Source organism: Streptomyces sp. NPDC050433, from assembly GCF_044458565.1.
Classification (GTDB): Bacteria; Actinomycetota; Actinomycetes; order Streptomycetales; family Streptomycetaceae; genus Streptomyces.
In genome coordinates this window covers 114,252-162,129 of the sequence record NZ_JBITIB010000019.1, presented here as the reverse complement: position 1 = coordinate 162,129, position 47,878 = coordinate 114,252, and the positions used below count along the sequence as shown (strand labels likewise).

The 47,878-nt window shown below is 70.2% G+C and carries 48 protein-coding genes (1 of these 48 running past the window's edge); 25 read left to right on the top strand and 23 right to left on the bottom strand.

Annotation, left to right across the window (positions count from 1 at the left end):
* Window positions 1-90 precede the first annotated feature (90 nt).
* The 4 genes from ACIBLA_RS23665 to ACIBLA_RS23650 form a co-directional block, all read right to left on the bottom strand.
* Window positions 91-780, bottom strand: coding sequence for a response regulator (locus ACIBLA_RS23665; RefSeq protein WP_399199777.1), 690 nt, complete (start codon window positions 778-780; stop codon window positions 91-93).
* 8 nt (window positions 781-788) lie between these two features.
* On the bottom strand, window positions 789-1,976 hold the full coding sequence (locus ACIBLA_RS23660) for a sensor histidine kinase (protein ID WP_363246554.1): 1,188 nt from the start codon (window positions 1,974-1,976) through the stop codon (window positions 789-791).
* A 97-nt stretch (window positions 1,977-2,073) separates the two neighbouring features.
* Window positions 2,074-4,290 (bottom strand): MMPL family transporter, encoded by a 2,217-nt coding sequence (locus ACIBLA_RS23655; protein ID WP_399199775.1) that lies wholly within the window; start codon window positions 4,288-4,290, stop codon window positions 2,074-2,076.
* Window positions 4,291-4,477: 187 nt separating this feature from the next.
* Window positions 4,478-4,837, bottom strand: a complete 360-nt coding sequence (locus tag ACIBLA_RS23650; protein ID WP_399199774.1) for a hypothetical protein — start codon at window positions 4,835-4,837, stop codon at window positions 4,478-4,480.
* Here ACIBLA_RS23650 and ACIBLA_RS23645 point away from each other — a divergent pair.
* Window positions 4,819-5,190, top strand: a complete 372-nt coding sequence (locus ACIBLA_RS23645) for a hypothetical protein (protein ID WP_399199773.1) — start codon at window positions 4,819-4,821, stop codon at window positions 5,188-5,190. The two genes, ACIBLA_RS23650 and ACIBLA_RS23645, sit on opposite strands and share 19 nt — an antisense overlap.
* A 69-nt stretch (window positions 5,191-5,259) precedes the next feature.
* Here the strand turns inward: ACIBLA_RS23645 and ACIBLA_RS23640 are convergent, their stop codons facing one another.
* Together ACIBLA_RS23640 and ACIBLA_RS23635 are read right to left on the bottom strand one after the other, a co-directional pair.
* Window positions 5,260-6,060 carry an SAM-dependent methyltransferase gene (locus ACIBLA_RS23640; RefSeq protein ID WP_399199772.1) on the bottom strand — a complete coding sequence of 267 codons (801 nt, stop codon included), beginning with the start codon at window positions 6,058-6,060 and terminating at the stop codon, window positions 5,260-5,262.
* Window positions 6,057-6,941: a helix-turn-helix transcriptional regulator gene (locus tag ACIBLA_RS23635; RefSeq protein WP_363246559.1), complete on the bottom strand. Its 885-nt coding sequence runs from the start codon at window positions 6,939-6,941 to the stop codon at window positions 6,057-6,059. Before ACIBLA_RS23635 ends, ACIBLA_RS23640 begins: the two co-directional genes overlap by 4 nt.
* Window positions 6,942-7,174: 233 nt before the next feature.
* On the opposite strand from ACIBLA_RS23635, the gene ACIBLA_RS23630 reads away from it, so the two are divergent.
* From ACIBLA_RS23630 to ACIBLA_RS23615, 4 genes are all read left to right on the top strand, one after another.
* Window positions 7,175-7,621 (top strand): hypothetical protein, encoded by a 447-nt coding sequence (locus tag ACIBLA_RS23630; RefSeq protein WP_399199771.1) that lies wholly within the window; start codon window positions 7,175-7,177, stop codon window positions 7,619-7,621.
* Between the two features lie 232 nt (window positions 7,622-7,853).
* On the top strand, window positions 7,854-8,540 hold the full coding sequence (locus ACIBLA_RS23625) for an SDR family NAD(P)-dependent oxidoreductase (protein WP_399199770.1): 687 nt from the start codon (window positions 7,854-7,856) through the stop codon (window positions 8,538-8,540).
* An 88-nt stretch (window positions 8,541-8,628) separates the two neighbouring features.
* The gene (locus ACIBLA_RS23620; RefSeq protein WP_363246562.1) at window positions 8,629-8,883 is read left to right on the top strand and encodes a type II toxin-antitoxin system Phd/YefM family antitoxin; all 255 of its coding nucleotides are present in this window, start codon (window positions 8,629-8,631) and stop codon (window positions 8,881-8,883) included.
* Complete coding sequence (locus tag ACIBLA_RS23615) at window positions 8,880-9,128, top strand: type II toxin-antitoxin system RelE/ParE family toxin (protein WP_363246563.1); 249 nt, start codon at window positions 8,880-8,882, stop codon at window positions 9,126-9,128. Before ACIBLA_RS23620 ends, ACIBLA_RS23615 begins: the two co-directional genes overlap by 4 nt.
* A 607-nt stretch (window positions 9,129-9,735) precedes the next feature.
* Here the strand turns inward: ACIBLA_RS23615 and ACIBLA_RS23610 are convergent.
* Both ACIBLA_RS23610 and ACIBLA_RS23605 read right to left on the bottom strand, forming a co-directional pair.
* Window positions 9,736-9,939 (bottom strand): DUF397 domain-containing protein, encoded by a 204-nt coding sequence (locus ACIBLA_RS23610; RefSeq protein ID WP_363244682.1) that lies wholly within the window; start codon window positions 9,937-9,939, stop codon window positions 9,736-9,738.
* Entirely contained in the window at window positions 9,936-10,766 is an 831-nt protein-coding gene (locus ACIBLA_RS23605; RefSeq protein ID WP_363244681.1) for a helix-turn-helix transcriptional regulator, read from the bottom strand. Before ACIBLA_RS23605 ends, ACIBLA_RS23610 begins: the two co-directional genes overlap by 4 nt.
* Window positions 10,767-11,064: 298 nt before the next feature.
* Here ACIBLA_RS23605 and ACIBLA_RS23600 point away from each other — a divergent pair, with 298 nt between their 5' ends.
* Window positions 11,065-11,268 (top strand): hypothetical protein, encoded by a 204-nt coding sequence (locus ACIBLA_RS23600; RefSeq protein WP_363244678.1) that lies wholly within the window; start codon window positions 11,065-11,067, stop codon window positions 11,266-11,268.
* Between the two features lie 103 nt (window positions 11,269-11,371).
* Here ACIBLA_RS23600 and ACIBLA_RS23595 read toward each other — a convergent pair whose 3' ends face one another.
* Window positions 11,372-11,656, bottom strand: a complete 285-nt coding sequence (locus ACIBLA_RS23595) for a hypothetical protein (RefSeq protein WP_363244677.1) — start codon at window positions 11,654-11,656, stop codon at window positions 11,372-11,374.
* Window positions 11,657-11,980: 324 nt separating this feature from the next.
* Between ACIBLA_RS23595 and ACIBLA_RS23590 the strand changes: the two genes are divergently transcribed.
* Both ACIBLA_RS23590 and ACIBLA_RS23585 read left to right on the top strand, forming a co-directional pair.
* Window positions 11,981-13,108: a serine/threonine-protein kinase gene (locus ACIBLA_RS23590; RefSeq protein ID WP_399199767.1), complete on the top strand. Its 1,128-nt coding sequence runs from the start codon at window positions 11,981-11,983 to the stop codon at window positions 13,106-13,108.
* The gene (locus ACIBLA_RS23585; protein WP_399199766.1) at window positions 13,059-14,183 is read left to right on the top strand and encodes a PQQ-binding-like beta-propeller repeat protein; all 1,125 of its coding nucleotides are present in this window, start codon (window positions 13,059-13,061) and stop codon (window positions 14,181-14,183) included. Before ACIBLA_RS23590 ends, ACIBLA_RS23585 begins: the two co-directional genes overlap by 50 nt.
* A gap of 252 nt (window positions 14,184-14,435) precedes the next feature.
* Here ACIBLA_RS23585 and ACIBLA_RS23580 read toward each other — a convergent pair whose 3' ends face one another.
* A complete protein-coding gene (locus ACIBLA_RS23580) occupies window positions 14,436-15,305 on the bottom strand; it encodes a MurR/RpiR family transcriptional regulator (RefSeq protein WP_363244674.1) in 870 nt (289 codons plus the stop codon).
* Between the two features lie 218 nt (window positions 15,306-15,523).
* On the opposite strand from ACIBLA_RS23580, the gene ACIBLA_RS23575 reads away from it, so the two are divergent.
* Both ACIBLA_RS23575 and ACIBLA_RS23570 read left to right on the top strand, forming a co-directional pair.
* Window positions 15,524-16,762 (top strand): amidohydrolase family protein, encoded by a 1,239-nt coding sequence (locus tag ACIBLA_RS23575; RefSeq protein WP_363244673.1) that lies wholly within the window; start codon window positions 15,524-15,526, stop codon window positions 16,760-16,762.
* A gap of 112 nt (window positions 16,763-16,874) precedes the next feature.
* Complete coding sequence (locus ACIBLA_RS23570) at window positions 16,875-18,455, top strand: AbgT family transporter (protein WP_399199765.1); 1,581 nt, start codon at window positions 16,875-16,877, stop codon at window positions 18,453-18,455.
* 39 nt (window positions 18,456-18,494) lie between these two features.
* Here ACIBLA_RS23570 and ACIBLA_RS23565 read toward each other — a convergent pair whose 3' ends face one another.
* Window positions 18,495-18,935 (bottom strand): PPOX class F420-dependent oxidoreductase, encoded by a 441-nt coding sequence (locus ACIBLA_RS23565; RefSeq protein ID WP_363244671.1) that lies wholly within the window; start codon window positions 18,933-18,935, stop codon window positions 18,495-18,497.
* Between the two features lie 201 nt (window positions 18,936-19,136).
* Between ACIBLA_RS23565 and ACIBLA_RS23560 the strand changes: the two genes are divergently transcribed.
* From ACIBLA_RS23560 to ACIBLA_RS23530, 7 genes are all read left to right on the top strand, one after another.
* Window positions 19,137-20,384 (top strand): alanine racemase, encoded by a 1,248-nt coding sequence (locus ACIBLA_RS23560; RefSeq protein WP_399199764.1) that lies wholly within the window; start codon window positions 19,137-19,139, stop codon window positions 20,382-20,384.
* A gap of 45 nt (window positions 20,385-20,429) precedes the next feature.
* Complete coding sequence (locus tag ACIBLA_RS23555) at window positions 20,430-21,848, top strand: diaminobutyrate--2-oxoglutarate transaminase (protein ID WP_363244669.1); 1,419 nt, start codon at window positions 20,430-20,432, stop codon at window positions 21,846-21,848.
* A complete protein-coding gene (locus ACIBLA_RS23550) occupies window positions 21,845-23,380 on the top strand; it encodes a pyridoxal phosphate-dependent decarboxylase family protein (protein ID WP_399199762.1) in 1,536 nt (511 codons plus the stop codon). The genes ACIBLA_RS23555 and ACIBLA_RS23550 overlap by 4 nt, the downstream gene beginning before the upstream one ends.
* A gap of 251 nt (window positions 23,381-23,631) precedes the next feature.
* Window positions 23,632-25,461 carry an IucA/IucC family protein gene (locus tag ACIBLA_RS23545; RefSeq protein WP_399199761.1) on the top strand — a complete coding sequence of 610 codons (1,830 nt, stop codon included), beginning with the start codon at window positions 23,632-23,634 and terminating at the stop codon, window positions 25,459-25,461.
* Window positions 25,458-26,858, top strand: a complete 1,401-nt coding sequence (locus ACIBLA_RS23540) for a lysine N(6)-hydroxylase/L-ornithine N(5)-oxygenase family protein (protein WP_399199760.1) — start codon at window positions 25,458-25,460, stop codon at window positions 26,856-26,858. The genes ACIBLA_RS23545 and ACIBLA_RS23540 overlap by 4 nt, the downstream gene beginning before the upstream one ends.
* Complete coding sequence (locus ACIBLA_RS23535) at window positions 26,855-28,663, top strand: IucA/IucC family protein (RefSeq protein ID WP_399199759.1); 1,809 nt, start codon at window positions 26,855-26,857, stop codon at window positions 28,661-28,663. Before ACIBLA_RS23540 ends, ACIBLA_RS23535 begins: the two co-directional genes overlap by 4 nt.
* Window positions 28,660-30,036, top strand: a complete 1,377-nt coding sequence (locus ACIBLA_RS23530; RefSeq protein WP_363244664.1) for a glutamine synthetase family protein — start codon at window positions 28,660-28,662, stop codon at window positions 30,034-30,036. Before ACIBLA_RS23535 ends, ACIBLA_RS23530 begins: the two co-directional genes overlap by 4 nt.
* 14 nt (window positions 30,037-30,050) lie before the next feature.
* On the opposite strand, the gene ACIBLA_RS23525 is transcribed toward ACIBLA_RS23530, so the two are convergent.
* On the bottom strand, window positions 30,051-31,073 hold the full coding sequence (locus ACIBLA_RS23525; protein WP_363244663.1) for an LLM class flavin-dependent oxidoreductase: 1,023 nt from the start codon (window positions 31,071-31,073) through the stop codon (window positions 30,051-30,053).
* Window positions 31,074-31,189: 116 nt separating this feature from the next.
* Window positions 31,190-32,167, bottom strand: coding sequence for an ABC transporter substrate-binding protein (locus ACIBLA_RS23520; protein ID WP_399199758.1), 978 nt, complete (start codon window positions 32,165-32,167; stop codon window positions 31,190-31,192).
* Window positions 32,168-32,437: 270 nt separating this feature from the next.
* On the opposite strand from ACIBLA_RS23520, the gene ACIBLA_RS23515 reads away from it, so the two are divergent.
* Window positions 32,438-33,130 carry a GPP34 family phosphoprotein gene (locus ACIBLA_RS23515; protein ID WP_399199757.1) on the top strand — a complete coding sequence of 231 codons (693 nt, stop codon included), beginning with the start codon at window positions 32,438-32,440 and terminating at the stop codon, window positions 33,128-33,130.
* 29 nt (window positions 33,131-33,159) lie between these two features.
* Here the strand turns inward: ACIBLA_RS23515 and ACIBLA_RS23510 are convergent, their stop codons facing one another.
* Window positions 33,160-34,581 (bottom strand): hypothetical protein, encoded by a 1,422-nt coding sequence (locus ACIBLA_RS23510; RefSeq protein ID WP_399199756.1) that lies wholly within the window; start codon window positions 34,579-34,581, stop codon window positions 33,160-33,162.
* Window positions 34,582-34,694: 113 nt separating this feature from the next.
* Between ACIBLA_RS23510 and ACIBLA_RS23505 the strand changes: the two genes are divergently transcribed.
* Complete coding sequence (locus tag ACIBLA_RS23505) at window positions 34,695-36,011, top strand: molybdopterin-dependent oxidoreductase (protein ID WP_363244660.1); 1,317 nt, start codon at window positions 34,695-34,697, stop codon at window positions 36,009-36,011.
* A gap of 334 nt (window positions 36,012-36,345) precedes the next feature.
* Here the strand turns inward: ACIBLA_RS23505 and ACIBLA_RS23500 are convergent, their stop codons facing one another.
* From ACIBLA_RS23500 to ACIBLA_RS23490, 3 genes are read right to left on the bottom strand one after another with little or no spacing between them, the layout of a single operon-like run.
* Window positions 36,346-37,140: a methyltransferase domain-containing protein gene (locus ACIBLA_RS23500; RefSeq protein ID WP_363244659.1), complete on the bottom strand. Its 795-nt coding sequence runs from the start codon at window positions 37,138-37,140 to the stop codon at window positions 36,346-36,348.
* Window positions 37,137-37,784: a DUF2064 domain-containing protein gene (locus ACIBLA_RS23495; protein WP_399199755.1), complete on the bottom strand. Its 648-nt coding sequence runs from the start codon at window positions 37,782-37,784 to the stop codon at window positions 37,137-37,139. Before ACIBLA_RS23495 ends, ACIBLA_RS23500 begins: the two co-directional genes overlap by 4 nt.
* Entirely contained in the window at window positions 37,781-38,485 is a 705-nt protein-coding gene (locus ACIBLA_RS23490; protein ID WP_399199753.1) for a glycosyltransferase family 2 protein, read from the bottom strand. The genes ACIBLA_RS23495 and ACIBLA_RS23490 overlap by 4 nt, the downstream gene beginning before the upstream one ends.
* Before the next feature lie 123 nt (window positions 38,486-38,608).
* On the opposite strand from ACIBLA_RS23490, the gene ACIBLA_RS23485 reads away from it, so the two are divergent.
* Genes ACIBLA_RS23485 through ACIBLA_RS23475 form a run of 3 tightly spaced genes read left to right on the top strand, consistent with a single transcriptional unit; the run spans window position 38,609 to window position 41,410 of the window.
* Complete coding sequence (locus ACIBLA_RS23485) at window positions 38,609-39,454, top strand: response regulator transcription factor (protein WP_399199752.1); 846 nt, start codon at window positions 38,609-38,611, stop codon at window positions 39,452-39,454.
* Window positions 39,451-40,560: a HAMP domain-containing sensor histidine kinase gene (locus ACIBLA_RS23480; RefSeq protein WP_363244655.1), complete on the top strand. Its 1,110-nt coding sequence runs from the start codon at window positions 39,451-39,453 to the stop codon at window positions 40,558-40,560. Before ACIBLA_RS23485 ends, ACIBLA_RS23480 begins: the two co-directional genes overlap by 4 nt.
* A 52-nt stretch (window positions 40,561-40,612) precedes the next feature.
* Window positions 40,613-41,410, top strand: a complete 798-nt coding sequence (locus ACIBLA_RS23475; protein WP_399199751.1) for an isocitrate lyase/phosphoenolpyruvate mutase family protein — start codon at window positions 40,613-40,615, stop codon at window positions 41,408-41,410.
* Here ACIBLA_RS23475 and ACIBLA_RS23470 read toward each other — a convergent pair.
* From ACIBLA_RS23470 to ACIBLA_RS23455, 4 genes are all read right to left on the bottom strand, one after another.
* Window positions 41,369-42,454: an NAD-dependent epimerase/dehydratase family protein gene (locus ACIBLA_RS23470; RefSeq protein WP_363244653.1), complete on the bottom strand. Its 1,086-nt coding sequence runs from the start codon at window positions 42,452-42,454 to the stop codon at window positions 41,369-41,371. The genes ACIBLA_RS23475 and ACIBLA_RS23470 overlap by 42 nt on opposite strands.
* Before the next feature lie 121 nt (window positions 42,455-42,575).
* Window positions 42,576-43,391 carry an oxidoreductase gene (locus tag ACIBLA_RS23465; protein ID WP_363244652.1) on the bottom strand — a complete coding sequence of 272 codons (816 nt, stop codon included), beginning with the start codon at window positions 43,389-43,391 and terminating at the stop codon, window positions 42,576-42,578.
* Window positions 43,392-43,483: 92 nt separating this feature from the next.
* On the bottom strand, window positions 43,484-44,488 hold the full coding sequence (locus ACIBLA_RS23460) for an NADP-dependent oxidoreductase (protein WP_399199750.1): 1,005 nt from the start codon (window positions 44,486-44,488) through the stop codon (window positions 43,484-43,486).
* A 124-nt stretch (window positions 44,489-44,612) separates the two neighbouring features.
* The gene (locus ACIBLA_RS23455) at window positions 44,613-45,299 is read right to left on the bottom strand and encodes an SDR family oxidoreductase (protein WP_399199749.1); all 687 of its coding nucleotides are present in this window, start codon (window positions 45,297-45,299) and stop codon (window positions 44,613-44,615) included.
* Window positions 45,300-45,410: 111 nt separating this feature from the next.
* On the opposite strand from ACIBLA_RS23455, the gene ACIBLA_RS23450 reads away from it, so the two are divergent.
* The gene (locus ACIBLA_RS23450; protein ID WP_399199748.1) at window positions 45,411-45,971 is read left to right on the top strand and encodes a TetR/AcrR family transcriptional regulator; all 561 of its coding nucleotides are present in this window, start codon (window positions 45,411-45,413) and stop codon (window positions 45,969-45,971) included.
* Between the two features lie 192 nt (window positions 45,972-46,163).
* On the opposite strand, the gene ACIBLA_RS23445 is transcribed toward ACIBLA_RS23450, so the two are convergent.
* On the bottom strand, window positions 46,164-46,673 hold the full coding sequence (locus ACIBLA_RS23445; RefSeq protein ID WP_399199747.1) for a hypothetical protein: 510 nt from the start codon (window positions 46,671-46,673) through the stop codon (window positions 46,164-46,166).
* 402 nt (window positions 46,674-47,075) lie between these two features.
* Here ACIBLA_RS23445 and ACIBLA_RS23440 point away from each other — a divergent pair, with 402 nt between their 5' ends.
* Both ACIBLA_RS23440 and ACIBLA_RS23435 read left to right on the top strand, forming a co-directional pair.
* Window positions 47,076-47,357: a type II toxin-antitoxin system Phd/YefM family antitoxin gene (locus ACIBLA_RS23440; RefSeq protein ID WP_399199746.1), complete on the top strand. Its 282-nt coding sequence runs from the start codon at window positions 47,076-47,078 to the stop codon at window positions 47,355-47,357.
* Window positions 47,358-47,361: 4 nt separating this feature from the next.
* Window positions 47,362-47,640 carry a type II toxin-antitoxin system RelE/ParE family toxin gene (locus ACIBLA_RS23435; RefSeq protein ID WP_399199745.1) on the top strand — a complete coding sequence of 93 codons (279 nt, stop codon included), beginning with the start codon at window positions 47,362-47,364 and terminating at the stop codon, window positions 47,638-47,640.
* Between the two features lie 122 nt (window positions 47,641-47,762).
* Here ACIBLA_RS23435 and ACIBLA_RS23430 read toward each other — a convergent pair whose 3' ends face one another.
* Window positions 47,763-47,878, bottom strand: partial view of a hypothetical protein gene (locus ACIBLA_RS23430; protein ID WP_399199744.1) — the 3' portion only. It continues 97 nt past the right edge of the window; only the last 116 of its 213 coding nucleotides appear in the window; its start codon lies beyond the right edge, outside the window; its stop codon occupies window positions 47,763-47,765.

The following is a 47,878-nucleotide window of genomic DNA, read 5'->3' as shown; positions in this document are numbered from 1 at the left end:
AGTGGTCAACACAAACTCGACGGAAGAGCGCCCCGAAAACGACATCCTGAAACCGTAGCAACTTAACGCCAGGATTTCAGGCGCAGGACACTAGGGCCGGTCCTTCGGATCGGGCCGGGCGCTGACGAGACCCGTCCGGTAGGCGATGAAGACGAGCTGGGCCCGGTCCCGGGCATGCAGTTTGGTCATCGCGCGGTGGATGTGGGTGCGGATGGTCAGAGGGCTGAGGACCAGTTGATCCGCGATCTCGTTGTTGCTCATGCCCTGAGCGGCCAGCGCCATGACTTGACGTTCCCTGTCGGTGAGAAGTTCCAGCTCACGGGGTGAGGCAAGCCGGTCATGGGGATCGGGCGTGGACAGAAACCGACCGATCAGGGATCGGGTGGCGGTGGGGGAAAGGAGCGAGTCCCCGACCGCGACGGTCCGGATACCCGCGAGCAGCGCTTCGGCGGTGACGCCCTTGCCCAGGAAACCGCTGGCCCCACCGCGCAGGGCATTGGCGACGTTCTGGTCGTCCTCGAAGGTGGTGAGGATCAGGATGCGGGTGGCGGAGAGCGTGGGGTCCGCGCCGATGAGGGAGGTGGCGGCAAGTCCGTCGAGGCCAGGCATACGGATGTCCATGACGATGACATCGGGATGGTGCTCGCGGGCGAGATCAACCGCCTCCTGGCCGTCGGCGGCCTCGGCGACGACGGTCATCTCGGGGTCGCTGTCGATCAGGATGCGGAACGTGCTGCGCAGGAGGGCCTGGTCGTCGGCGAGCAGGACACGGATCGTCATGTGATGCCTTAGCTGGTGGGTTGGAGAGGGAGAGTGCAGGAGACCTGAAAACCCCCAGGGCAGGGACCCGCGGTGAGGCTCCCGCCAGCGGACTGCGCGCGTTCGCGCATGCCCATCAGCCCAAAGCCACGGCTGGGCTCGGAAGCCCCGGCACGCGCGGTCCCCGCGGCTGTCTCGTTGGAGATCGTCAGGCTGAGTGAGTGGGGGTGATACCTGAGCCGGACGTCCGCCCGCCCGGTGGCCGCGTGCTTGGTGACGTTGGTGAGGGCTTCCTGGATGATGCGGAAGGCTGCCAGGTCCACCCCGGGGGAGAGCGGTTGTGGCGGGCCACTGACCGTGATGCTGACGTCAAGTCCGGCGGTGGAGAACGCGGCTGTCAGATCGGGCAGTTGGCCGAGCCCCGGGGCAGGAGCGAGGCTGTCGTCGGTTTCATCGGGTTCGGTGTCCTGGCGCAGCACTCCCACAGTGGCTTTGAGCTCACGCAGGGCGTCGGCGGTGGTCGTCGAGAGAGAGTTGAGCATCTCGAAGGCTTTGTCCGGGTGCGTCCGGTACAGGTGCGCTGCCGTGCTCGCCTGGGCGTTGGCGAGAGCGAGATGGTGGGCGACGATGTCGTGCAGTTCGCGGGCGATACGCATGCGTTCCTGCACCACGTGATGGCGGGCCTCCTCCGCACGAGCCCGTTCGGCCTGTTCGGCGCGGTCGGCGGCGTAGGAACGTCGTACGCCGACGTAGCTGCCGAGGAGCGCCGACAGCAGCACCCAGGCGGCCGGATTGACGACGCCGAGAAGTACGGGGTGGCTGGACGGATCGAGGAACAGACCGGTCACGACGATGCACGCGGCAGCGAGAAGGGAGACGTTGCGGGCTGTCGTACGGTCGGCGCGCAGGCTCACCGAGTACAGCGACACCATCAGCGGGCCCATCAGCAGGGGCGTGATGAGGTAGCCGACGGCCCCCTCGGCCATGGTGAGCACGGTGATGAATCCCAGCACGGGCAGGGGGTGCCGGTGACGCCGGAGCAGTGCCAGACAGCAGAAGGCGGACAGTACGATCCCGGGCCACAGCGAGAGCGGTGCCGGAGTCGTCCAGGTGGTGACAAGACAGCCCATCGCGGTCGTCCCGAAAAGCAGCAGCAGCCCCCCGAGCTCCACCGTGCGTGGCCGCCGCGCGGCCTCGATCCGCCAGCTCGTACTCATCTCGATCTCCCGGAAACAGACACGGACGACACCATGGTGACCGTCGAAGGAGCGGTGCCGTCGATGACGGCACCGCTCCCCCGACGATGGCGGGTGGTCAGGTGCGTACCGGCTCCCGCCGCGCCGATCCGGTCGGCGAGTCGGTGGGTGCCGCGGTGAGCGCGGCGCCCTCGATGTCCACCCGGGGCAGCAGACGGTCCAGCCATCGCGGCAGCCACCAGGCCTTCTCGCCGAGAATCGCCAGGACCGCCGGCACGATGGTCATGCGGACGAGGAACGCGTCGAACAGCACGGCGATGGCGAGACCGAAACCGATCGTCTTGATCATTGACTCCGTGGAGCCGACGAATCCGGAGAAGACGGCGATCATGATGACCGCCGCGGCGACCACCACACGTGCGTTGTGGCGGAAGCCCGCCACGACGGCCTGCGCGGGACGGTCACCGTGAACGTAGGCCTCCCGCATCCGAGCGACGAGGAACACCTCGTAATCCATGGCCAGTCCGAACACGATGCCCACCAGGAAGATCGGCATCAGGCTCATGATCGGGCCCGTCTGTTCGACGCCCAGGAGCTCGGCCCCCCAGCCCCACTGGAAGACAGCCACGACCGCGCCCAGGGAGGCCAGTACCGACAACAGGTAGCCGAAGGCGGCCTTGACGGGAACGAGGACGGACCGGAAGACCACCAGCAGCAGCACAAGGGCGAGAGCGACGATGACGATCAGGTAGGGGACGAGCGCGTCCTGCAGCGCGGTGGCGACGTCGATGTCCATCGCCGTGCTGCCGGTCACCTCGAACGTGGCACCCGTACTGTCCTCCAGCCCGGCGCGCTCCGCCCGGATGGATTGCACGAGATCCTTGGTCGTTTCGTCGTTCGGACCGGTGGACGGCACGGCCGAGAAGGTCGCGGTGTCACCGTCGGGGTTGAGCTGCGGCGGCGAGACCGACACCACCCCGTTCGTGTCCTTGATCTCCTGGGCGACCGCTGTGGCGGCGCCCTTCGGGTCGTCGGAGTTCCTGGCGTCGACGACGATGGTCAGCGGTCCGTTGAACCCCGCGCCGAAGCCCTCGGCGAGTGCGTCATAGGCACGGCGTTCCGTCGTCGATGTGGGCTTGGACTCGTCACCGGGCATCCCCATCTGCAGACTGGCGGCAGGCACGGCCAGAGCGCCGAGAGCGGCAACGGTCACCAGCAGTACGGCCTTCGGGCGGCGCATCACGAACCGCGCCCACCGCGAGCCGCCGTTGTTCTCGTTCCGCTGCTTACGAAGCGCCCCGGGCCGGCCCTTACGGACACCACGCGAGAGCACCGCGTCCGGCCACATGCCGAGCAGGGCGGGTACGAGGGTGAGGGCGACCAGCACGCCTATGGCGACAGCCCCCGCCGCACACAACCCCATCTTGGTCAGCATCGGCACGCCGATGACGGACAGACCGGCCAGCGCGATGATCACGGTGAGGCCCGCGAACACCACCGCGGAGCCGGCCGTGCCGACCGCCAGCCCCGCCGCCTCACGCGGATCACGGCCGCGTGAGCGCTCTTCCCGGTACCGGGAGACCACGAACAGGGCGTAGTCGATGCCCACCGCCAGGCCGAGCATGGAGGCCAGGGTGCCGGTGGTGAGCGACAGCCCGAAGGTGCTGCCCAGCGCGATGATTCCCGCCATGGAGACGCCGACCCCCATGACCGCGGTGAGCAGCGGCAGACCCGCGGCGGCCAGAGAACCGAAAGTGATGAGCAGAACGATCGCGGCGATACCGATACCGATCGCCTCCGCCGATCCGCCCGCGGCCGGCTGAGTGGCCAGAGCCGTACCGCCCACTTCGACGGTGACCCCCTTGTCACGGGCATCGTCGACCGCATTCTCCAGAGCGTCCGTGCTGGCGTCGGTCAGGTCGTCGGCCGCCACCTTGTAGGTCACCACGGCGTACGCGGTGGAGCCGTCCTTGCTGACGGCGTCCGCCGCGAACGGGCTGACCGCGCTCGCGACCTGGGAACCCTTGTCGGTCTCGGCGACGAAGTCGTCGATGACCGCACGGGTGTCGGTCGCGGTCACCTTCTCGCCGTCGGGCGCGACGAACACGATCCGGGCGTTGGCGCCGTTCGCGTCAGCGCCAGGGAAACGCTCACCGATGAGGTCGTAGGCCTTCTGCGCCTCGATCCCCGGCATGAACGATGTGCCGCTGTCGTCGGCGGCCGGAGCCTTGACCGCACCGAAACCGGCCGCTCCCAGCGCCGCGAACCACAACAGCACCACCAACCAGCGCCACCGGAAGGCACCACTGCCGAGTCGATACAGGAAGGTAGCCACGAGAAACACAACTCCAGGTCATATCTTGGGTAGGCACCCAGACTCGCCTCCGGGCCCCCTCCACGTCGTCGTGCACCTGCCGTGACTGCGCACTCGTGCGCTCGGTGGACCGGGTGCGTCGTCTTCCTGCGTCTGTAGGAGACGGACTACTGCGCAGGTTGGACGCCGGGGCCCTGACCTGGGTCTCTCAGCGCTCCCCGGCCGCCGCGATCCCGTCGAGCGCGTACCCCAGGCCCGTCACGAACGTGCCGTCCCAGTCGTCCTCCAGGATGTACTGGTTCGCGCTCAGCGTCGGATACTCCGCGCTCCGGTCCCGTAGCCGCCGCTGCGCCGTCTCGCGGTCCTCCTCCGAGAGCCGGAAGCTCATCGTCGTACGCCAGTCGACCAGCAGCGCGAGGATGGCGGCGCGCCATTCGAGGTCGGCCGCCCCGTCGGCGGGCGGGAGTTCGCCGATGATCGCGTCGAGCGCGAGGTCGACGACGTCGTCCTTGGTGTCGACTTGCCAGTACAGCGTGGTGACACCCGAGCGTGGAGGCGGACAGCGCACACGTACTCGCCCTGTATCTGGTGCCCGCGCAGCTTCTGATCGGCCTGGGTCTGGGCATCGTCCTCACGGCGGCGACGAGTCTGGCGACGGCGGAGGTGGGGTACGCGGACATGGGGACGGCGTCCGCTGCGTTCAACGCCGGTCAGCAGGTGGGCGGTGCGGTCGGTACGGCGCTGTTCAACACGGTCGCGACGGCGGCGACGGCGGAGTATCTGCGCAACCACGGTTCCGTGACCGCGAGTACGGTCCACGTCTTCGGCGCCGGGCTGCTGGTGGCCACGGGCATCATGCTGTTCGCGGCGCTGGTCGCGACGGTGCTGCTGCGCCCGCGCGGCGGTACGCACGGGGCGTGACTGTCGGGCCGTACGGAGCGAAGGGACGACCGTTCGCCCCGTACGGCCTTCGCGTACCGAGCCGTACGGCTACGGCTTGACCGCCACGAACCCCCACTGGACACAGTCGGCGGCCCCCTCCGGAGCCGACTGCCCTCCGGGTACGAGAATCTCCGGCAGCGGGCGCAGGCCGGGCGGGAGCAGGGTCAGCCCGCGCGCGCACGCGGCGATCTGGGCGGGCGTACGGGCGAGATAGGCCCCTTCGGGGTCGGCCGCCAGGTAGTGCTCCTGCATCTTGAGTACGCCGGGCGTCTCGATCGTGTCGCACACCGCCAGATAGGAACCGGACGCGAAGCGGCTCGTGTACTTCTCCACGAGGTCGGCCGCCTGGGCGGGCGGGAAGTGCCCGAGGGTGGAGAGCACCAGCATGGCGACCGGCTCGTCCAGGTTCAGCGTCTGCGACGCCTCCTCAAGTACCGCGTCCACCTCCCGGAAGTCCCGCTGGAGATAGTGGATCTTGCCCTCGGGCGAACTCCGGAGCGAACTCGCGTGGTTGAGGACGACGGGGTCGTTGTCGACGTAGACGACGCGCGACTCGGGAGCCGCCCCCTGCGCCATGCCGTGGGTGCCGCGCCCGGTGGGAATGCCCGTGCCCAGGTCCAGGAGTTGGCGCACGCCGCCCTCGCGGACGACGTAGTCCGCCACCCGCTCCTGGAAGGCGCGCGACTCCATGGCCGCCGTCTTGATCTCGGGGAAGGCGCCGAGCATCACATCGGCGAGATCCCGGTCGAGCTGGTAGTTGTCCTGGCCGCCCTGGGCGTAGTTCCAGATACGCGCGGAGTTGGGGACGGTGGGCATGACATTGGTTCCGGGGCGTACGGAGTCGCTCATCCGAAGTCCTTACTCGTCAGGGGCAGCGGGGTGAAACGAGGTGGTGCGAATCCACTCGTCACGTCCACCGCCATTCGGTAGTTCTCCACAGCGTCGGAGTCGTCGGTGATGAGCGTCATGGCCGGGTGGAGGCCGATCTGGATCAGCCGTTCCCCCATCCCGAACTCCTTGAAGCGCAGAATCTCGATCTGACCGCAGAGGCTGATGGCCAGCGGGTGCGGTACGCGCGGCGGAATGACCTGGATGGCCACCGACGACCCCACATCGGCGATATGGGCTTCAAGATAGTCCAGTTGACGGGCCATCACCCCGGCCCCTCCCACGTGGCGCCGCAGAGTGGCCTCCTCCAGCAGCACCCACAGGGCGGCTCGTGTCTCGTTGTTCGCGACGCCGGGACCGCCCTGGACGGTGTGCTCCTTGCGGGCCTCCAGCAGTTCCAGCCGCAGACGGCGTACGGCAGGGTCCTCGTAGGGGTTGCGCAGGCTCATCAGGGCTTCCGCGTACTCCGTGGTCTGGAGCAGATCCGGCAGAACTCCCGGTGCGTACGCGCGGATGCTCGTCGCCGCGGACTCCAGATCGATGACACCGACTTCGGCGACCTCGCGCCAGGGGTGCCACCAACCCGGCTTCTTCGCCTCGTCCAGTGCCTGAAGGACTTCGTTCCGCTCGGCGGCGGGTGTCTTGTAGAGGTCCAGCAGCACACCGACCATGCGCGGGTTCGGCACCGTCTCGGCGTTCTCCCAGCGGGCCGGCGTCGCCCGGTCCTTCTTGATCTTGTCGGCCACGCTCTGCAGCGTCAGGCCCGCCGCCTCGCGCCGACGGCGCAGATCGGCCCCGAAGCACCGCAGGGCGACCGTGGGGCCGGATCGTGGCTGGCTCACCGGGCCCTCCTCGCGTCCGCGGGTGGGGAGGGGCTTTTCCTCTCCGTTCAGCGCGCACCACGATACCGCCGACAGGAACTCTGTCACGTTGCAGAGTGTGTGGGTCGTGGCTACAGTGGAACCCGGAGTTCCCCTACGCGGTACCCCACAGAAAGCCGCGGCAGGGCCGGGAACCGACCTCGTCAGCACGCTGCTGAAGCGTGAGGGACGGGGGGTCACGGAGAACCGATGCGATGCACGTTTCACTACCGGCCGTTCCGGAGCAGATCCAGGTCGCGCGCCGTATCGTCCGCAAGGAACTGGCCGGACTCGGCTGGCCGGAGGCGAAGATAGCGGCCTGCGAAGAGGTGGCGGCCCAGCTCGCCCGGCATGCCATCAGTGTCGTGGGAGTCAGCGGCTACTACCTCGGAGTGACGAAGCGCCCCGGACCGGAGGATGCCGTCGCCATAAGAGTCAGCGTCACGATCCTGGACGCGCCCGACGCACCCGACGAGCCCGCGGCGCCGGTGATCGTACCGGCGCAAGCCCGCCCCGACGAACTGGCCGTAGACCGCCAAAGCCTGGCCGAGGCCCTGACGAAACGGTGCGGAGCCCAGGTCGACATCGCGGCGCAACAAGGCAGTTGGACGGCCTCGGCCACTCTTCCGGCCGAGATCCTCAGCCTCAGCGCGCGCCCGTGAGCCGTCGGCCGACGCTCGTATCACTGCCCGGTGGAAACTGCCCGATGGGCTCCGACCAACCCGTCTTGGAGAGGCTGCAGTGGACGCATCGAGGGGTGCCGCATCCCATGGGCGCACCAGTCACCGCCTGCCGCGGTCTTCGCGCGCCCGCAGGTGGACCGCCTGGTACCGGCCGACGAGCGTGGAGCCGCAGGTTTCGGTACGCGACCGTGGAGTCACGCACAGTGGGGGAGTGACGGATGTGAGCCGTTCGGTGCTGGTCGTCAGCGGGGCGAGCGGGAGCGCGGAGAGCGTGGCCGCCGCGTACGCCCGTCAGGACGACTGGGTCGGCTTCCTGTACGAGCGCGGGACGCCGCCCGACGAGCTGTACAACGTACGGTGCGATGTGAGCGACGGGCTGCAACTGGACGCCGCCGTCTCGGAGTTCGAGACCGGTCACGGAGTCGTGGACGTCCTGGTCGTGGACGCCGACCGGCACGACCGCCACGGCGAGGAATCCTCCCTCGCGGCGGCGGCCGGAACCCGCGCCCGCGCGAACGCGATCATCGGCCGCACCCTCCCCGGCATGCGCGAGGCCGGCCACGGCCGGATCGTCCTGATCGCCTCCACGAAGGGCCTCGGCCGAGGCTCCGCCCTCGCGGGCGGCGCCCCGCACGCGGACCTGATGAGCCTGGCATGGCACCTGGTCCACGAGTGCCGCGGCTCGGACGTCACGGTCAACGTCATCACCTACGGTTCCCCCCAGAACCCCACGCCCCAGACCCGCACCCACCGCGCCCACCAGATCGCCAACCTGGCCCTCCACCTGACCCGCCCGGAGGCCACGGACACGGGAGCGGTAATCCCGATCGAGGTCTTGGGCGCCTTTCCGGGCCGAACCCCGGTGCGCACGGACGGCACGTCGCACCAGGGCCACTGACAGCCGCGCCTCCAGGGGCCCCTCAGCCCGGAGGCGCGGCACTCTCGATCTTTGTCGCGGAAGTGCGCACTACTCTAGGGTTCTGCGCATGGATACCTATGCCATCACTGAGGCGCGCAACAAGCTCGGGGCGCTCGCACGACAGGTCGGCGCCGAGCAGAAGCGCGTCGCTCTCACCGACCGGGGTCAGATCATGGCCGTGCTCATCAGCCCGGCCGAGCTGGAAGAACTTGAATACCACCGGGTAACCGCGGAGTATCTGGCGCGCAAGGAACGCGGGGAGACCGGCCCTGGTGTCCCGCACGACGAAGCCCGCCGCCGGATCTTCGGAGACACTGCGTGACCTACCGCGTCATCTGGGAGCCCTCCGCGCTGGCTGCGGCGGAGAAGCACGCCGCAGGCGATCGGGAGGGCATCCAACAGGTTTTCCGGGCCGTGGATCTGTTGGCCGACAATCCCCGGCCGGCCGGCGCGTTCACCGTCGGAGCCAGCGGGATCTACCGTATTCAGGCGGGCTTCTACCGGGTCCAGTACGAGATCCACGATCAGACGGTCACCGTCACAGTCTTCCACCTCGGCCGGGCGTAGTTGACGTCCAGCCTCCGACTTTCCGGGGCGGCCGGCGCAGGTGTATGTCGTCTTGGGCGGCGACGCGGCCCACGACGAGCGAGGACGAGCCCGGTGTCCCCCGAGCCATATCGCCTTTGGGTCGGCCGCGAGTGCTCCGGGACGGCGCCGGTGAGGAAGTCGAGCCCTTGGCGAACCGGCTGTCCGGCGATGCCGGCGGCCCGCAGAATCGGCAGGACCTCGCTGGTGTTGACGATCGACGAGACCGAGGTCAGGGTGAGGCCCCACCCGCCGTCGTACCCCTGGTTGTGCAGCAGGGTCCGGGCAGCCTCGCCCGCTCTGGTCTCGAACGCCGCGAGCCCCACGTGCGCACTCTTCATGATTCGCCTCCGCCGCCGAACGACCGGACCGCCCGTCGGACCGTACCCAACTCGTCCACTGTCGACGCGCGTTCAGGTTCGAGACGCTACGGCGCACGGTCATGGAGCCGTTCGTGTTCTGGCGGCGCTCGTCGCCCGGGGGCGGGCGGTCTTGCGGGAGTTTCCGATCACCTCGCCCTCGTCGCCGTACTTGCCTCGGAGCAAAACGCGTCAGGGCGATGCCTGTTCGGTGCGCTCGCTGCCGGACGTCAGTGTTCGGCGGCGTACGCGACGAAGTCGGCCCACACGGTGGGGGTAAGGGTGAGGACCGGGCCGGTGGGGTTCTTGGAGTCGCGGACGGGGACGGTGCCGGTGGTGGGGATGTGGGCGGGGGCCCATTCGACGCAGCCGCCGCCGTTGCCGTTGCTGTACGTGGACTTGACCCACTGAGCGTGAGCCAGGCTGCTGCTCATGACGGAAGTGCCTCCATGACTGCTCGGATGAACGCCGCTGAGTCCTTCGGCGACAGGGCACTGGCCCTGAGCAGATCGTAGGCGCGCTGCCGGGCCCTGACGAGTGTCTTTTCCTCCAGCAGCGTGCCCGTGGCGATGCTCTCCTCGTACGCGACTTGGGTGCCCTTTTCGAGCGTCAGCAACGTCAGTGATCCGTTGGCCAAGGCATGTCCCCCGTGCGCGAACGGGAGAACCTGGACCATGCTGGTCGGTGTAAGCGTCAGCTCGATCAGTCGGGTCAGTTGAGCCCGCATGACTGCGGGGCCGCCGTACGAACGCAGCAGCACCGCCTCGTCCAGGATGGCGGAGAAATCCGGCACCGGGTCGGTGATGAGCAGCGCCTGCCTGCCCATTCGCGCTGCGACCAGTTCATCGATCTCTTCCCGCGTGGCCTTCGGGTTGTGGATCTCGAACAGCGCGCGGGCGTACGGTTCCGTCTGGACAATGCCCGGTACGAGTTGGCTGGCGTACTCCTGGATCACGTGCGCCCGCGCCTCAAGGTCCATCCGTCGCTGGTACTGATCCGGATGGATCTCCTTCCGCGCCAGCGCGTACAGCTTCCTGAAGATCCCGCCCGTCTTGAACACCTCGTCCAGCAGGTCCGGAAGGTCCTCCGGGATCATCGTGTCCGCCGCCTCGAAGCGGGCCAGTGAGCTTTTCGCGTATCTCACCACTGTCGCGAGGCTTTCCAGGCTCATGCCCGCCTCCTCGCGGTAGCGGCGCATCTCCGAGCCGAACAAGTCGCGGGCCGAGCGTTCCGGTGAAAGCTCGCGCGGTCGTGGTGCCATCGGCGAACCCCTTGTCCCCGTAGTCGTGTTGGGAGACAAACGGCTTCTGATCGTACGCGGAAAGACCGACTCTTGATGCACAGACGGTAATGACGCGATGACGGAAGGCGCACCCTCTCCATGTGCGAAGTGGAACCCGAGAAGCCCGCCCCGACAGACCCGGCACGGCGGAACTGGAAGCCGTCATCCATGCCGGAGGCTTCTGGCGGCTGGTGCCCGAGGGTGTGCCGCGCGTCTATGACCCCGTTACCCGAGAGCTGTTGGAGCGCGTGCTCCACCGACTGAGGCGAGGTGCGGAATGACGCAAAGCAACGCCCGCAGGCAACTGGCCTGGCTGACCGAGCAGTTCGGCATGGACGGCATGCTGGTGGTCCGCAAGGACCGCCGTTCCGAGGAACCTCTTCTTCCCGGGGACGCCGTTCACCGCTGGCCGCCGTGCCGGTGCGGGCACTCGTTGTGTCCCGATTACCGGCCGCCGGAGGGCGATTCAGGCGGTGCGTAGTGCCAGGAGCGCCCGCCAGGTCCAGCCGATGGTGGCGGGCAGACCGGTCCAGTGTCCGGCGAGCGCGTCCGTCCTGATCGTGGGCCATGAATCGCGCCAACCGCTAGTGGAGAGGGGGCTCCCCGCCTTCAGTTGTCTCGATCCGCGCGATTGGCAACCCCAATTCGCTCAGCCGCTCAACGGCCCAAGCCACGGCCTCTTCCAAATGGGGAGCCTGCACCACGCAGGGGAAACGCGTACCTTGCTGATCCTGCTCCCAGCCGACCTGACCGCCGGCGAGGGCGTCCGCATGGTCGAAACGGTCGGACTGCTCCTGCGTCGGCTCGTGCTCGGGGTACATGATGAACGACCACTCACGCACAGTTGCTGTGCCGACGGGTGAATTCATCGACCTTCTTCCCCTCCGTGCCTGGATTCGTGGGCGTGCTCCACACCTTCGTGCTGGCAGAACACGGGCAGCAGACTACGTAACCCCAACGGTGGCCATTCTGGTCTCGCTTGACCTTGAGGCCTGCCTTCTCCGCCCGCCGCAGAGCCGCTTCGACGTCCGACTTCGGGTGTCGATCACCCTTCATACAGTAACCACCCCCAGGCATCGGCAACGAGTGGCAGCGCAATAGGACACGGGCTCGGGGCGCGGTGACTGATCGCCCATGACGTCCTTGCCGTAGCCTGGTCGGCCGAGGCAGGGGTGAGGCTGGGGGAGCCGACGTTGAGTCAAGTCATCGCCGAACGTTACGAGTTGACGGAGCGGATCGGGTCCGGTGGCATGGGCGTCGTATGGCGCGCGCTTGATCGCACCCTGCACCGCACCGTCGCCGTCAAGGTCATCGCCGGCCCCGGCGTCGGCGTGGAGGCCGTGGCCCGTCTGGAGCGGGAGGCGCGCGCGGCGGCGAGCCTCTCCCGGAATCCGCATGTCGTCACCGTCCACGACTTCGGGCATGAGGGCGCGGGTGCCGACGGCGGTGACTGCGCGTATGTCGTGATGGAGCTCGTCGAAGGCCGCACCCTCGACAGGGTCCTCGCGGAGGACGGCCTCCCCGCCCCCGTCCGCGCCGTGGAGTGGGCGCGTCAGGTGTGTGTCGCCCTCGAAGCCGCGCACGCGATCGGCGTCGTGCACCGTGACATCAAGCCCTCCAACGTCATGCTCGGGCCGGACGGTGTCATTCAGGTCCTGGATTTCGGACTGGCCTGGTTCCGTCCGGAGCTGGGCCTCGACAAGCTCAGCCGGACCGGTGCCGTGATGGGCAGCGCGCCGTGGATGCCTCCCGAGCAGGCGAAGGGAGAGACCGTCGACCACCGGCCGGACCTGTACTCGCTGGGCTGCCTGCTCTACGAACTGCTCACCGGGGAACCGCCGTTCGGCGAACGTGACGCGCTGGGGCAGCTCATCGCCCACGCGATGGAAGAACCTCTCGCCCCGAGCGACAGAGCCAACAGCCGCGACGGCGGGAGTTCCGTCCCTCCCCCGCTCGACCGCCTGGTCCTCGATCTGCTCGCCAAATCTCCCGACGACAGGCCCTCTTCGGCGTCCCTGGTGGCCGAGCGGCTCGGTGAAGTAGGGGAAGGCCTCAGCGAGGTGCCGCCGTCCGTTCCGGCCGAGGAGGAGCGGGGCCGCCTCGGCCGGCGTCAGCTCCTGGGCATCGCCGTGGGCGTGGTGGCCGTGTCGGCGGTGGCGGTGCCGTACGTACTGTCGGACTCGGACTCCGGCTCGGACTCGGGCGACAAGGGTAAGGAGTCCTCGCCGCCCCCCCCGACTCTGGAACATCCCCTTCGACGAGCGGGGCGAATTGGTCGCGGTCGGCGGGCAGGTCGTCCTGATGAACCTGCCCGGCAGTGACGACGCCGCGCCGTACGAGGTCCGGGACGCCCGGAGCGGAGATGTCCTGTGGACCTTCGAGCCCCTGAAGAATTCCGACGGTGACGTGGAATCGTCCAGCGTGGCCCTCGATCCGGAGGGATCCACGGTGTATCTCCTTCTGTCCAGCGGCGAGATGGCCGCCCAGAACGCCGCCACCGGGGACACGAAATGGAGCTACAAGTTCGCCGAGCCGCGAAGCGGCGAGCCCTTGCCCTCGCTGGCCTTCGCCGACGGCGTCGTCTGTGTCACGGACCGGGCGACAGTCCGTGCGGTCGCGTCGGACGACGGCAGCGAGCTGTGGACCGTACCCCTCGATGACACGCCCGTCGGGGCGGTGCTCATCGGCCGGATGCTGCTGGTCCAAACCACGTCACACCTGTACGCGGTCGGCCTGGATGAAGAGAGAGTCGTCTGGCAGAAGCGCGCCGAGCTGAGCTGGCAGTACCCCGCCGGTGGAATCGTCTTCGTCACGTCGCACGACACCTTCACCGACACCGGTAAGCGTGTCACGCAGGCGCTCGACATCGACGACGGCGCCGTGCGCTGGTCCGATCCCTCCGCTCCTCACGCCGTCCTGGCGGAGCGCAACCTCGTGGCGTACGCGGACGGCGACGGCAAGCTTCTTCGCACACGGTCCCTGGACACGGGAAAGAAGCTGTACGAGAAGGCCATACCGGCCTATGACGAGTTCGTTTCAACGCTCGTGGGAGACGTACTCGTGGAGCCGACTCGCAGTGGCGAGAAGAAATCGCTTGTCGGTATCGGGCTGGACGACGGTACGGTCCGCTGGCGCAAGCCGCATGGCGACATCAAGGCCCCGGACGGGAGGTGGCCCTACGGAAAGGTGCTCGTCGCCGACTCGACCGGCAAGTCGCTCAGGGCGCTGGACCCCACCACGGGTGAGACGCGCTGGACCGTGACTCCCGACGACAAGCGGAGCGTTCTGGAGGTGGCCCAGGTGGGGAAGAACCTGCTGTTCGTCAGCACTGGTGAGTCCTCCAAGGAGGATTCCACGGTCGAGCGCCTGTACTGCCTGGAACTGCTGGACGCGTAGCCGCACAGGCCTGCCCGGTGGAACGGCCCCGCCGTCGGGGCTGGTGACCTCCAGGGCGGCGCGGGGGCCCCGGCGCAGATTCGCCGTCTCGGCACGGACGGCGTCCTGGTGGTCCGTAAGGACCGCCGCTCCGAGAACCTCTCCTCCCCGAGGACGCCGTTCACCGCTGGCCGCCGTGCCGGTGCGGGCACTCGTTGTGTCTGGACTACCGCCCGCCCGAGCCGGGCGGGCGGGGCGGGCGGTGAACGGTGGTCAGCCGCCGCCTTCTCTCCGTAGCTGTTCAAGCCTGGCGAACATCTGGTCGTTGCGCTGGATGGTGGCCCTGCCCCGCTCGCCCAGGCGATGGGTGATCTCGGCCAGCAGTGCGTGGACGACCGCTGTCGCGGGGGCCAGGCTCGGGAAGTGTGACGTCCCCTCGGCGGGAACCGTGATCACGTGGTCGGCGAGATGGGCCAGTCGGCTTTCCCGCGAGTCGGTGATCACGCAGACCGTGGCCCCGGCCTCCCCCGCGGCCCGTGCGCAGGCGAGGACTTCGACGGGCAGCCGCCAGAAGTTGACGATGAGGACGCAGTCACCGGTCTCCAGCAGCGCGAGGCTGGAGACCGGCGTCCGGCCGCCGAGGTCGGCGGCTTCGATCGTCAGCCCGAGGCGGGCCCCGACGTGGGCGAGTTGGGCGACCGGGCCGATGAAGCTCCCCGAGCCCATGGCCAGGGTTCGTCCGGCGCGGGCGACGACGTCGGCCACCGCGCGACAGCTCTCCACGTCCAGCGAGCGGGCGGTGGCGGCCAGCGCTTCCGCGTCGCTGCGGACCGCCCGTACGATCGCGTCGGACGAGGGTGTGTCGTGTTCGGCGAGCAGGTCCGTGGCGCTCAACGAGGACAGGTAGCGGCTGCGTAGTTCGCGCCGCAGGTCGGGCCATCCGCTGAAGCCCAGGGCTCGGGCGGTCCGGACAACGGTTGACGCGTCCGTCCCGGCACGCTGTGCGACATCGCCGGCCGACGCGTACGAGGTGAACCGCGGTGCCGCCGCGAGGAGTTCGATGACCTTGCGGGCCTTCGGCCCGATGGTGGCGCCGTTCGCCTGTTCCCACAGCCAGCTCTCGGCCGAGACTCCTGCGGTCACCAGCGCTCCTTCTGTCGGTTGCCGGGTGCGTCGGGCACCGTACTCGCGGTCACGCCGAGCGAAAGCTACCGAACCGGCTCACGCAACGATTATTGCATCCGCCGAAACGGTCTCGGCACGCAGATTTTACCGACGATCATGCAACGAATCTTGCATTGCTCTGTAATGCAATGCCATATTGCGTGTCCATCGCACCGAGTTCGTTAAGGAACCCGTTCATGGTCAGCCCCCTGCCCCTTCTGTTCCGCCAAGCCTCAGTTCTGGACGCCACCGCGGCCGAACTGGTCGAGAATCGCAACGTCCTGGTCAGAGACGGCCGCATCACCGAGGTCGGCGGTCCGGAGGTCGGTGCGTCGGACGCCCACGTGATCGACCTGCGGGGCAAGGTCCTCATGCCGGGACTGATCGACGCGCATGTGCACACCACCCTCTACACCGCCGACCTGGCCGCCGTCGGCCACCACTCCGCCACCTACATGGCGGCTCGGGCAGGGCACTTGTTGCGCGCCATGCTCGATCGCGGGTTCACCACCGTGCGCGACGCGGGCGGCGCCGACTACGGCCTCGCCCAGGCCGTCGAGGAGGGCTGGTTCACCGGGCCGCGGGTGCTCTACGGCGGCAAGGCGATTACCCAGAGCGGGGGGCACGGCGATCACCGCCACCGGGGCCAGATCCACCACGATGACCACTACTGCAATCCCGGCCATGTCCGCATCGCCGACGGCGAGACCGAGATGCGCAAGGCTGTCCGCGACGAGATCCGCCGGGGCGCCAGCCATGTCAAGCTCATGCTCGGCGGCGGGATCGTGTCACCAACCAGCCGGATCGACAGCACCCACTTCGGTGAGGACGAACTCCGCGCCGCCGTCGAGGAAGCCGCCGCCGCGAACCGATACGTGCTCGGTCACGCCTACACCGCACGGGCGGTCAACCGCGCCCTGGAACTGGGCGTGCGCTCGATCGAGCACGGGAACCTGCTCGACGACCGCAGTATCGAGCTGTTCCTCGAACGGGACGCCTTCTACGTGCCCACGCTCGTGACCTACGAGGCGCTGGCCGCGGAAGGGGTCCGGTCCGGTCTGCGCCCCGAACACCACCGGAAGATCGCCGAGGTGCTCGACGCGGGGCTCGGCGCGCTGGAGAAGGCCCACCGCGCCGGCATCACCATCGCCTTCGGCTCCGACCTGCTCGGCGACATGCAGCGCCGCCAGCTCGAAGAGTTCCGGCTCCGGGCCCAGGTGCAACCGGCCGCCCACATACTGCGCTCGGCCACCACGGACGCCGCCCGGCTCCTGCGACTCGAAGGCCGCATCGGTGTCGTCGCTCCGGGCGCGTACGCCGACCTGCTCGTCGTACGCGCCAACCCGCTCGACGACATCACCGTGCTCACCGACCCCGACAAGCAGCTCGCCGCCATCGTCCAGGGCGGCCGACTCCACCTCAACACCCTGGACTGAGCGCCGCCGGGGACGGCTCAAGGCATCTCATCGCGCCCCGTCCGGCATTGCTCCCGTCCAGCAGTGCTCCCGTCCCCGTCACGCAAAATCCCGTCACACGAGGAGAACGGTCATGTCCACCATCGTCTCGTCCACCCCGTCCGCACCGCCGACGCCGCCGACACGGCCCTCCCGTGCGCTACGCCTGGTCGAGCGCGCAGGAAACATGCTCCCGCACCCGTTCTGGCTGTTCGGCGTCCTGGCCGTCGTCCTGGCCCTGGCCAGCTGGCTGCTCGCGAGCCTCGGGACCACCACCACCCTGCCCGACGGGTCGGTCAAGGCCGTGCGCAGCCTGGTCTCCGCCGACGGCGTCCAACTGATCTTCGGCGGGGTCATCGACAACTTCATCGCCTTCCCACCGCTCGGCACCGCGCTGGTCGCGCTGCTCGGCGTGGGACTGGCCGAACAGGCCGGACTGTTGCGCGTCGGCCTGCGGGCCGCCGTATCCCGTGTCTCGCCCCGCTGGATCACTTTCCTCCTGGCCTTCATCGGGTCCGCGGCGCACATCGCGGGGGACGCCGGCTACATCGTGCTGATCCCGCTCGGCGGGCTGATCTTCAAGTCCGTGGGGCGCAGCCCGATCCTCGGCATCGTGGTGGCGCTGGTGGCGCTGTCCGGAGGCAGTGCGGCGAGCCCGCTGCTGATCCCCAACGACGTCATCTTCGCCGGCCTCGCGACCGCGGCGGCCCAGACGGTCGACCCCCAGTACGTCGTCACCCCCACCGCCAACATCTACTTCACTCTGGCCTCGTCCCTGTTGCTCTCGATCGTCATCACCCTGGTCGTCGAGTTCTACCTGCGGCGCAGGATGGATCTCAGCGTCGACGCGGACAACAAGAGTAAATCGCGTGACTCGGTCAAGGCGGGCGAGTCGGACGATTCCGTGAGCCTGACCATCACCGACGCGGAGCGCCGCGGGCTGCGCAACGCCGGTCTCGCTTCCGCCGGTTACCTGTTCGCACTCGTGCTGGCCGTACTGCCGCACGGCTCCCCGCTGCGCGGCAAGGGCGGGGCACTCCTGGACTCCACACTGCTGAGCAGCATCGCGCCCCTTCTGGCGCTGTTCCTCGCGGTCGCCGGTCTCGCGTACGGAGTCACGGCCGGCACCATCCGGAACAGCGCCGACGTGCCCCGGCTGATCGGCGAGGGGCTCAAGGACATGACGCCGGTCATCGTCCTGTTCTTCGCCGTCTCCCAGTTCCTGGCGTACTTCAAGTGGACCGGGATCGGGGAGCTGATCGCGGTCAACGGCGCCCAGGCGCTGCGCGACCTGAACGCCCCGACCCCTCTCATCTTCATGGCGCTGCTCCTGCTGGTCAGCGCCATGAACTTCTTCATCACCAGTGGCTCCGCACAGCTTTCCCTCGTTGGGCCGATCTTCATCCCCATGCTGATGATGCTGAACATCCCGCCGGAGACGACGCTGGCGCTGTACCGGATCGCCGACTCCTGCACCAACATCCTCACCCCGGTCAGCCCCTACTTCGTGCTGGCTCTGGGCCTGATCCAGAACTACCGGCGCTCGGCGGGCATCGGAACGCTGTTCTCGATGACGCTGCCGCTGTCCGTGGCGATGTTCCTGGCGTGGAGCGGACTGTTCTTCGCCTGGTGGGCACTGGGCGTCCCGCTCGGCCCGGGTGCCGCTGTGCGCTGACGCGAAGTCCCGGACGAGCGCCGCCGTTTCTTCCGGCCGTCAGGCGATCTTGGCGCCGTAGACGTGGTCCACGGTCATCGTCATCAGGACCCGGCGGTCGGAGACCATCACCGCGCGGTATTCGTCCCAGTCCGGGTGTTCACCGGAGGCGCGGCGGTAGTAGTCGACCAGGGCCTCGACCTCCCGGCCGTGGGGGTCGGTGCCGGGGCCCGTGAGGGTGACCGGGCCCTCCGCCGTCGCCCAGGACCAGCCGTCCGGGCTGGTGACCTCCAGGGCGGCGCGTGGGTCGCGGCGCAGGTTCGTCGTCTTGGCCCGGCCCTCCGTCATCGATACGAGGAGGACGCCGGCCGCCTCGTCGTAGAAGGGCATCACGGGGGAGAGCTGCGGCAGGCCGTTCGCCTTGATGGTGGCGAGGACGCCGAGGCGGCTGGTGGCGAGCAGCGTGCGGGGGTTGAAGGGGGTGGGCGGTGTCGTGGTCATGTACGGCTCCAAGTCGTAGCGGGATGTCTGATATTCCCGTTGTCGAGGTGGCCCATCGCCGCCACATGGGTTTGCGCGGAGATCACCTTCACGGATGGATTACCTTTGGAATCTCTCGGGTGAGGCATTAGGTTAGGCTCCCCTAAGTATTTGTCCGATCTGTAAGGCGCGTGTCGCACCCCCAACGAGGTGGAAACCGTCGTGTCCGTCCAGTTCCCGCCATCCGCCGCGCCGCTCATCGCCCACCCCGTGGACGTCCTGCCGGCCCCCGTCCGCAGCCGGCTGCTCCAACTGGCGTGCGGCGCCGAGCCCGTGTCGGCGTACGTGTACGACGGAGAGGTCGCCGCCGCGCGGGCGAAGGAGCTGCGGGCCGCGCTGCCCGACTGGGCCGCCGTCTACTACGCGGTCAAGGCCAACTCGTACCCCGGCATAGTCCGCGCCCTCGCCCCGCACGTCGACGGCTTCGAGGTCGCCTCCGTCAGTGAACTGGAACTCGCCCTGGGAGTAGGCGAATTCATGGGAGACCCCGCCGTCGTCGCCGCCGGGCCCGCCAAGTCCGTACCCGTCCTCACCGCCCTCGTCCGCGCCCGCGTCGAGGCCATCAACGCCGAGAGCCTGCTCGAACTGCACCGGATCAGCCGGATCGCCGTCGCCGAAGGCGTCACCGCGCGCGTCGCGCTGCGCGTCAATCCGGCCGGTATCCCGATCAGCGGCTCGCTCCATATGGGCGGCGCGCCCTCGCAGTTCGGCGTCGCCGAGCCCGACGTACCGGACGTGCTCGACGCCGCGCGCAGGCTTCCCGGACTCGATCTCATCGGCTTCCACATCCACGCCGCGTCGAACAATCTCGACGCCGACTCCCATGCCGCGTACCTGCGTTGGTGCGTCGAGTGGAGCGTGACCACGGCCGCCGCGACCGGCATGGAGCTGCGGCACGTCGACATCGGCGGCGGCATAGGCGTGGCCTTCGAGGGTGAGAAGCCCTTCGACATGGCCCGGTTCGGTGAACTCGCCGCCCTGGTCGAGCCACCCGTGGGGGTGAAGGTCGTGCTGGAACCGGGCCGGTTCCTGGTCGCGGACTGCGGCTGGTACGCGGCCGAGGTGACGGACGTCAAGGCGTCGTACGGCGAGTGGTTCGCCGTACTGCGTGGCGGAATCAACCACTTCCAGCTGCCCACTTCCTGGGACATCGTGCACAACGTCGCCGTGCTCCCCGTCGACGCGTGGGAGGCGGGCGAGGGGTGTCCGAGGCCCGCCGCCGAGCGCACGCGTGTCACCGTCGTGGGCGAGCTGTGCACGCCGGAGGACACCCTGCTCCGGGACGTCTACGTCGAGCGGGTGCGCGCGGGTGATCTCGTCGTCTTCCCCAACGCCGGTTCCTACGGCTGGGAGTTCGCCATGCACTCCTTCCTCGGGCACCCGGTCGCCGGCCGCCATCTGCTCGCCTAGGGCGCCACTTCTTCTCTTCTCACCCTCATACTTCGGAGCCGTTCCATGACCGTTCCCGCTGTTACGTTGCCCGCTTCCGGGCGACGGTCGGAAGAAGCCGCGGCGACCGCCGAATCCATCCTGGAGCGGCAGCGTGCCAGGGAGTCGTCCGCGCGTACGTACGCCCGTTCCTTCCCGATCGTCCCGGCCCGCGCCCACGGCATGACCATCGAGGGCACCGACGGCCGCCGCTATCTCGACTGCCTCTCCGGCGCCGGAACGCTCGCGCTCGGCCACAACCACCCCGTCGTGCGCGAGGCCGTCCAGCGCACGCTCGACAGCGGCGCCCCGCTGCATGTGCTCGACCTCGCGACGCCCGAGAAGGACGACTTCACGGACGCGCTGTTCGAGACGCTGCCGAAGGCGTTCGCCGACCGGGCCCGCGTGCACTTCTGCGGGCCCGCCGGGACGGACGCGGTCGAGGCGGCGCTGAAGCTGACGCAGACGGCGACCGGGCGGCGCGGGGTGCTCGCGTTCACCGGCGCTTACCACGGGATGACGGCGGGCGCGCTGGCGGCGACCGGCAGCGTGGCCGTCAAGGGACCGGTGCCGGGCGGTGGCGCGGCCGGTGGTGAGGTGACGCGGCTGCCGTATCCGTACGCGTACCGCTGCCCGTTCGGCGTCGGCGGCGAGCGCGGCGCCGAGCTGGCGGCGACGTACACCGAACGGCTGCTGGACGATCCGGCGGGCGGTGTCGTACGGCCGGCCGCGATGATCCTGGAGGCGGTCCAGGGCGAGGGCGGGGCCGTGCCCGCGCCGGACGGGTGGCTGCGCGAGATGCGGCGCATCACGAGCGAGCGCGACATCCCGCTGATCGTGGACGAGGTGCAGACCGGGGTCGGGCGCACCGGCGCGTACTGGGCGATCGAGCACAGCGGCATCGTGCCGGAGGTGATGGTGATGTCGAAGGCGATCGGCGGCGGGCTGCCGCTGGCGGTGATCGTGTACGACCGGGATTACGACGGGTGGCTGCCCGGCGCGCACACCGGCACCTTCCGGGGCAACACGCTGGCGATGGCGACGGGCGCGGCGACGCTGCGGTACGTCACGAGTGAAGGGCTCGTGGAGCGGGCGGCGACGGTCGGCGCGCGGATGGCGGCGCGGCTGGAGGGGCTCCGGGGCGAACTGCCGCTGATCGGCGACGTACGCGGGCGCGGGCTGATGATCGGGGTCGAAATCGTGGACCCGGAGGGGGAGTTGGACTCGTGCGGGTCCCGCCCCGTGGCGCCGGAGCTGGCGGCGCGGGTGCAGGAGGGCTGCCTGCGGCGGGGGTTGATCCTGGAGCTGGGCGGGCGGTTCGGGTCGACGGTGCGGCTGCTGCCGCCGCTGGTGATCACGGACGAGGAGGCCGAGTCCGTACTGGAGAGGCTGACGGACGCGATCGCCGAGGCGTCCTCCTTCGGCGTCGCCGGGCGGGCGGCGTGACGACACAGGCGCTGGGCGCCGCGGTGGAGGCAGCGCTGCGACCCGTGATCGGCACGGCGTTGTCGGGCGGGACGGGTGGCGCCGCCGCTCTGGAGCCGCTGGTACGTGAGGTGTTGGGCGCGCTCGCGGAGGGCGCGGCCCGGCGCGGGGGGCCCGTCGCGGCCGGTACGCCCGCCGAGAACGTGGCGGCTGTCGCGGAGGCGTTGAACGCCGCTCGTGGTGGCGCCGCGCTCGGGCGGCTCACCGAACTCCTCGCGCACGGCAGCGCGGACCCGGCCGACCCCGCGTGCGCGGCGCATCTGCACTGCCCGCCGCTGGCCGTCGCCGTCGCCGCCGACCTGGCGGTCTCCGCGCTGAACCCCTCCCAGGACTCGTGGGACCAGGCGCCGGCCGCGACAGCCCTGGAAACACAGCTCCTTGAGGAGCTGGCCGACATGCTCGGGTACGACCCCGCGGAAGCGGCGGGCGTGCTGACGTCGGGCGGCACCGAGTCCAACCTCATGGGCCTCATGCTGGCCAGGGACCGGGTGCTGGGTGCCGCGACGGGGCGGCAGATCGAGATGACCGGGGTACCGAGGGTGGGTGTGGGGGCGGGTGCCGCCGGTGCGCGGCCCCGGATTCTGGCGTCGGCCGCCGCGCACTTCTCGGTGCAGCGGGCGGCGGCGCTGCTCGGGCTGGGCGAGGACTCGGTGATCCCGGTCGCGGTCGACGCCCAACTCCGCATGAAGCCACGTGCGTTGGCGGACGCGTTGGCGCGGTGCGTCGAGCGCGGACAGTTGCCGGTCGCGATCGTCGCGACCGCCGGGACGACCGACACCGGGGCGATCGACCCGCTGCGGGAGTGCGCGGAGCTGGCGGCGGAGTACGGGGCATGGCTGCACGTGGACGCCGCGTACGGCGGCGGCGCGCTGCTGTCCGACCGCCTCGCACCGCTGCTGGACGGCATCGAACTGGCCGACTCCGTCTCCCTGGACTGGCACAAGCTCGGCTGGCAGCCGGCCGCCGCGGGGATCTTCCTGGTGCGGAAGTCGGAGACGTACGCCTCCCTGGCGCGCCGCGCGGTCTATCTGAACCCGGCGGACGACGAGGAGGCGGGCTATCCGAGCCTGCTGGGTCTGTCGCTGCGTACGACGCGGCGCGCGGACGCCTTCAAGATCGCGGTGACGCTGCGGACGCTGGGCCGGGAGGGGCTGGGGCGGCTGGTCGACGCGTGCCACGAGCTGGCGGTGGCGGGGGCGCGGGCGGTGGCGGCGCATCCACGGCTGGAGCTGCACGGGGAACCGGCGCTGACGGCGTTTCTGTTCCGGTACGTGCCGGGTGACGCGACCCGTGCCGACCGGGTGAACGCCGCGCTGCGGCGGCGGTTGCTGAGGGAGGGCGGTGCGGTGGTGGGGCGTACGGAGCTGCCGGGGGAGGGGCCGGGGCGGGTCCGACTGAAGCTGACGCTGCTGAATCCGCACACGACGGTGGTGGAGGTGGAGCGGCTGCTGCGGGTGGTGGTGGCGGCGGGCGAGGCGGAGGAGAAAGGGTGAGCGGGGGTACGCCGGGTTCTGACCGGGGCCCGGCCCCGGACCCCCGCCGGGGCTCCGCCCCGGACCCGGCTCCTCAATCGCCGGAGGGGCTGGATTGGGCCGCCGGGCCCGGTGGAGTGGAGGGCGCGGGTCCTTGCCGGGGCGCTGCCCCGGACCCCGCTCCTCAATCGCCGGAGGGGCTGGAATGGGCCGCCTGGTCCGGAGGGGCGGAGGGGGCGGAGGGGCTGGAATGGGCCGCCTGGTCCGGAGGAGTGGAAGGGCCGGAGGGGCTGGATTGGGTCGCCACTCGCGAAGCGGCGGAGGGGCGCGGTGGGGCGCACGCGCCCAGCGACCCCCTCGATCATCCCGATCACCTCCGCGCCGCCGACTCCGCCGCCACCGAGGCGTTGCTGCGTGCGTACGTCCGGGAGACCCACGTCGACGTGCCCGGTCCAGGCGGTGTGTTACATCTGCCCCTGCCGTGCAGCGCGTTGACCCTGCGCGTGCCCGTCCGCCATCGGTCCGTCACCGGGTGGCACCGGTTCGGGGCCGTCCAGGTTGTCGCCGATGGGCAGGGGCGCGGCAGCATGCCCGGTGATGTCGGGCTCGTCGCCGCCGCGCTCGTGCGGGAGTCCACCCTCGGGCGCGGCGTGTTGCCGCATCTTGGTGGGGATGCCGTCGCCCGTGTGCTCAACTCCGCCGCGCGGACCGGGGCGCATCTCGTCCGGCGGCGGGTCGAGAAGCCGGGGGCGCGGGGGGCGACGCCCTTTCTCGATGCCGAGCAGGCGCTGCTCCTCGGGCATCCCTTCCACCCCGCGCCCAAGAGCCGCGAAGAGGCGTCGGACAGTGAACTCGACGCGTACTCACCGGAGTTGCGAGGGGAGTTTCCGCTGCACTGGTTCGCCGTGCACCCGGACATCCTCGTCGGCGAGAGCGCCGACGGACGTACCCCCGCCGAGCTGCTGCGGCCACTCACCGCCGGGCTCGGCCAGCAGCCGGACGGGATGACCGTGGTGCCCGCGCATCCGTGGCAGGCCAGGGACATCCTCGCGCGGCCCGCCGTCGGCGCGCTCGTCGACGCGGGGCTGCTGCGGCCCCTCGGGCCCGCCGGGCCGCACTGGTACCCCACGTCCTCCGTACGGACCGTGCACCGGCCCGACGCGGACGTGATGCTCAAGCTCTCCCTCGGCATGCGCATCACCAACTCCCGCCGTAACAACCTCCGTAGCGAGATGCGCCTCGGCGTGCGCGCCGCGCGGCTGCTCGCCGCCGGGCCCGCCGCCCGACTGCGCGCCGAGCACCCGGAGTTCGGGCTCCTGCGCGACTTCGGGTGGGTTTCAGCGGGGCTCGAAGGCGAGACCGGGCTGGAAACCGCCGTACGCGACAACCCCTTCAAGACCGGCGGGCCGCAGGGCCTCTGCGTCGCCGGGATCGTCGCCGAGCGCACCGGGCCCGGCGACGGCTCGCCGCCCGCGTACCGCTCGCTGCTCTCCGAGGCCGTCGCCCGTACCGCCCGCGCCCACGGCGTCTCCACCGCCGAGGCGTCCGCGCGCTGGCTGGCCGCGTATCTCGACGTCCTCGCCGTCCCGCTCATCAGGCTCCAGGCGTGGTACGGCATCGCCCTGGAGCCGCACCACCAGAACACGCTCGTCGCGCTCGACGCGCACGGGCTGCCGCGCGCCGGCTGGTACCGCGACAGCCAGGGCTACTACGTCGCCGCCTCCCACGCGGCAGCCGTGGAGCGGCTGTTGCCGGGCGCGGCCGACGGGCTCGATCTCGTCTTCGACGACGCGTTCGTGGACGAGCGCGTCGCGTACTACCTCGGCATCAACAACCTCCTCGGCCTCGTCGGCGCGTTCGGCGCGCTCGGGCTCGCCGACGAGGGCGACCTGCTGCGTGTGCTGCGCGCCCGGCTGGAGCGGCTGCGGGCCGCCGAGCCCGGCGCGCGGGGCCTGCTCGACCTGTTGCTCGACGCGCCCGTGCTGCGGTGCAAGGGCAACTACCTGACCTGCGTCGACGGGCTCGACGAACTCGTCGGCGACGTCCAGTCCCAGTCCGTCTACGTCGACCTGACCAACCCCCTCGCGGAGGCCCACCGGTGACCGATTCCGATACGCGTGTGTACGACCTGGTCGGCATCGGGATCGGCCCGTTCAACCTCTCGCTCGCCGCGCTGGCGGACGGCGCACCGGACCTGCGCACCCTGTTCCTCGACGCGAAGCCCGCGTTCTCCTGGCACCCCGGCCTGCTGATGGAGGGCACCACCCTCCAAGTCCCCTTCCTGGCCGACCTGGTGACGATGGTCGACCCGACCAGCCCGTGGTCGTACCTCAACTACCTGCGCCATCACGACCGGATGTTCCCCTTCTTCTTCTCCGAGCGCTTCCACATACCGCGCCGCGAGTACGACGCCTACTGCCGCTGGGTCTCTGACGGACTGCCGTCGTGCCAATTCGACGCCCATGTGGACGAGTTGGGCTGGGACGAGAAGGACGACGTCTTCGTCGTCGGCCACCGCGCGGCGGACGGCACCCTCACGCGCGTGCGCGCCCGGCAGGTCGTCCTCGGGGTGGGGACGAACCCGGTCGTGCCGGAGCCGCTGCGCCCGCTGCTCACGGAGGGTGCCCAGGCAGGCCGTGTCCTGCACAGCGCCGACTACCGCACGCACCGCGCGCGGCTCGCCACCTGCGACGACGTGACCGTCATCGGCGCCGGCCAGTCCGGCGCGGAGGTCGCGCTCGACCTGCTGCGGCACCAGGACGGGGACGGGGCGGGCGGACCGTACGTCCGCTGGCTCGCCCGCACGAACGCCTTCGCGCCGATGGAGTACTCCAAGATCGGCCTCGAACACTTCACGCCCGACTACATCCGCTACTTCCGCGCGCTGCCCGAGGAGCGGCGCGAACAGCTCGTACGGGAACAGTGGCAGCTCTACAAGGGCGTCAGCGAGGAGACGCTGGCCGAGCTGCACGACGAGCTGTACGAGCGGACGATCGGGGGCGCCGAGCCGAGGGCGGCGCTGCATCCGGGAGTCGCGGTGGTGAAGGCCGAAGTACACGACGACCGCTACGTTCTGACATGCCGTCACGCACAGCAGGACGCCCTTTTCGAGATCCGTACGTCCGCGATCGTGTCGGCGACCGGATATGCGGCGTCGCGCCCCGCCTTCCTCGACGGCGAGGACGGCCTCGGGGCGCTCGTCGACTGGGACGAGAAGGGCCGCTACCGGATCGACGGCGACTACCGCGTCTCGCTCGACCCCCGCATATCGGGCCGGCTGTACGTCCAGAACGCCGAACTGCACACGCACGGCATCGGCGCGCCCGATCTGACGCTGGGCGCCTGGCGCGCGGCGACGATCCTGAACGCGGTGGCGGGGCGCTCGGTGCTGCGGGTGCCGCGGCGGGCGGCGTGGACGACGTTCGGGGTGCCGATGCCTAGCAACAGCCAACTCGCCCACAGCCAACTCGCCCTGTCGGAGGAGAAGAAGCACCGATGAACCAACCCAACCGGGACGCCTGGCGGGAGGCCGGCCGACGGCTGCTGGTCAAGGCCGTGGAGGAGTTCGCGTACGAGGAACTGCTGGTCCCCGTACCCGACAGCGAAAGCGGCCCCCACGCCTACCGGCTCGACCTCGGCGACGACGTCCACTGGACGCTGCGCGCCACCCGGGGCACCTTCGGCACCTGGCGCGTCGAGCCCGCCGGCCTGCGCCGCCACCACCCGGCCACCCCCGACGGCCAAGAGGCGGGCCCTGAACGGCTGTTGTTCGACGCTCGTGCCGTGCTCGGGTGGGACGGTGCCACCACGGCCGAGGTCCTGCGCGAACTGATCGCCACCCGGCGGGCCGACGCCGTGGCCATCGCCAACGCGCTGCCCGCCGGCGCGCTGGCCGATCTCGGTCATCTGGAGCTGGAGGCGTACCAGGACGGGCATCCCTGCATGCTCCTCAACAAGGGCCGTCTCGGCTTCTCCGCCTCCGACACCGCCGCCTACGCGCCCGAATCGGCCTCCGACGTACGGCTGTTGTGGGCGGCCGTGCACTGCGACCTCGCCGTGTACTCCGGCGTTCCCGGCCTCGACGCGGAGCGACTGCTCGCCGAGGAGCTGGACCCGGCCACGCGGGAACGTTTCGCCGCCGTCCTCGCCGAGGAGTGCGCCGAGACGGGCCTGGCCGCCGACGCCTTCGTATGGCTGCCCGTGCACCCCTTCCACTGGGACGAGGCCGTCGCCACCCTCTTCGCGCCCTACCTCGCCGAAGGCCGCGTCGTGCTGCTCGGGCAGAGCGACGACCGCTACCGCCCCCTCCAGTCCATCCGCACCCTCGCCAACATCGACCATCCGCACCGCCGCAACGTCAAGGTCCCGCTCCTCATCCGCAACACCCTGGTGTGGCGCGGGCTTTCGACCGAGGCGACCGAGGCCGCCCCCGATGTGAGCGCATGGCTGCACTCCGTACGGGACGCCGACCCGTATCTGCGCGACGAGCTGCGCATCCATCCGCTCGGCGAGGTCGCGGCCGTCGCCGTGAGCCATCCGCTGTACGAGTCGGTCAAGGACGCGCCGTACCGTTACCACGAACTCCTCGGCGCCGTCTGGCGCGAGCCGGTCGCCGCGCTGCTCGACACCGAGGCGGGTGAACGGGCCCGCACCATGGCCGCGTTGCTCAAGACCGGGTCCGACGGGCGGTCGCTCACCGCCGAGTTGGTCGCGCGCTCCGGGCTCGCGCCCGCCACGTGGCTGGAACGGTTCTTCGGCGCGCTGCTGCCGGGGCTGCTGCACTACCTCTACCGCTACGGCGTCGCGTTCTGCCCGCACGGCGAGAACACCGTCGTCCTCTTCGACCGCGACGAGATCCCCATCGGCATCGCCGTCAAGGACTTCGCCGAGGACGTGAACCTGCTGCCCGGCGCCAGGCCCGAGTACGCGGGACTCCCCGAGCGCGCCGACCGTGTCCTGCTCCGCTGGCCGGCCCACGAGCTGGCGCACTCACTGCTCAGCGCCGTGTTCGCCGGGCACTTCCGCTTCTTCGCACCGCTGTGCGCCGATCAACTCGACCTGAGCGAAGACGAGTTCTGGGCACTCGTACGCGCCGAGATCGAGCGCTACCACCGCCGCTTTCCCGAGCTGGCCGACCGCTTCGACGCGTACGGGCTCCTCGCCCCGTCCTTCGACCGCGTCGCCCTCAACCGTGAACAGCTCCTGGGCGGCGGCTTCCACGACCGCTCGGAACGCGACGAGGGCTTCGACGTCGTCCACGGCACCGTGCCGAACCCGCTGGCACGAACGGAGGACCGGATATGACCGACCCGTACGAGACACTGCGCGCCGCGTACGGAGCCGGAAGCGTCGAGGAAGTCGTCGTCGCCGTCCCCGACCTCCAGGGCCGCCTCCAGGGCAGCCGCCTGTCCGTCCCCTACTTCCTGGCGGAGACGGCCGACAGCGCCACGGCGGGCTTCGGCGCCTGCGTGTATCTCCTCGCCTCCGACGTGGAGATGGACACCCGACCCGGCTACGCGATCGACGCCTGGCAGACCGGTTTCGGGGACTTCCTCCTGCGCCCCGACCCCACCACCCTGCGCACGCACCTCCCCTGGGACGACGGCACCGCCCTGGTCCTGGCGGACGCGCACTGGCCGGGCACTGCCTCCGACTCCCCGGTCGCCGTCGCCCCCCGCCATATCCTCCGCACCCAGCTCGACCGCCTCAGCGAACACGGCCTGACCGCCCTGGCCGGTACGGAACTCGAATTCCTCGTCTTCCTGGCCACCTACCGCGCCGCCCACGAATCCCGCTACCAGGACCTGACACCGGCCACCACGTACAACGTCGACTACTCGCTCCAGGGCCTGACCGACATCGAGCCAGTCGTACGCCGTATCCGGCGCGAGATGGGCCGGGCGGGGCTGGCGATGGAGACGGCGCGCGGGGAGTGCCACGCGGGGCAGTACGAGATCGTCTTCCGTTACGCGGAGGCGATGACGACCTGCGACAACCACGTCTTCTTCAAGAACGGCGCCAAACAGATCGCCGCCCAGGAGGGCGTGGCGCTGACCTTCATGCCCAAGTTCGACGAGGGCGAGGGCAATTCCTGCCACATCCACCTGTCGCTGCGCGCCACGGACGGCACCGCCGTCCTCGCGGACGACGCCACCGCCGACGGGATGTCGGACCTGATGCGTCACTTCGTGGCCGGCCAACTCGCCTGCCTGCCGGACTTCACGCTGCTGATGGCGCCGAACATCAACTCGTACAAGCGCCTCCAGCCGGGCGCGTTCGCGCCGACGGGCATCACCTGGGGCCGCGACAACCGGACGTGCCCGATACGCGTGGTGGGTACGGGCTCCTCGCTGCGGATCGAACACCGCGTCCCCGGCGGGGACGCCAACCCGTACCTCGCGGTCGCGGCGGCCATCGCGGCGGGCCTGTACGGGATCGAGCACCGCCTCCCACTCCCGCCCCCGCACCGGGAGAACGCCCTGGCCGACCCGTCGGTGCCCCGTCTGCCAAGCACACTCACGGAGGCGCTGCACCGCTGGGAGAACAGCGAGATCGCCGCGAAGGTCTTCGGCGAGCAGACGGTCGGGCACTACGCGCAGGCGGCCCGGACCGAACTGGCGTCGTTCGAGACGTCGGTGACGGACTGGGAGCGGATGCGGGGCTTCGAGCGGCTGTAGTCGCGGAAAGCCGGTCAGCGCCAGCCGAGCTCCGGTGCCACGTGAGTAAGGATGCTCTCGAGTAGATGCACGTTGTAGTCGACGCCGAGCTGATTCGGGATGGTCAGCAGTAGGCTGTCTGCGGCCTGAATAGCCTCATCGTCCTGAAGTTGCTTCACCAGCACGTCCGGCTCGGCGGCGTACGAGCGACCGAAGATCGCCCTTGTCGTGTCGTCGACCATCCCGATCTGGTCCCGCGAGTTGCGGTCCTGACCGAAGTAGGCTCTGTCGAGATCATTGGTGAGAGCGAATATGCTGCGACTGACCGACACCCGAGGTTCTCGCGTATGGCCCGCCTCTCTGTAAGCCTCGCGGTACGCTTCGATCTGCTTACGCTGCTGGACGTGGAGTGGCTCGCCCGTCTCGTCGATCTTCAGCGTGGAACTCTGAAGGTTCATCCCCCGCTGCGCGGCCCAAACGGCGGTCGCGTCCGAGCTGGAGCCCCACCAGATGCGCTCCCGCAGGCCCGCGGAGTGCGGCTCGATGCGCAGTAGCCCTGGCGGGTTGGGGAACATGGGTCGCGGGTTGGGCTTGGCGAATCCATCCCCCTCGATCACCTTGAGGAATTCGTCGGTGTGCCGCCGGGCGATATCCTTGTCGGTCTCTCCCTCGCCGGTGGAATAGCCGAAGTAGCGCCACCCGTCGATCACCTGCTCGGGCGATCCGCGGCTGATGCCGAGCTGGAGCCGGCCGCCCGAGATGAGATCAGCGGCACCGGCGTCCTCCGCCATGTACAACGGATTCTCATAGCGCATGTCGATCACGCCGGTACCGATCTCGATCTTCGAGGTTCGTGCACCGATGGCCGAAAGCAGTGGAAACGGGCTCGCGGCCTGCCGCGCGAAGTGGTGCACCCGGAAGTACGCACCGTCCAGACCCGCTTCCTCGGCGGCCACCGCCAAGTCGATGGACTGGTGGAGAAAATCGGCAGCGGACCGAGTCTTGGAGTACTCACTCGCCGACCAGTGGCCGAACGAGAGAAAACCTATCTTCTTCATGCACCCTTCAAGCGTTCAACGAGCCTGATCAATTCCCCACTCGAATCACACCGGCTGGGTCAGGGCGCCGCCGGACGCAGCGCGGCCGCCCGGCGTCGACAACATTTCGGGCACGTCTATTCGGGTGCGGAAGCGCCGTAGTTCTTCTCGATCTCGTCCAGCACCATGCCCGCGCCCGTGTAACCGATGCCCAGCATCCACAGGTTGTCGTCGACCTTGAACGCCGTCTCCTGCTTCACCGCCGCCAGGTTCTTCCAGAGCGGGCCGCCGATGATGTCGGTCTCCTTGGCCTTCTTCGCGTCGCCGTAGGTGGAGTAGAAGATGACGTCCGCGTCCGCCTGGTCGATCTTCTCCGGGCTGACGTCGAGCGAGAAGCCGTCCTTGTCCTGATTGGCCGGGCGGCCCACGCCGAGGTCGCCGAAGATCGAGCCGACGAACGTGTCGTTGAGGTACAGGCGGGTGTCGGCGCCCTCCACGAAGCGGACGAAGCCGAACATGGTCTTCTTCGCCGTCTTCGGGCCGCCGAGCGTCGTGGTCAGCTCCTCGACCCGGGTGTCGTAGGCGTCGGCGATCGTCTTGGCCTCCGCCGTCCTGCCGAGGGCGTCGGCGTGCAGCTCGAAGTTCTCGCGCCAGTTGGGGCCTGTGGTGTCGGAGAAGACGGTCGGGGCGATCTCCGACAGCGGCTTGTAGTTCTTCTCGTCGCGGATCTTGCTGCTCAGGATCAGGTCGGGCTTGAGCGCGGCGATGGCTTCGAGGTTCGGCTCGGCGATCAGGCCCACGGACTTGATGCCCTTGAGCTTGTCCGCCGGGAGGTACGTGGAGAACGGCACGTCCGCGACGGCCGTCGTGGCGCCGACCGGTGTGATCCCGAGCGTGACCGCGGAGTCGAGCGCGTCCGTGTCGAGGACGACGACGCGCTTGGGGTCGTCCTTGACCTTCACCTCGCCCATGGCGGTCGTGACGGAGTGCGTGGCTCCCGAACCGGCCTTGTCAGCAGGCTCGTCGCTGTCGCCGCCACCGCACGCGGCGAGCGAGACGGCGAGCGCCGTGACCGTGGCGGCCACGCTGATACGGCGAGTGAGGTGTGTGGACACGTGCGGAGGCCTCCCTGACGGCAGCCCGGAGTCTGCCCGGACGAAACTAAGGCAAACCTAACCTCGGCGATGCCGGGCCAACAACTCCCGGACATCACGGTCCAGTCACAGGGCCCGCACATGCCGCCCCTTCGAGATCCAAGAAATCCTGTCTGGCCCCCAGCTCAGAAAAACCAGACCGACAGGGCTTCGGGAGCCGTTCGCGTTCTTCACGCGTCCCTAGGGGAAGACGTGCGAATACCCCCCACCGTTCGAGGAGAGACAAGCGTCATGGACCACCCCACGAACACCCCGGCCGAGACCACCCTGGGCGAGCAGTTGCTTCTCCTGTCGCTGGACGACGAGTCCGGGGCCGAGAAGGAGTCGGCGAACGTCGCCTACGCCATCGCCGCGGCGTCACTGGTCGAGCTGGCGCTGGCGGGCCGGATCGAGGTCGACGGGGACGAGGTGACCGTCCGCGACGCGGCGCCCCTGGATGATCCCACCCTCGACGCGGCGCTCGCCGACATCGCCGGCGGGGAGAAGAAGCGCCGGGCGCGCAAGACGAAGGAGTGGATCGAGCACCTGAAGCGCGGCGCGGTGGCCGGGACGACCAAGAGCCTTGTGGCGAAGGGGCTCGTCCGGGAGCAGAAGAAGAAGGTGCTCGGCCTCTTCCCCGTGACCCGCTACCCGGAGGCCGACGGTTCGGTGGAGGCGGCGCTGCGGCTGAGGCTCGACGAGGTCGTGATGCGGGGGGTGACCCCGGACGAGCGCACGGCGAGTCTGGTGGCGCTGCTGCACGGGGCGAAGCTCCAGGGACTGCTGTACGCCAAGCCGGAGTTGGCGACGGCCAAGGAGAACATGGAGCGGATCGCGCACAGCGAGTGGGCGGCGCCCGCGGTGCGGCAGGCGATCAAGGCGGCGGAGGACGCGCTGACGACGATCGTCGTGGTGACGATGGTGACGACGGTCGCCTCCACCTGACGCATCTGGGACGCATCCTGGGCGCGGCCTCACCAGCCGGTGAAGACAAGGTGGTTGATGAGCAGCGCGACGGCCGCCTGACCGGCCAGCCATCCCCGCCTCCGGCCGGGCAGCAGGGCGGTGGCGGGGATCAGCCACAGCATGAACGGCAGCCAGATGCGCTCCGTCTCCGCCTTGCTCATCCCGGACAGATCGGCGGCCAGGATCGCGAGCAGCGCCGCCAGGACGAGAACGGCGAGGCGCAGCACGGGGGTTGGCGCGGAGGGTGTGCGGGCGGGGCGGAGTTCTCGTACGGCGCGGGGCGTCAGCGCCAGCACCCGGCCGAGACCGGCCACCGTCGCGAGGCCGACCGCCAGGGTGGTGGCGGCGAGGTTCGCCCAGATCCAGTACGAGTACGGGCGCAGCCCGCCCGCGCCCTGGTAGTAGCGCACGACCAACTCCTGGTACGCCTCCCACCAGTTGAACCCGGCGAGCGTGAAAGCCACCGGCACCACCGCCGTGCCGAGCAGGACCAGGGGCAATGGGCGCGCGGTGCGGGCCAGCACGAGGACCCCCAGGCCGGGCACCGCCATGAGCGTGAGGCCGTACGAGAGGTAGCAGGTGAACCCGTACAGCAGCCCGGCACCCAGCGCCGCGGCGGCGGGGAAGCGCGTCGTACGAGTCGCGGCGAGCGCGAGCAGGGCGAGCGACCAGGCGGCGACGCCCGCGAAGTAGCCGTCGGCCGATGTGCCCATCCAGACGGCGGCGGGGGCCAGTGCCAGGAACGGTGCCGCGCGGCGCGCCGTCCCCTCGTCGGTCAGCGCGCGCACCGTGACGAGTACGGCGGCCACGGCCGAACCGCCGAGCACGATGCACCAGACACCCGCCCATGAGCCGCCGCCGAGGCCGATGCGGTCGAGCCAGACGAAGGTGAGGGTGGCGCCCGGCGGATGGCCCGCGACGTGTGCGGGCCAGTTGCCGGGCGGGCCGATCACGATGTGCTCGGAGAAGCCGCGCAGCGTCGCGCCGATGTCGGTGAAGCGGTCGATGACGGTGAGGTATTCGTTCTTGGTGGTGAGCCGGCGCGCCACGCCCCAGTGCCAGCCGTCGATGAGCGCCAGCGAGAACGTCCACGCCAGCGCGGCGGCCCAGGTGGTGAGGAGGAGCGCCCGCCATGGCAGCCGGGCGGCGAGGCCGGGGCCGTACGCGATGATCAGGACGGCGACGGCGAGGGCGGCGGGGGTGCCCGGCCCGACGCGCGGGTCCCAGGTGCCGAGCAGCGGTGGCCAGTTGACCCGGAGGCTGCCGTCGGCGTGCTGGATCGCCCGGCCCACGAACACGGCGGCGGTGACGAGCGCGACGCCGACCGCGGCGGCGGCGAGATCCCGGCGGTGGGGGCGATGGGATGGGCGGGCCGCGCCCGCGTGGGGGTGCGTGTCCGCCGGCAGATGTCCGCGTTCGTCGGTCTTCACCCCGGCACGTTATGCAGCGGGTGAGCCGTTGCGGTGGTGTGGCGGGGCCACGTCACCATTTCGTCAGAAGTCGTACCACCTCGCGGGCGGGTGCACGGGCTTACGGTCGCCGTATGGAACAGCCCCCCGTGCGGTCAAGACTCTCGAAACTGCCTCCGCTGCCGTCGGACCCCGGCTTCTGGCGCAGTCCGGTGCGCGGCGTCCGGTTCACCGGGGTGCTGGGTCTGGTCCTGCTGGTCGGGCTGACGCTGGTGTTCGTGACGGGCCTGCTGTCGTACGCGGCGTACAACCCGGATCTCGCGCCCGTCAACGACAAGACGCCGGACCGGGGATGGCTGGGCTTCTACCTCTTCGACTGGCCGACGGACCCGTACTGGCTCTACCGCCTCAACCAGGGATTCCATGTCACCGTCGGCATCGCGCTGATCCCGGTGGTGCTGGCGAAGCTCTGGTCGGTGATCCCGAGACTGTTCACGCTGCCGCCGGTGAAGTCGCTGGCGCACGCGCTGGAGCGGATCTCGCTGCTGCTGCTGGTGGGCGGGGTGCTGTTCGAGATCATCACCGGGGTGCTCAACATCCAGTTGGACTACATCTTTCCGGGGTCCTTCTACGTACTGCACTTCTACGGGGCGTGGGTGTTCTTCGGGGCGTTCGTGGCGCATGCGGCGCTGAAGCTGCCGAAGGCGCTGCGGGCGATCCGTAGTGGCGAGCTGCGGTCGGGGCCCCCGCCGGGTGGGGGAGCGGGCGCGTACCGCGCTCCCGGTGGTCCCGCCGACGACGATCTGGTGTCCCGCGCGCCCGCCGCGCCGACCGTCACGCGGCGCGGCGCCTTCGCGGTGGTCGGCGCGGGTTCGCTGTTCATGCTGCTCACGACGGCGGGCCGGAGCTTCGACCAGCCGCTGCGCCGTACCGCGCTGCTCGCCCCGCACGGCTGGGAGGATCCGGGCGGCGGGCCGAACGGGTTCCAGATCAACAAGACCGCCGCGTCCGTCGGGGTCAGGGCCGCCGACACGACGGACCGGTGGCGGCTGGCCCTCAACGGTCCCGCCGGGGAGATCCTGCTCTCGCGCGCACAACTCCTCGCCATGGCCCAGCACACCTCCGAGCTGCCGATCGCGTGCGTGGAGGGCTGGTCGACGTCGAACCAGTCCTGGCGCGGCGTACGCCTGCGGGACCTCGCCGCGCTCGCCGGGTTTCCGGGTGACAGCCCACCGGGGGTGTTCGTGGAGTCCCTTCAGCCCAGGGGCGCTTTCCGGTCCGGCGCCCTGCGCGACAACCAGGTGCGCGACGGCCGCTCGCTGCTGGCGCTGAGGGTCAACGGCGAGGACCTGTCGCTCGATCACGGCTTCCCGGCGCGGATCATCGTCCCTGCCGCGCCCGGCGTACTGAACACCAAGTGGGTCACCAAGCTGACGTTCGGAGCGGTCTGATGAGCTTGCGGAATCGCGGAGATCTCGCCCGCGAGTACCGGGCCCTGCTGGGCAGTCCGTTCCAGGTCGTGCTGCTGCTCGCCACGCTCGCGTTCGCGGGCTACGTGGGTGTACGGCTGCTGAACGGCGAGACGTTCCTGATCGTGGTGTGGTTCGTCGGCGCCGCGCTCGTGCACGATCTCGTCCTGCTGCCGCTCTACACGGCCGCCGACCGTACGGTGGCCGCCGCACTGGGACCCCGGCGCCGGCTCGTCAACTTCGTACGCGTACCGGCCTTCTTGTCATTGCTGCTCCTGCTGGTGTGGTTCCCGCTGATCACGGGGCAGGTGAGGCGCTACGAGCCGTACAGCGCGCTGTCGCCGGACGGGTTCCTGGCGCGCTGGCTGCTGGTGACGGCCGCGTTGTTCGTGTGCTCGGCGCTCTGTCTGGTCACGCGGGCGGTGCTGCGGCGCAGGGCCACGAAGGGCCGGCCCTCCGCCTCCCACTGATCGACGGGGTGCCAGCCGAGGGCCCGCCCGTACCGGAGCAGGGCCGGGGTGCCCAGCCGGGCCCAGGGGAAGTGTGAACCCGCCGCGCCGCCGGGTGCGGGGCGGCGCCCGTCGTCCACCCGTACGCGTACGCGCTCGTCGATGTCCACGGGCGCGGTCTCGGCGATGATCAGCCCGCCGTGCGTCAGCAGCCCGCCGGCCCGGATGAGCAGACCGCCCGGATCGCCGCCGATGCCGATGTTGCCGTCCACGAGCAGGACGGTGCCCCAACGCCCCTCGCCGGGAAGGGGATCGAAGACGGAGCGCCGCAGGGCGGAGCCGCCGAGGCGCAGCGTGCGCTCGACGGCCGCCGCGCTGACGTCGACGCCCAGGGCCCGCCGGCCACGGGCCGCGAGCGCGGCGACGAAGCGGCCGGGGCCGCAGCCGATGTCCAGGACGGCGCCCTCGCAGCGGCGCAGGGCGGAGAGGTCGGCGGCGTCGGCGCGCGCGCACCAGCGTTCGACGTCGAGGGGCAGCAGCCAGCCGTCCGTACGGCGCAGGAAGAGCGGGCCGTGGCCGGCGCGGAGCGCGTCGGCGTACGGATCATCGCTCCAGGCGGCGGTCTCGACGGTCTCACTGGTCTCCCTGGTCTCCGTCGTCACCGGGCGCCCACCGGGGTCAGCCGGCGGAAGGTGGCGGCGAACCGTCCGTGCGGGGCGAGCGAGGCGACGTACTCGGCGTCGGCCGCCGAATCCACGTCGCGCAGGGGTGGCAGATCGTGGACGGTCAGCCCGGCGTCGACGAGACGGCGGCGCTGTACGGCGCCGGTCTCCGGTACGGACATGGGCACCCCGCGAATGAGATCCGGCGGCGCGCACTCGGGCGCGGCGAGACCGAGCGCCCAGAAGCCGCCGTCGTCGGCGGGCCCGAACCAGGCGTCGCAGCCGCCGACGGGGCCGAGGAGGGCGGGGGCCATCTGCGCGGGCGTGATCTGCGGGGTGTCCATGCCGACGAGGAGCGTCGGCCCCGTACACCCGGCGAAGGCGGCGGCCAGCCGCTCGTCCAGCCCGCCCGCGCACTGCGGGACCACGTCGATGCCCGGCGGCAGCCAGGGTCCCGGGCGGCCTTCGAGGACGAGGACGCGGCGGCGGGCGGGGAGGGCGAGGACGGTGCGCAGGGTGTCGACGAGGGCGGCCTCGGCGAGGAGGGCGGCCTCGGTGGCGCTGAAGGGCGGGGTGAGACGGGTCTTGACGCGGCCGGGGACGGGGGCCTTGGCGATGACGAGGAGGGTGGTGGGGGAGGTCACTTGGCGGCCTCCGTGGGCACGAGTGCCGCTGTCGGCTGACTCAGTACGGCGCGCATGTCGCGCACGGCGTGCCAGGTGCCCAGCCAGGTGCCGGTGACCTTGGACTTCCCGGTACGCGGCAGGTAGGGCACGTCGGTCTCGGTGACCGTCAGCCCGGCGTCGGACGCGCGCACGACCATCTCCAGCGGGTAGCCGCTGCGCCGGTCGGTGAGGCCGAGCGCGAGCAGGTCCGCGCGGCGGGCGGCGCGCAGGGGGCCGAGGTCGTGGAGCCGTACGCCGGTACGGCGGCGCAGCATCCGGGAGAGGGCGAAATTTCCGGCACGGGCGTGCGCGGGCCAGGCGCCGCGGCCCTGCGGGCGGCGACGGCCGAGCATCAAGTCGGTGCGCCCGAGGGCGACTTGGCGCACGAGGTAGGGGAGGAGACCGGGGTCGAGGGAACCGTCGCAGTCGCAGAAGCACACGTACTCGGACTCGGCGGCGAGGAGTCCGGCGTGGCAGGCGGCACCGAACCCGCGCCGCGGTTCGTGCACGACGGTCGCGCCGAGCGAGCGTGCGACGTCCGCCGAGCCGTCGATGGAGCCGTTGTCGACGACGATCGCGCGCCAGCCGACGGGGATGTGTTCCAGCACCCAGGGCAGTGCGGCTGCCTCGTCGAGGCAGGGAAGGACGACGTCGGCGGTGAGATCAGCGAAGAGGGTCACGGTACTTACCCTACGGACCATAAAGCCGCATACCGGACTTCTGGTCCTTACGAAACACGGACGTTCGACGGTTGCGGGCGCTCGCCGGGACCTTCGCGGGCGGTGGAGTGCGAAGGTGGACGTATGCAGAGCAATCCCCCTGGAGACGGCGGGCCCGCGCACGTGCTGGTGGTGGACGACGACCCGACGGTGGCCGAGGTCGTCGCCGGCTACCTCGACCGGGCCGGCCACGACGTCGCACGCGCCGCCGACGGCCCGTCCGCGCTCGCCCACTTCGCGTGCCGGCGCCCGGACTTGGTCGTACTGGACCTGATGCTGCCCGGCATGGACGGCTTCGAGATCTGCCGCCGGATGCGCGAACAGGGCGGCCCGGTACCGGTGATCATGCTGACGGCGCGCGGGGACGAGGAGGACCGCGTGCTGGGCCTGGAGACGGGAGCGGACGACTACGTCACAAAGCCGTTCAGCCCACGGGAGTTGGTGCTGCGGGTGGAGTCGGTGCTGCGCCGCGCACGGCTGCCGGTGCCGGCGCCGGATTCGTCGCCGGCCGCGAACGTGCTGCGTACGGCCACCCTCACGCTGGACCCGGTGGCCCGTATCGCCACCCGCGAGGGGTCCGAACTGGCGCTGACACTGCGGGAGTTCGACCTGCTGGCGTTCTTTCTGCGGCATCCGGGGCGGGCGTTCTCGCGCGAGGAGCTGATGAGGGAGGTCTGGGGCTGGGACTTCGGCGACCTGTCAACGGTCACGGTCCACGTCCGCCGCCTCCGCGCCAAAATCGAACCCGACCCGGCCCGCCCACGGTTGATCCAGACGGTGTGGGGGGTGGGTTACCGCTTGGCGGCGGCGGACGGCTCGCGTACGGAGGCTCCGGCCGCCGGGCCAGACGGCCCCGGCGGTCTCACCGAACGCACCGCCCCCAGCGGCCTCACCGAACCCACCACCCCTCAAGGACCCTCCCGGTCATGAACGACATGCTGCTCATCGCCCTCATCGCGTTTCTCGGTGCCGCCGTCGCCGGGGCGCTCGGGGCCCTCGCCCTCCGGATCTTCCGGCATCGGTCGCTCGTCGTGTCCGTGACCGTCGTCGCCGCCGTCGCCGTGACCGCCATGCTCGCCGGGACACTCGCCGTGGCCTGGGCGATGTTCCTGTCGCCGCACGACCTGACCGTCGTCACGACCGTCGTCGCGATGGCCGCCGTCGTCTCCCTCCTCACCGCCGTCCTCCTCGGGCGGTGGATGGTCGCCCGAAGCAGGGACCTGACCCTGGCCGCCCGGTCGTTCGGCGACGGCGGCGTCTTCGCCGCGCCCGTTGCGCCCGCGACCGCCGAACTGGCCGCGCTGACCCGCGAGTTGGCCGCCACGAGCGCCAAGCTCGACAGTTCGCGCGAGCGCGAGCGCGCGCTGGAGACCTCGCGGCGCGAACTCGTCGCGTGGATCTCGCACGATCTGCGGACACCCCTCGCCGGGCTCCGCGCCATGTCGGAGGCGCTGGAGGACGGCATGGCCGCCGACTCCCCGCGCTACCTGCGCCAGATACGTACCGAGGTCGAGCGCATGAACGGCATGGTCGGCGACCTCTTCGAACTCTCCCGGATCCACGCGGGATCACTCACCCTGACCCCCACCCGCATCTCCGTCTACGACCTGGTCGGCGACGCCCTCGCCGGCGCCGACCCGCTGGCGCGCGAGCTGGGCGTACGGCTCGTCGGGGACCGTATCGACGCCGTACCGGTGGAGGTCGACAGCAAGGAGATGAGCCGCGTCCTCGGCAATCTGCTGGTCAACGCCATCCGCCGGACCCCGCCCGACGGCACGGTCGCCGTCACCGCGCACCACTGCGAGAGCGGGGTGGTGCTCTCGGTGACGGACGGCTGCGGCGGAATCCCGGAGGAGGACCTGCCGCGCGTGTTCGACACGGGCTGGCGCGGCAGCGACGCGCGTACGCCCCCGGCCGGGGCGGGCCTCGGGCTGGCGATCGTACGGGGCATCGTGGAAGCCCACGCGGGCCGGGCGGCGGTCCGCAACGTCACGGGCGGCTGCTGCTTCGAGGTGACGCTCCCGGCGGCGGCCTGATCCCCGGCGCGTACACGGCACCGGGCGGCACCGCGCTCCGTACGGTTCGGGCATGACGAAACCGGCTTCCCCCACCTTCCGCGAACTGCACGACCAGGACGGCCCCCTGGTCCTCCCCAACGCCTGGGACGTCCCCTCGGCCCTCGCCTTCGCCGCCGCCGGGTTCGAGGCGGTCGGCACGACCAGCTTCGGGGTCGCCTCGGTGCTCGGCCGCCCGGACGGCGGCCGGTCGACGCGCGACGCGAATCTGGCCCTCGCCCGCGCGCTGGCGCCGCTGCCGGTGCATGTCAGCGTGGACATCGAGGACGGTTACTCGGACGACCCGGACGAGGTCGCCGCGTACGTATCCGCCCTCGCTGCGGTCGACGTGACAGGCGTCAACATCGAGGACAGCACCGCCGAGACGCTGATCGACCCCGCCGCGTACGCCGAGAAGGTGGCGGCGGTGAAGCGGCGCTGCCCGGAGGTGTTCATCAACGCGCGCGTCGACACGTACTGGCTCGACCAGGACGCCACCGTCGCCGCGACACTGGACCGCGCCGCGCGCTACGTGGAGGCGGGCGCGGAGGGCGTGTTCGTCCCCGGCGCCCTGGACCACGCCCTGCTGCGCGAACTGGCGGCGGCCATCCCCGTACCCCTCAACGTCCTCGCGATCCCCGGCCTTTCGCCCGCCGAACTGGCGGAGCTGGGTGTACGCCGCGTGAGCACGGGCTCCCTGTCGTACCGCGCCGCGATCCACGCGGCGGTCGCGGTCGCGGAGGGGGTACGGGGCACCGGCACCGTACCCGAGGCGACGCCGTACCCGGAGCTACAGGCGAGGCTGGCCGAGTACGCGGCCGGGCTCCCGTAGCGGCGCCGTCGCGAACTCCGCCATCCCCTCGGCGAACCTCACCTCCGGCTTCCAGCCCAACTCGTCGCGCAACGCCTGTGAGTCGGCGGTGACATGGCGTACGTCGCCGAGGCGGTACTCACCGGTGACGACGGGCGCGGGCCCACCGTGCGCCGCCGCCAGCGCGGCGGCCATCTCGCCGATGGTGTGCGGCTCGCCGCTGCCGGTGTTGTACGCGGCGAAGCCGGCGGGCCCCGGCGAGCACACCGCGTCGAGGGCGGCCATGTTGGCGGCGGCCACGTCCCGTACGTGTACGAAGTCCCGCCGCTGGCAGCCGTCTTCGTACACCCGGGGGGCCTCGCCGCGCGCCAGGGCGGACCGGAAGAAGGAGGCGACCCCCGCGTACGGGGTGTCGCGGGGCATGCCCGGCCCGTAGACGTTGTGATACCTCAGGGACACGGCGCGCCCGCCCGTGGCCCGTGCCCAGGACGAGGCCAGGTGCTCCTGGGTGAGCTTGGTCGCGGCGTACACGTTGCGGGGATCGGTGGGTGCGTCCTCCGCCACCAGGCCGGGCGTCAACTCGGCGCCGCAGACTGGGCAGTTGGGCTCGAACTGCCCGGCGTCCAGATCGGCGGCGGCGCGCGGCCCCGGCCGGACCACGCCGTGGCGCGGGCAGTCGTAGCGCCCCTCGCCGTACACGACCATCGACCCGGCGAGCACCAGCGTGCGCACCCCCGCGTCGGCCATGGCGGCGAGCAGCACCGCCGTACCGAGGTCGTTGCACCCCACGTACGCGGGCGCGTCGGCGAAGTCCTTGCCGAGCCCGACCATGGCGGCCTGATGGCAGACGGCCCCCACGCCACAGAGCGCCGCCCCGAGCGCGTCCCGATCCCGCACGTCCCCGACGACCAGCCGCTCCCCCTCCCGCATCGGCCGGGCCGGGGCCCCGCCGTGCGCGGAGGGCAGCAACGCGTCGTAGACGACCACTTCGTGGCCGCGGGCGAGAAGGACGCCGGCGACCTCCGACCCGATGAACCCGGCTCCGCCGGTGACAAGTACACGCATGACGACCACGCTAGGCGCGTGATCACGCAGAGGTTGGGAGCCGGGACGGTATGTCACGGAACCGTAAGGTCGACCTGGAGGGATGTGCCCGTGCCCAAGGCCACGCAACTACGGGACGGCGTCAGCCGGGCAGCCGGTTGAGTTTGCGGATCTGCTTGTCGAAGAGACGTGCGGGGACGAGGCGGCGCGCTGTGCTGACGCGTGAGGCGAGAGGGCCGGCGGTGTAGCGCAGTTTCGGCTTCGGGGCGGTGGCTGCTGTGACGATCACCTTGGCGACGACGGCGGGGTCGTCGCCCTTCTTCATCGCCGATGCGAGGACCTCGTCGAAGACGCGCCGCCGCTCCGCGTACAGAGGCAGCGGGGTGTCGGGCTGCGCGGCGTTGGCATCGAAGGCGGTCTTGGTGTAGGCGGGCTGGACGAGGAGAACCCGGATGCCGTGCTCGCGGACCTCGTGGTCCAAGGACTCGGAGTAACCCTCGATCGCGTGCTTCGCCGCCACGTAGAGGGCCATGAAGGGCTGGGGCATGATCCCGAGGACGGACGAGATGTTGATGACGCGTCCGCCTCCCTGAGCGCGCATGTGCGGCAGGACGGCCTTGGTCATGCGGATGACGCCGAAGACGTTGATGTTGAAGATGCTCTGGGCCTGGGCGACGGAGTTCTCCTCGACGGCACCGGCCGAGCCGATACCGGCGTTGTTGACGAGGACGTCGATCCGCCCGAACCGTTCGATCACCTGCTCGACCACGGCGGCGGCGGAGTCGTCACTGGCCACGTCGAGGTCGAGATACGTCACACCGGCGGGCGGGGTGAGTCCCGAGGTCTTCCGGCCGGTGCCGATCACCTCGAAACCCGCTGCCACGAGGGCGCCGGCCGTTGACTTGCCGATGCCCGATGACGCTCCTGTCACGAGTGCCACCGGCCGGGTTGTCGCCATCACATGCTCCTTGTGTCGTTGGATTGCGATTATTTGCCTTGAGATCATGTGGTTTCTGCGTTGTTCACCGGTCGTACGGCGAGGGCCTGCCCTCACGTCATCGCGATGACGACCTTGCCGGCCTTCGCGCGGCCCTTCTCGACGTACTCCATGGCCTCCCGGGTCTGATCGAACGGAAAGACCCGGTCCACGACGGGACGGATCTTCCCGGCGTCGACGAGCATGGTGAGATCGCGCAACTGGTCGCCGTCGGCCTTCATGAACAGGAACGAGTACGTCACGTGGCGGCGCTTGGCGCGGAGCCGGGTGCGGAAGCTCAGCGCGCTCATCGCCAGCCGGAGGAACACGTTGGCGCCCAGCTCGCGGGCGAAGGCCGCGTCGGGAGGGCCCGCGATGCCGATGACCTTTCCGCCGGGCTTGAGTACCTGGAGGGACTTCGCGAGCGTCTCGCCGCCGAGGGTGTCCACCACGACGTCGTAGCCGTCCAGGACTGTTTCGAAAGCCTGCTTCGTGTAGTCGACGACGACGTCCGCGCCGAGCCCCTTCACCAGGTCGACCTTGGCCGTGCTCGCGGTGGTGGCCACGTACGCGCCCAGCTCCTTAGCCAGCTGGACGGCGATGGTGCCGAAGCCGCCGGCGCCCGCGTGGATCAGGACCTTCTGACCTGGCCGCACCTGTGCCCGGTCGACCAGTGCCTGCCACGAGGCCAGGGCGACCAGAGGAAGCGACGCGGCCTCCTCCATGGTGAGCCCGGCCGGTTTGAGCGCCACGTCGTCCTGGTGGACGGCGATGAGTTCGGCGAACGTGCCGATGCGGTCCTTGTCGGGCCGCGCGTAGACCTCGTCGCCCACCGTGAACCGTGTGACGGCCGGTCCTGCCTGGACGACCTCCCCGGCGAAGTCGTTGCCCAGGATGAGCGGGAGACGGTACGGCAGGATCGCCTTGAAGGCGCCGTCGCGGAGTTTGAGGTCCAGCGGGTTGACACTCGCCGCGTGGATCCGGACCAGGACGTCGTCGGCGCCCACCTGCGGGTCGGGCGTCTCGGCGGCGCGCACCGCCGACTGGTCACCGTACTTCTCGATCAGATAGGTCTTCATCGCCGTCTCCGTGTCTCGTCCGTACAGGGACGGGATTCTCCGCTCGCTCCGTATTTGCTCCGGTACGAGATATTTTCTGGTTTTTGCTGCTGATTCTGGACACCACACCGATGGGCGGACCGCTTCATGCCGCGTTCGGCGATGTGGCCAGGCTCCGCTTCACATGCCGGGTGATCTCGTCGGCGAGGATCTCGGGCAGGCCCATCTCGATGGCGGACAGGGCCTGGGCGGCGACCTCGGCGGGGTCGGCCTTCTGGCCGGCGGGCACATCGGCGGCCATGTCGGTGTCCATGTATCCGACGTGCAGCGCCGTCACGGTGATGCCGCGGGGCGCCAGTTCCTCCCGGGTCGCGCCGGTCAGCGCCCATGCCGCGGCCTTCGCCGCGGCGTAGGCCCCGAGGCCGGCCGGGTGCAGCCACGACAGGACCGACAGCACGTTGAGCACACTGCCGCCGCCGTTGGACTCGATGACCGGGGCGAAAGCCCGCGTCACGGCGAGCGGGCCGAAAAAGTTCACCTCCATTTCCAGGCGCACCGCGTCCGGGCTGCCCGCGACCAGCGGCGTGCCGGTGGAGATGCCGGCGTTGTTGACCAGCAGCGTCGCGTCCGCGGCGGTAAGGGCCGCCGCCCGGATCGACTCCGCGTCCGTCACGTCCAGCCGCAGCGGGACGGTGCCCGGGATGTCCACCGCCTCGGGGCGGCGGGCCGCCGCGTACACCTTGGCCCCCCGCTCCACGAGCTGGGCGGCCAGATGCCGCCCGAGCCCCCGGTTGCCGCCGGTGACCAGCGCGACCGCGTTCTTCAGCTCCATGGAAACTCCCAACGGTGCGGGCGGCAGTTGCCCGGCCGCAATAGATTGCGTTCAACATCTAAGTCGAGTCTAGAATAGATTCGACTCGACATCCAAATGGGAGGGTGACCGATGGGCCGCGTATCGCAGGCACAAGCACAGGACAACCGCCGACGGGTCGTGGAGACCGCCTCCCGGCTCATTCGGGAACAGGGCACCCACGTCAGCGTGGCCGACCTCATGAATGCGGCCGGCCTGACCCACGGCGGCTTCTACAAGCAGTTCGCCTCCAAGGAGGCGCTCATCGACGAAGCCACCGCCCACGCGTTCGGCGAACTCGCCCAGCACCACAAGGACGGGTTCGATCAGCACGCCGGACAGCGCGACGCCGCCCAGCGGGCGCTGATCGACACCTACCTCTCCGCCGAGCACCGAGACAGCGCCGCAGACGGGTGCCCCGCCGCCGCACTCGCCACCGACATGACCCGCGACGGCGGAGACAGCGAGGCTCGCCGCGTCTACACCCAGGGGGTGGGTGAATTCGCCCACTGGCTCTCCAGCAAGGACCAGGACGGCATCACCCGGCTGTGCACCATGGTCGGCGCACTCGTCCTGTCCCGGGCCACCAAGGGCTCCCCGCTCTCCGAAGAGATCCTCACCACCGCGCGCGAGGCGCTGACGGCCGGCGACTGACCGGCGACACGGTGCAGGGCGGCACACCGCAGGCCCGTTCGTGGTCCAGAACCGGGCGAGTTCGGCGCCGTAGGCTCCGGTGCCCTCCATCCCGACCGCGATGCGGTGGCATCCCTCGGGGGCTACGGGTTTGCGGACGCGGATCTGAAAGAGTTGGTCGCCGAGCGCGATCGGTGACGGAGCCCGGGGTGGTCAGTCGACCTTCCAGACGATGTCCCCGCTGCGGCCGGGCGAATACGTCACCGTGCCGACCACGGGCCCCGGCGTCCCGACCTCCATGACGAGGAATCCCTCGACGCTCTCACCGGGCTTGAGCCGTACGACCTCCGGCAGCGCGGGCCCCTGGACAGGCTCGAAGAGGGTGGCGTTCGTACCGAACGGCCTTTCACCTTCCCGCGGCCCGACGCGTGTCCGGTACAGGGGCCGCTCCTCGATGTCCTTGGACCCGACATTCTCGAAGCTCAACTCCAACGCGGCCCAGGACTTCCCCTCATGGAGCGGCGTCAGCTCACCGGGCTTCATCTCGGCCGGATCGACCACGCTCTTGAGCGTGTAGGCGGCCTTGCCCCCACCCTCCAACTCCCGCGTCACCGAGGTCCCGACGGCCAGCTCCGGTTCCTCCCCATCGCCGGAACAGCCGGTCGTACCGCCGGCGAGGAGCAGAGCTGTGGCGAGGCACAGCGTGGCGGTCGTCCTGCGCATGGAATCCCCCGTGGTGCGTCCTGGCGAGCCTGGCCTCCGTCCGAAGGGCCCGGCTGCCAATAGGTGTCCCGCGCACCTTTTCATATCGCCCCAGGTCCCGGAGAAACCGGCCGCGCACTCGCAGGGACAGCTGGGCCTCCCCGTCGCAGGTCGCGATCCCCTCTCTCTCGGACGGGGGGCGCGCGTTGGATGGAGCGATGGCAACAGTTGCGGCGCCCCCCGTCCTGCGCTCGGACTACGCCTGAAGTCCGCGGATCTTCCGGCCCGACTCCGTGGCCGGGTAGAGGATCGCGTCGGCGACTCGTCCGCCCGAGTCTTTGACACGGGTCGGCCGGGCCGCCGAGCTTGTAGCTCCCCCGAATGTGACAGGCGTAGTGGATGTACATCTGTTACGTTGGCGCTATGAGTGAGCCAGTGATCGAATCCATGGCAGATGTCAGAAGCCACCTTGCTGACGTAGTAGACCGTGCCCGACGGGAGGACACCCCGACGATCATCACGCGGCGCGGCAAGCAGGAAGCCGTCGTGATCGACATCGAGGAGTACCAGCGCCTGCGCGATCTGGCGGAGCGGGCGGAGGAGGCCTGGCTCAACCGCCTCGCTGACGAGGCGGAATCCGAAGGTGTGGAAGGGTCGATCTCGCTCGAAGAGATGGCCGCCCAGCTCCGTACCCACAAGGCCTGATCGCGTGGGGTACGTCACGAGGTTCACCCCGCACGCCCAAAAGGACATGCTCAAAATTCCCCGCCTCGACGCTATACGGATTCTCCACCGTCTCACCGAGCTCCAGAAGTCGATGGACGCGGGAGACACGGCGGCCCTCGACATCAAGGCCCTTCAGGGGCACAACGCCCGCTGGCGGCTGAGGGTCGGGGACTATCGCGTCGTCTACACCGTCGAGGACGGGCAACTGATCGTGTGGGTCATGACCGTCGGCAACCGCCGGGATGTATACCGCAGCCTCTGAATCGACCGGTAAGCGACGAGGGACCGTCTTCAGTCCGGACGCGGCGTAGTCCGTACGCACAGGAGGATCCTGCCGCTACGCCTGTACGACGCGTGGCGGGACACTCCTGACTTGCAGTCGAGTCAGTTGGCGAGGACAACTTGACTATGCGGCTGGGCTGGGGGCGCCAACCTATGACGGTGCCTTTCGCTATCGCTCAGGGTCCGGAAGACACGTCCTCGCGCATGGGCTTCCAGCT

Coding starts and splice junctions, on each gene's coding strand:
- ACIBLA_RS23570 (WP_399199765.1), top strand. CDS start 16,875: ATGTCCACCATCGTCTCGTCCACCCCGTCCGCACCGCCGACGCCGCCG.
- ACIBLA_RS23480 (WP_363244655.1), top strand. CDS start 39,451: ATGAACGACATGCTGCTCATCGCCCTCATCGCGTTTCTCGGTGCCGCC.
- ACIBLA_RS23565 (WP_363244671.1), bottom strand. CDS start 18,935: ATGACCACGACACCGCCCACCCCCTTCAACCCCCGCACGCTGCTCGCC.
- ACIBLA_RS23455 (WP_399199749.1), bottom strand. CDS start 45,299: ATGGAGCTGAAGAACGCGGTCGCGCTGGTCACCGGCGGCAACCGGGGG.
- ACIBLA_RS23610 (WP_363244682.1), bottom strand. CDS start 9,939: ATGAGCAGCAGCCTGGCTCACGCTCAGTGGGTCAAGTCCACGTACAGC.
- ACIBLA_RS23660 (WP_363246554.1), bottom strand. CDS start 1,976: ATGAGTACGAGCTGGCGGATCGAGGCCGCGCGGCGGCCACGCACGGTG.
- ACIBLA_RS23440 (WP_399199746.1), top strand. CDS start 47,076: ATGAGTGAGCCAGTGATCGAATCCATGGCAGATGTCAGAAGCCACCTT.
- ACIBLA_RS23640 (WP_399199772.1), bottom strand. CDS start 6,060: ATGAGCGACTCCGTACGCCCCGGAACCAATGTCATGCCCACCGTCCCC.
- ACIBLA_RS23515 (WP_399199757.1), top strand. CDS start 32,438: ATGGACCACCCCACGAACACCCCGGCCGAGACCACCCTGGGCGAGCAG.
- ACIBLA_RS23535 (WP_399199759.1), top strand. CDS start 26,855: ATGAACCAACCCAACCGGGACGCCTGGCGGGAGGCCGGCCGACGGCTG.
- ACIBLA_RS23460 (WP_399199750.1), bottom strand. CDS start 44,488: ATGAAGACCTATCTGATCGAGAAGTACGGTGACCAGTCGGCGGTGCGC.
- ACIBLA_RS23575 (WP_363244673.1), top strand. CDS start 15,524: ATGGTCAGCCCCCTGCCCCTTCTGTTCCGCCAAGCCTCAGTTCTGGAC.
- ACIBLA_RS23630 (WP_399199771.1), top strand. CDS start 7,175: ATGCACGTTTCACTACCGGCCGTTCCGGAGCAGATCCAGGTCGCGCGC.
- ACIBLA_RS23530 (WP_363244664.1), top strand. CDS start 28,660: ATGACCGACCCGTACGAGACACTGCGCGCCGCGTACGGAGCCGGAAGC.
- ACIBLA_RS23450 (WP_399199748.1), top strand. CDS start 45,411: ATGGGCCGCGTATCGCAGGCACAAGCACAGGACAACCGCCGACGGGTC.
- ACIBLA_RS23605 (WP_363244681.1), bottom strand. CDS start 10,766: ATGGCACCACGACCGCGCGAGCTTTCACCGGAACGCTCGGCCCGCGAC.
- ACIBLA_RS23505 (WP_363244660.1), top strand. CDS start 34,695: ATGGAACAGCCCCCCGTGCGGTCAAGACTCTCGAAACTGCCTCCGCTG.
- ACIBLA_RS23475 (WP_399199751.1), top strand. CDS start 40,613: ATGACGAAACCGGCTTCCCCCACCTTCCGCGAACTGCACGACCAGGAC.
- ACIBLA_RS23465 (WP_363244652.1), bottom strand. CDS start 43,391: ATGGCGACAACCCGGCCGGTGGCACTCGTGACAGGAGCGTCATCGGGC.
- ACIBLA_RS23600 (WP_363244678.1), top strand. CDS start 11,065: ATGACGCAAAGCAACGCCCGCAGGCAACTGGCCTGGCTGACCGAGCAG.
- ACIBLA_RS23620 (WP_363246562.1), top strand. CDS start 8,629: ATGGATACCTATGCCATCACTGAGGCGCGCAACAAGCTCGGGGCGCTC.
- ACIBLA_RS23470 (WP_363244653.1), bottom strand. CDS start 42,454: ATGCGTGTACTTGTCACCGGCGGAGCCGGGTTCATCGGGTCGGAGGTC.
- ACIBLA_RS23525 (WP_363244663.1), bottom strand. CDS start 31,073: ATGAAGAAGATAGGTTTTCTCTCGTTCGGCCACTGGTCGGCGAGTGAG.
- ACIBLA_RS23665 (WP_399199777.1), bottom strand. CDS start 780: ATGACGATCCGTGTCCTGCTCGCCGACGACCAGGCCCTCCTGCGCAGC.
- ACIBLA_RS23445 (WP_399199747.1), bottom strand. CDS start 46,673: ATGCGCAGGACGACCGCCACGCTGTGCCTCGCCACAGCTCTGCTCCTC.
- ACIBLA_RS23595 (WP_363244677.1), bottom strand. CDS start 11,656: ATGAATTCACCCGTCGGCACAGCAACTGTGCGTGAGTGGTCGTTCATC.
- ACIBLA_RS23555 (WP_363244669.1), top strand. CDS start 20,430: ATGACCGTTCCCGCTGTTACGTTGCCCGCTTCCGGGCGACGGTCGGAA.
- ACIBLA_RS23485 (WP_399199752.1), top strand. CDS start 38,609: ATGCAGAGCAATCCCCCTGGAGACGGCGGGCCCGCGCACGTGCTGGTG.